Origin of the sequence: Dysgonomonas sp. 521 (assembly GCF_010501055.1) — a bacterium.
Classification (GTDB): Bacteria; Bacteroidota; Bacteroidia; order Bacteroidales; family Dysgonomonadaceae; genus Dysgonomonas.
This window is the reverse complement of record NZ_QVMO01000043.1, coordinates 1-57,671: the sequence shown is the minus strand read 5'-3', so window position 1 is coordinate 57,671 and position 57,671 is coordinate 1. Positions and strand designations below refer to the sequence as shown.

Genomic DNA, 57,671 nt, shown 5'->3' with positions numbered 1-57,671 from the left:
TCTTCAATCAAATAAGAGAACGGCATATCAGATGTATCGGAGTTATGATAATGACGTCCCATAATCAAGGAGAAAGCACCTATACGGGCAGGCCACAGGATGTATGAATTACTGGTCGTTTTCCCTCCCCGTTCTACAATTCCCTGATGGATAGGCCCCAGCTTATACATATGGTTGCTTTGATTGGAGCCGGATCCCGCGTTCATAAATGAAAACATCCCTGCTATGAGCAAGGTGGATTTATGGTGCGTTACCGTATATGGCCCCGCAAACAAAGCGCAGGCTTCGCCATTCTCTCCCTGACAATTGCTGAAGAATAAGGAGTCACTTGCCGAATATGTATGCCCCAACTGGCACGACTGCCCGACAAAGCAGCGTGTAAGCATTGTGCCATCCTCTACATGAGAGCCGGAACAGATAATGAAGTCCTTAGCCATAACACTATAACCGATATGAACGGGATCATAGTGATTACTGTTTATACTACCGTTTTCTAAATGGCGCGCACCTTCAATTGTCGCACAATCTCCTATCCGTACATTTATAATGGCGCCTGCATTTACTATCGTCACATCATCCCCGATAAAGCCTGTATCGGAGGTCTGTTCTTCCGCATAGCTTTTTACCATATCCTGAAGTTTTTTTACCAGCGTGGGACGATGACGGTAAAAAGAAAGTATATATGCAAAGTGCGCACTGAGCTTATCATATATCATGACTTCCCTGCCTCCGGTTTCGTTCAGTACCGAAACCTCAATGCCATTGCCGAAAGATGTCTTACCCTCTACATAAAGATGGTGTATATTCTGAATACGGACATTATTCCCAATATGGTAGTTAGCAATATAATTCTGTACATTCTCAATCAGGGCATTGTCTCCAATGCTACAATTATGAATGCAGGTATGCCGTAGCCCTGAATGTTTCTTCAAGCCGCCGGGTAATGTAAAATCCGTCTCAAAAACTCCCAGTCTGATATTTCCCGAAAAGTTTACGTATTTAATATAATCAGGCGTAAAATGATTATGTACACTAATATTATTCCAGTTATCAGCCGTACAACCTTGCTTTCTTAGCCTTTCTATTTCTTCGGGAGTCAGATTCCTATAGTTCATATATTGCATATTTTATTTCGTAACGAAGATAACACCATCTACACAATTTTTATATTAAACAGACGCTATATTATCACAAGTTAATGTTTATTTAACAATTAAATAATGGTATATTATTCGGTTTTATTTTATAAAAAATCCCCGATTATACATTAATAATCGGGGATTTATCATATTATATCAGTTATTAATCGGCATCTGGAACTTCTATATCTTCGATAGGAGTCGACAACCCATTGATACGTTGTTGTAGGTCATACTTACGTATCAGGTCTGCAATTTCCGGATCGAGTGGTGCACGATAAACCTTAGACGGGTCACGTTCGCAGGCACGCATCAGATGATCTATTGCTTCATTATCTTTATTTGAACGGATAGCTAAAATAGCCCTCAGATATTCATTGTTACCTGTTTCAGGCAGCCCATCCAGTACTTCTTTGGCTTTCGCGTTGTATCCCATACATATCAGGCATAGCGCGGTATTGTAATCAGGATAGTCTGACAATATCTCCAATGCTTTCCAATACTCCCTGTCTTGCAACAGTTTCAAACCTTTCTCATAATTTGGTCTTTCCTGAACGTCCATAGCCGTTTCTTCGGTCATACCCGGGCGGTGCATATTAAATTCGAAAGTTGTTTTATTTAGCAATGGATATACGGAGTCTCTTATTACCTTGAAGTCATCCGGGAAATCTTTTTTGATCTTGGCTTCTGTTTCATCCGGATCGATAGCCCCTTCCAGCAATGCCAGAATCTGGGTTTTATTCATAATATCATTCCGTTGCATAACCTGGTTTGCCAAAGTATTCCAGTCTTCTCCGGCATGCTCAACTTTTATCACATTTTCAGCATTTATTATTTCTCCCGACAACGATTTCACGATGTAATCTTTTATAGCTTTCACTCGTTTTTCCGATAGCTTATAATTGTTGTCGTATGAACCGTCTAATGCCGTTGTTGTTCTCATAACGATACTGTCAACAACAAATTTGCCATCTTCTGTAAACGCACGGTAAGTCGTCAACACTTTGTTTATCTCAGCCCTGTTATCCGAATAGCCCAGGTTGAAATTAAACTTATTTGGCTGGAATTTAATATATGTAGCTAAACGGTTATAGGCATCCCTGTATAGTTTTGTTCTCTTAAACACCAACGATGTATCCACCAACTGGGATAGGGATGAAATAAAATATGAAATAGTATCGGCAGTAGGCATCAAGTAACGGCTTCTATCAATAGCATCCACACGGCCGTCCATTGTAAGGCGAAGTTTCTTCAGACCTACAGTCACCGGATGATCCTGCTTGTAAAGATACACAAAGTCGCGTCCTGCATCGATAATAGTATCAAGGCGCATACCTTCTTCATAAGGGAAAGGTATCATTTCCTTGGCTACTTCATCCTTCCTTGCTTTTTTCATTTCATTCTCAGCAATAGCTTCAAACATATATCTGTTCTTTGCTATTTCGATGGAGTCGCTTTCTGTCAAAACATTGTTTATGATATCATCCAGGGAACGCCCTTCTTCGTATGCTTCACGAAATTTGGCAGGCATTTTCATGTAGCTTACCTCAAAGTCTTTGTCATCCAATACCAACGCTTTCGCGTTTTTATTGAATTTCTTCATATATTGGTCGAACAAGCCAACAGTATCTTTTCCGTTAGTCATGTCCCTGATTACCTGTTCACGAGCTTTACGTACATACTCATTATAGAAACGCTGACGATATCCTTTCAGTTTAGCCAGTTCTGCTGCATCAAACTTACTTTTTTCAGTTTTCCATTTTTCGTATTCCATTTGCTTACTCCATTCCCTGTAGTATTCTTCATAATACATGTTCTGGCGGTCACGTATATCTTTTTCAGTTCCCGACTTATCAAAGAACACCTTATCATAGTCACTGTCGCCTACAATAGATTTCATATAAGCATCATAATCCGCATAATCTTTCTTTTGTTTAGCTAAGAATGACTGTCCTTTTAAGATTACTTCCTTTAAAGGAATGATAGAGTCATTGTGATAAAGTTTAGGATATAGTGTCATCCTGTAATTTTCGGAAAGAAGTTCTTTGGGAACTCTGACGATGAAGTCAATTTTTACACGTCCGTTACGTTCCGGAGTAAATCGGGATTTTGCGGTAACCACAACCTCAGACAATTGTTGCACATCGCTAAGGCTAGTCGTTTTCTTACCTTCTTTGTTTACAGATTCTGTTATATTTTCAGCATTAGTGAATGTGACTTCCTCCGAAACAGTTCTGGAACCTCTTACTCCTCCTATGCCATCCTGAAAAGGCAACTCGATAGTCGCTCTTCTCAACTGTTGCATAAACAAAGGTTTTACCATTGCTTCTTTTGGCTTACCACCGGAAAAAGAAAAACCACGATCTGTAATATCTTCTCCACGCGAAGCACGAATATCGCGTACCGAATTGGAAGATTTACAAGAAAACATGATTGATATTAATATAGCCAACAAAGGCATGAACACAAACACTACCCGCGAAATAGGATCAGTTACGTTTTTTTTCATAAGTTTTTTTAGTATCTCATTAAACAGCAAGGATTTGTAAAGTTCTCGTAAAAAACAGTGCAAAGATAAGTAATATCGGTCAATATATAAACAAATAAAATTTAAATTTTCAAAATGATTATTCTTGTATTCTAAGAAACTGTTTAAATTTTATTCGTTCAAATTTTTAGAGATGTTTTAGAGATGATTTTTTCTTCCTCGAAACGATAATAGCGGGCTATTTGAGTTGAGTGAAAGGAAAAAACAGCCGAAAACAGTCTAAAAATGAACGAAGAAAAAGGTATAGTAAAATATTCGTATAAAATTTAAACAGTTTCTAATTGCTTTCCTCATCTTTATGTATACCTCTACCTACTATATAACTAAGAAAAACCGTTTATATTTTATTAAATATAGAAAAAATATATGTTAAACATACAGAAACAATAAGTGGGACTGTATCATAAGCCCGTCATCCCATGCAACGCACAGGAACCTCTAAATAGTCAACCATAGCTATCAGAGGATCGCAAATCTAGCCACAATGACAAGAATGCTCTTTCACTTATAATGCGAATCAAGGGTTAAATGTGCCGTTAGGCACATCATATCGGTAGAAACATGAATGAAATTCGTTTTTTTGTGCCGTCAGGTACAAAATGTGAATTGTTCTGTAGATATTGCGTACCTGACGGCACGCAATTAACCGGTTAAAGCTTCTTTCTACCAACATTCAGTCCCTAAAGGGACAAAAAATAGCACATTTAACCCTTGATTCGCATTTATAATACAATCCCATTTTTTAGAAACTGTTTACTTATCAGGTAAGGTATTCTTATCTTTTTTTATGCGTCCGGCTTTACGCAGCGCCTGATCAAGTATATATTGTATTTGCCCGTTGGTACTACGGAATTCATCTGCAGCCCATTTTTCGATTGCCTCCATCATTTCCGGATCAACTCGCAAGACGAAACTTTTAACTGTAGATTCTTTTTCTTTCTTAGCCACAACTCAAACTTTAATGATGAAGTGTCCCCGCATTTACGATCGGCTGAGCAGCTTCGTCAGCACATAATACAACAAGCAGATTACTTACCATTGCCGCTTTACGTTCTTCATCCAATTCTACAATTTCTTCTTTTTGTAATTTAGCCAAAGCCAGTTGTACCATACTGACAGCACCTTCCACTATTTTCTCACGGGCGGCTATAATAGCATCTGCCTGCTGACGACGCAACATTACACTGGCTATTTCCGCCGCATACGCCAGATAATTGATGCGTGCTTCAATGACCTCTATGCCCGCAATAGATATACGCCTATTCAACTCATCTTCTAACCGTTGACTCACCTCATCACTATCAGAGCGTAGCGTTATTACACCTTCATCACTACCATTGTTGTCATAAGCATACATACCTGCTACCTGACGGAGTGCGGCATCGCTCTGTATCTGTACAAAATCGGTTGGCCCTGACGCAATATCAAACATTACCTTGTATGTATCTTTTATTCTCCATACCAGTACAGCTCCGATCATAATAGGGTTACCCATTTTATCATTCACTTTTATAGGTTCTATATCCAGATTACGTGCACGCAGAGTCGCTTTTCTTTTACTCAAAAAAGGATTTACCCAAAAGAATCCATTTTCAGTGAGTGTTCCCTTATATTTTCCAAACAGCACCATCACACGTACATTGTTGGGTTCAACAATAATGAGCCCCTTGACCAACGCAATAAACATCAGAAAGGATATAAAAAAACTACATGTAATAAAAACTGGATTTTTCCCATATATACATATTCCTAATATGATAAGCACAAAAATCAACGTAATTGCAATAGCTGCAAATGCTGAAAGTTTAACGCCTTTAAAATTTTTCTCAAGTGTTTCCATAGTATATTTATTTTGATATTAAAATGATATCATAAATATATGAAGTATTTTATATAAATCAAAATAATAGACAAGAAAAAAATGAGGGTATATCCCGAAAACCCGTCATCTCGTGCTTAACATGGGATCCCCTAAAAAACATACTCATATTAATGCTACAAACGATGAAATCTTTTATTTCAGTTCAAATTCCAGCACCTCTCCGTATTCTGCCATATTATCAAAAGCTCCTTTCAGGTTTGTTTCCCCAAAATAGACTTTAAAGCAGCTGATAACGCCTCCATGCGCAAAAATGACAACCGATGAATAGTTATTCTCTTTCAGTTCGTCAAGGAAAGAAGCCACACGGTCGTACATCTGTTTGAAAGACTCGCCATTAGGGGCAGGTGTGTTTACCCAATCCCTTTCCCAGTCCCGCATATCTATCCTGTGCCATTCTTCCATTTCCCATTCGCCAAAATGCATCTCCTTCAGACGGTCATGCAACCGGATATCAGTAAAACCGCAATATTCGGCAAGACGTTTTGCCCGGCTCAGCGGGCTGGAAAAGACAGCATCGAACGGTATATCTTTTAACTTCTGCTTTACAATCTCCGCCTCACTCTCAAATGTATCTTTCAATGGCACGTCTGTTTGTCCATAGCAAACACCGCTTACACCTACTGCTGTATGCCGTACTATATATATCTTCATCATTCCAAATGTTTAAGTTCTACGGGCGAATAGATAAATGTATCCCCATCCTCATCCTGTTTTATAATAATACCAAATAATGCTGTTCCTATCCCACCATATTCGCCTTTCAGTATATTCGTATCCCCCGCAGGAATAGCAAAAATCAGCGGTTCGTCGCGATAGACTCCGTCCCAATGTGAATCTTTAGCAGCTTGCTCTGCTTCAATCAAAAGATTATCAACCTGCTTTAACAACCTTTCCGGGTCTGTAACGGTATTATTAAAGAAATATTGATTTTCTGCAGCCTTTTTCTTGATCCGTTCTTTAAATTCAGTTACTGTAAAGAATGCAAAAGTCCAGTCAAGCGGAATTAATCCTGATGTATATAAATGGTAATTCATTATTAATTGTATTCTATCTTTGACTTTACACTTTTCTCCCTACATTCATATTCCAATTTTATAACCGTATCGAAAAAGGGTTTCAGTTTCCTGTAATGCTCATTACTTTCTCCATTAATAAAAGATAGTCTTCGCTTGTTAGTTTCTACAAAAAACTCACTGTCGCTCCCGTCCACTTCTTGTATACTTGGCGTACTTTCTATTTTCTCAAATTCATTCAAATCCACCTCTTTCAACAAAGCAGACCACATTTCGGCAGAAGTAAGAGCTTCATATTTACCGGCTTCTCTTGTAGTCATCACTTCATAAAAATAATGTATCGAATCAGGCGTTATCACAAGATTATAACCCGTCCCTATCCACCCGCCAAAAAGCGAGTAACCTATTTTTTGTACTTCTTCAATATCTGTATCTGTCGAAATTACTTCCTGTGTTTTCTTTTTGCAAGAAACAATAGAGACAGCAATTCCGAAAAAGACAATTAATAAAATCTTATAATTCATAACAATTTTAGTATAACAGTTATACCCAGATAGAAAGATAATTCACACAAAAGAAATACCGCGCCGCAACAATCGCCTGTATACCCCTGTATTTTCTTTTTCATAAGTAATATCAATCCACAAAAAACAAATATAGGAAATATAATTGCGAGCCAAAAGTGAAACTTTAATAATAAAATGAAAGGTAACAACCCAAATACAATGGATATAACCACCGTTTGCAAAGACATTTTTCTATATACAGTCTTGGATTTACTGGTTTCCTCGTTGCGGGCATAAGGCAAGAATAAAGTAATCAGCGATGCGATAAACTTGCATAACGGGTCTGCCGCCAGAATAACAGTACAAGCCAGATGCAGGCCCAGATTGTCTAATAAAAGATAAAACAACAGAAAGTAAAAAATCAGGCTGATAACCCCGTAAGTACCTATATGTGAATCCTTCATGATGGCTAATGTACGTTCACGGGTAGTTCCTCCGCCAAATCCGTCAAAGAAGTCGGCAAGTCCGTCTTCGTGCAACGCCCCGGTAATAAGCAAACGGCTGAGAAGGGCTACAACAATGGCAACAGCGTATGGCAAAACCTGCGCCGCACACCATAGCGTTCCGGCCATCACAGCAGCAGTAAGCCAGCCTACTACAGCCCAATAGTTAATCACCTGCCTGAAATATTCGGCAGGGACATTAAAGGACTTTATCCGCCAGAAAGGCAGACGGGTAAAGAAAAGAAGCGCGGCTGCTATATTTTTCATATCGGTTACGGGCGGCTTCACCTAACCTCCCCAAAAGGGAGGAACCGGCCTCTCCCTCGGAGGGGTCGGGGAGGCCTGATATTTTAAAAGTATTTCGTTACTTTAATCTCTTTAAATGAATTCATCTCGTTTATCATGCGTACTGCCGAATCGATAATAGGATATGCGCACAGAGCGCCCGTCCCCTCTCCCAGCCTAAGGCCTAAGTTAAGTATAGGTTTTGCTTTCAGGTAATCTAATATGAGTTTATGCCCGGCTTCGTCTCCCTGATGACCGAAAACTGCATAGTGCAATACATTTTCATCCAGCTTGGAGGCTACCAGCATACAATTCGTCATAATAAATCCATCGACAAGGATAAGCATTTTCAGTTCGGCAGCTTTTAGCATGGCACCTACTGTCATCACCATTTCATAACCACCGAAATAGCGCATAATATCTTCAACCGAAGCATCGCCCTTGTAGTTATCCATCGACTGTTTCAGCACCTTATACTTATGCCCGATAATATTCCCTGTATGGTCGCATCCGGCACCGATACACTGGTCCAGAGGTATTCCCGTCAGGTATGTCATCCACAGGGATGAAGACGATGTGTTGGTAATTCCCATTTCGCCAAATCCGATAACATTGCATCCTTCGTCAAAGCAAGCCTGTGCGCATTCGGCTCCGTATTTTATAGCCAGTTCCATTTCTTCCCTCGTCATGGCAGCTTCATGCAGGTAGTTGCGCGTACTCTTGCGGATTTTCTTATGGATAATGGGGTCTTCGGGTTTGAAGTCGAAGTTGACGCCTGCATCTACTACTTTCAGGTCGAAACCGTGCTGACGTGCCAGAAAATTAATACCTGCGCCACCGTTCCAGAAGTTAACAATCATTTGGTATGTCACTTCCTGTGGAGACGGGCTTACTCCCTCTGCCGCAATACCATGATCGCCGGCAAATACGATATGGCACGGATTTGTCAGTTTCGGATTCAGGGATTGCTGTATCCAGCCTATTTGCATAGCCAGTTCTTCCAGTTTCGCCAGCGATCCTTTGGGTTTGGTCAGGTTATCTACTTTTTCCTGTAAATAGGAACGTACTTCGTCCTGTGGTTTTTCGATGTTAAATTGTTGCATTGTTATATATTAGTTTTATATATCAAAAAAGTGACATTACTACAAATCCGCTATTTCACTTATAATGAAACAACATATTACCAAAAAGTGACAAAAGTGACACTGTTTTTATTGTTTTTATTTGTTACTTTCCCTGTCATCGGACAGGCATATACTGCCTCTATCATAGAGATAAATTTAAAGTGAATCACTTAATTGGCAAATTGGCAAATCGGCATATTAAATTATCAGCACATTATTTACTTCACCTTCATTGCTATTCCCGACACCATCAAATATACCTCATCAGCCCGAGCGGCTATATATTGATTCAGCCAGCCCTGCAAATCGGCGAATTTACGTTGCAGGTCATTCTGCGACATTTCGCCCATACCTATTTCATTTGTCACAAAAATGAATTGGGCATCTTGAGAAATCAACTTATCAAATTCCGACTTTAAGGAAGATAAAGAAGCTTCTACATCAGACTGTAAATCAAAAAAGTAGTTAGTCGCCCATAACGTAACACAATCCACAAGCACTGCTTTTCCGGTAAAATCATGCTTGCTCAACTCTTTTTCCTCTTCTATATTTATCCAGTTTTTCTCCCGTTCTGCTTTATGCCTTTCTATCCTACGGCGGTGTTCGTCATCCCATACGCGCGATGTAGCCAGATATACAGGGTGAGGAGAAAGCGACAAAGCCAGTTTTTGTGCATAGCTGCTTTTTCCGGAACGCTGTCCGCCAGTGATAAGGGTTATTTTAGTCATAATAATTACAAACCGAGCCTCTCCTAACCTCCCCAAAGGGGAGGAAACAGCCCCTCCCGCGGAGAGGTTGGGGAGGCCATTATTTCTTTCTTTTATACAAAAAATCTTTCCAACGCTCTTCTATATCGCCCGCCTTATACATATCGTAACGTGCCATTGTGAAAAACAAGTCCGACAAACGGTTGATAAAGCGCATAACCACAGGCGGCACCTCGTCCTGCTTATTCAATGTCCACAGGCGGCGTTCGGCACGGCGTGCTATAGCGCGGCAAAGCTGCAAATGAGCGGAAACGACAGTACCTCCCGGCAAAACAAAAGTTTCGCTAGGCCCCATTTCATCCGTCATTTTATCCATGCATTCCTCGCAGAACTTATCCAGATTTTCGTCCAGTGTGTTCTGGTTAGTCCCCCTGATAGCGGACGGTGTAGCCACCTGCGACATAACCGCCATCATTTCGGTCTGTATTTTGAACAGGATTGGCTGCCATTCATGACCGGAAGGCAGATGAGCACGGACAACGCCTATCGATGAGTTCAGTTCGTCTATCGTTCCGTTAGCTTCAATGCGCGCATCATCCTTATCTACACGCTGCCCGCCAAAAATACCGGTCTTTCCTTTATCTCCCCCACGGGTATATATTTTCATTGTGATACGATTTTTAGGTAAAAGCCTAACAAAGGTACGATAAGTTAGGCTGAATACATTTCCATTTTCAAGCTTTTTCCATAATTATTAGAGTTTATATTCAATAAGATTATATATGGTTTATTCTCTGTGATTTAATTGCCTCCTGCTTTAGCTGGAGGATAATAGTCTAATCAGATAATGGCTTTAGCCAAAATGTTTTGACTAAAGTCGTTTTCTATCTGTATTATTATCCACGACTTGAAAGTCGGGGCAACTAAAACTCCTAAAAATATGCATCTTACTCTTTTATTGAATATAAGCTCTATTATTAACGCGAATCAAGGGTTGCTTTGGGTTGTAGTAACTATTATAAATCAATCTTCTGTTTTGTAGTCAGGGTTCTAAGTCCACGAAGTGGGCTAATATGGATAACTACGGGTAAAACCCGTGGAAAAAGCGGATAGGGAGAGGCCGTCTCCGTAGGAGGCGAATGGCATTTGTTTTTGCTATTTGCCTCCTACGGAGACATATTCTTCTGTCAGTTCCTGCCACGGGTTTTACCCGTGGTTATCCACCTTCAGTCCCTTCGGGACAATAAGTCACTGTGCTTTTTAACCCTTGATTCGCATTATTAACATCCGAAAGAATACTTACAGGCCTTTCATATACAATATTTTGGTTTATCTTTGTATAAATAATTAATTGTTAACTCTACACTTATGCGATTTATTTTTCTTCTCTTTACTTCACTTTGGTTACTCTTATTATCAACGACTAATTGCACAAGCGAAAAACCGGTATTCAGCCAACGCGAATTTATTTCCCTTGAGGGCGAATGGCAGTGCGACCTTGGAAAAATAAAACTTCCGGGTACAGTAGACGAAAGCCGCCTGGCACCACGGAATACCGATACCCTGAATACAGGACAACTGACACGCCTCAACCCGTATATGGGAAAAATGAAATATACCCGTGAAATTGAAATACCCGCTACCTCGGCACAGAAAGAGTGGCAACTGATTATGGAACGGACAAAACCATCGACTGTATGGATTGACGGAGACAGCATAGGAACAAACTCCCTGATACTCTCCTCTCAAATATATACCATCGGCAAACTTCGGGAAGGGAAACACACCATAACAATAGAGATAGATAACGGCCCGAACTCCGTACCGCAGGGAATACACGGTTCGCACGCGTGGACAGACGCCACACAGACCAACTGGAACGGCGTTATAGGCAGATTCGGACTGGAAGCCAATGACGGGATATTAATCAGTGATTTACAAGTTTATCCTGATGTATCTTCCAAAAACATACCTGTGGTTGCCCGAATAAAATCATCTGTAAGCGGAGCGGCAAAAATCACAGTAAAAGGCTATGTATGGAACACCAATGAAGAGGCAACCATACCCGAACAAACGATCAATATCCAGCTCGGAGAAGGACAGGATATATACAAATTCGATATAAATACAGGAGATAGAAAAATCTTGTGGAGCGAATTCGACCCTGCTCTGTATAAGGTTAATTTTGAGATAGAAAGCCAGAATATAAAAGATACATATACGATTGATTTCGGCATCAGGGATTTTTCTACAAAAGGTACACAGTTTACAATCAACTCACTGAAAACATTCCTGCGGGGCAAGCATGACGCCTGTGTATTCCCTCTGACGGGCTATCCGCCAATGGACAAAGAAGAATGGAAAAAACAAATGCGCATCTCAAAAGAATATGGGTTGAACCATTACCGGTTCCATTCGTGGACACCGCCGCAGGCAGCCTTCGATGCTGCAAACGAGGAGGGCATTTACATGCAGGCCGAATTACCCTACTGGGGAGGCATGGATACGGCCAATGTAGACCTCAATAAATTCCTGATAAATGAAGGCGAACACGTCCTGACAGCATACGGCAACAACCCTTCATTTGTAATGATGGCGCTGGGCAACGAACTGGGCGGCGATGTAGAAGTGATGCGCAATATGGTTACAGATTTCAGGAAAGCAGATAAGCGCAGGCTTTATGCTTTTGGCGCTAATAATATGCTGGGGACTGCAGGACAGCAGCAAGGCGAGGATTTCTTTGTCACATGCCGTGTAGGCGGACAGGTGGGTTCGGACGATTTTTCGCAGCATACACGCGCTACATTCTCATTCGCCGATGCTAAAGACGGAGGCTATATGAACGGTGTATATCCTTCCACATGCCTGAATTTTGCGAATGCCACCGCCGACTGTACAGTGCCAGTTATCAGCCACGAAAACGGGCAATTCCAGGTATATCCCGATTATAATGAGATAAAAAAATATACAGGCGTTCTCTATCCCTACAATATGGAAATATTCCAACGCCGATTACAGGAAAACGGATTACAGGATCAGGCTCAGGACTTCAATAAGGCTACGGCACGATTTGCCGCACTTTGTTATAAGGCTGATATAGAAATGTGCTTCCGCACTCCGGGATTCGGAGGTTTTCAGGTACTCGACTTACAGGATTATCCGGGACAGGGGAGTGCATACGTTGGTATCCTCGATGCCTTTATGGATAACAAAGGAGGCATGGAAGCAAAAGAGTTTAAAGGATTCTGTGACGAAATAGTACCCCTGTCTGTAATGTCTAAATACTGCTGGAGTAATAATGAAACATTTGCCGCAACGGTAAAAGTAAGCAACTATTCTAAAGCCGCGCTTTCGGGCAGAAACCTGTCATGGACTTTGCATAAAGCAAGTGATAAAACAAACATAGCCAAAGGTGAGCTATCTGTAAATGTTTCGCAGGGAGAGTTAACGGAAGCGGGTAAAATAGAAGTCCCGCTTCGGAATATCGGTCAGGCTACACAGCTAAAACTTACGTTACAACTCGGTTCCCATGTTAATCAATATGACATTTGGGTGTATCCCGACAAAGAAGTGACCGCAAACCCGGATGTAAATGAAACGACCTCGCTGACGGAGGCACTGGAATTGCTGAAACAAGGCAAAAAGGTGCTCTACATCCCTGAGCATAAAGAAATAGAAAAATTATCAGTCGGCGGACTCTTTACGCCTGACTACTGGAATTATGCCATGTTCAAGAATATTTCGGAATGGGTAAAACGCGATGTCTCTCCGGGAACGCTATCTATCCTGACCGACCCGTCCTGTCCGCTATTCAAAAACTTCCCGACAGAGGCGCATAGTAACTGGCAATGGTGGATTATATCTAAAAATTCGCGTCCGTTCATTCTGGACAAGACACCAAAAGATTATAAACCGCTGGTACAGGTAGTTGATAATATCGAACGAAATCATAAGTTGGGTTTATTGTATGAAGTGCAAGTTGGGGAAGGTAAACTGCTGGTAAGTATGTGCAACCTCAACGCAATAAACGACAAACCGGAAGGAAAGCAATTCCATCAGTCGATAGTCGATTATATGGCCTCTGCTGATTTTGCTCCGGTAACGAAATTTACAGAAGAAGAAATAAAAATACTATTCAGCACTTCGGTAGCTGAAAAGAAGATTGTGGGGGTTAAGAATATTACGACATACGAGTAATCGATGATTTTTGTCATTCTGAACGGAGTGAAGAATCTCGACCCTCCGGACACGGGATGTTTCACTTCGTTCAGCATGACATAAGTATTTGAAAATTAAAGACTATTTATACAAAGTCCTGGCAATCCCCAACTCCAAACCTCTGAGTTCTGCCAACCCCCTTAAACGCCCTATACAGGAATATCCCGGATTGGTTTTCTTATCCAAATCGTCAATCATCTGGTGCCCGTGGTCGGGACGGAAAGGGATGGAGACATTACGTTGTTGCTGAATCTCCAAAAATCCTTTCATTACACCATACATATCCACATCGCCCTCCAGATGATTCGCTTCGTAGAAATTACCTTCCGCATCGCGCTGGGTAGAACGCAGATGTACAAAATTGATCCTGTCTCCCAGACGCTTAATCATATTGGGCAGGTCATTATCGGCACGTACGCCGAATGAGCCTGTGCAGAAGCAAAGCCCGTTCGACTTATTGGGTACTGCTTCAACCAGCTTATTAAAATCCGCCTCGGTGCTCAGAATACGGGGCAAGCCAAGTATCGGATATGGAGGATCGTCAGGGTGAATAGCCAGCTTCACGCCCACCTCATCGGCAACGGGAGCTATTTCTTTTATAAATTCAATCAGGTTCTTCCTGAGAGTTTCTGCATCTATATGGTTGTAACGGTTCAACTGAGCCTGAAATTCTTCAAGGGTAAAACTTTCTTCCGCACCCGGCAGGCCGGCAATCATATTTCGTACCAACAAGTCTTTATCCTCCTGAGTCATTTCATCGAAGCGCCTTTTCGCTTTTGCTATATCCTCGGCAGAATACTCTTTATCTGCATCCGGACGCTTCAATATAAACAGTTCGAAAGCCATAAAAGCATCACGTTCGAAGCGTAACGCTTTCGAGCCATCGGGCATCGTATAGGCTAGGTCTGTACGTGTCCAGTCCAGTACAGGCATAAAGTTGTATGTCACAATCATAATGCCGTATTTGGCCAGATTGTGGATACTTTGCTTATAATTCTCAATATACTCTTTATAATTTCCTTCCTGAGTTTTTATATGCTCATGCACCGGAATACTTTCCACGACAGACCATTTAAGCCCTATTTCTTCTATTGTGTCCTTCCGTTTTTGTATTTCCTCTACAGTCCATACTTCACCATTCTTAATATGGTGTAAGGCCGTAACAATGCCTGTTGCCCCGGCCTGTTTTATATCTGATAATGAAACCGGGTCATTGGGCCCGTACCATCGCCATGTTTGTTCGCTAAGTATCATTTTGCCTCCTCAAGGGGGTGTCTCAAAAGTATTTTTTCATATCTTTTTGTCATGTTGAACGGAGTGAAACATCTCGTATCTGGAGGGTCGAGATTCTTCATTGCATTCAGAATGACAAAGAGAGTAACAATTTGATAGAGATGTTTTACTTTTGAGACACCCCCCTTTTATTTATATTATTAATATTTTCATTTTTCCCTAGTCCCCCATTGGGGGATTTAGGGGGCCTTATATAGTAAATGAATCAAAACCTCCATCCACCACCAGAATAGAACCGTTCACAAAAGCCGAAGCATCGCTTACCAGATAATGTACGGAGCCCAGCAGTTCATCAGCTTCGCCAAAACGGCGAAACGGAGTATGTGCAATTACAGACTTAGCCCGATCGGTATATGTACCATCCGGATTCAGCATCAGGGAGCGGTTCTGCTCGGTAATGAAGAACCCGGGCGCGATGGCGTTTACACGGAAATTGTCCCCGAATTTGATAGCCAACTCCCCTGCCATATATTTCGTAAAATTAGCTACTGCTGCCTTTGCCACGCCGTATCCCATTACACGCGTCAACGGGCGGAATGAAGATTCGGACGCGATATTGATTATATTCCCTTTGCCGTTATCTACCATCGCTTTGGCAAAAACGAGGGTAGGTAGTACCGTTCCAAAAAGATTCAGGTCTACAACATCCCTGAATGCCGCCACATCTATATCAAATATTGTTTTATCCGGTGGAATAGTCGCACCCGGCATATTTCCTCCGGCGGCATTTATCAATACATCTATTCTCCCGTATTTTTGCAGAATATCTTTTTTATTCTTTTCCAGGCAACCCTGATCCATAACATCACAAACCAAGGAAACAGCCTCATTCCCTGACGACTTTATCTTTCCGGCAAGGGCTTCTCCTTTTTCTTCAGAGCGTCCCAGTATAACAATTTGGGCGCCCTGTGAGGCCAGATATTCCGCCATTTGGGAGCCAAGAATGCCATAGCCGCCTGTGATAAGGATAACTTTACCTTCTATTTCAAATATGTTTTTCCCCATATTCATAACTTATAATTAGTATAGTAGTCTACATTTTCCTTTATCAGAATATCGATAGGCATATAGTTTACCTTCTGAGGCAATTGCTTAAACAAGAAGTAATTAGCCATTGCCTTTAACGCGTCATAGCCCTGTAAATCGGGACGTTGGGATAGAATGAATGATATCTGCCCGTCTTTCAGTCCCCTCACATTGCGGTCTATCGCGTCATGGCCTATCAGTTTTATCTTATCCTGCAGACTTTTATCCAGTTTTCCGAGTAGGGTTACCAACTCATATATACGCGAATTGAGGACAATGCCGCCGACTACTCCCGTACTCTCCCTGATTATACTTTCCAGTTCGCCCAGACTTTTCACATAGTCATCCGGATTAATTTCTATATGATGTATCTTCCCTGTAAAATTATGATTATCCAGATATAGCATAAATCCGCGTTCCCGGGTTTTCATCTGTACGGAAATTTCCCTGTACCTGAAACGGATATGGGCTATTATAATCTGCGCATCGAGGCTGATCTCACTCAACAACAGTTTTGCGGCGATAGTACCCGACCCGAATGAATCCCCTCCAAAGTAGGACAGATCCTTTTGACCGGAAATGCCCGAATCTATATAGATATAAGGTAGCCCTTTAGCATCGAGTTCCTTCGACAATTTGATGACATAATCGCCAAATAGGGTGGCAATCAGCACACCGTCAAACTCCTTTTCTTTAAAAGCATTGGTCGCGTTTACAAATGAAAACCGATCGTACTGGTTAAAGAGGAAGTATTCTATACTGATATTGAATTTCTTCAACTCGTCGGCAGCCCTATTGATACCCTCGCATACCAACTCCCAATAATCGCCGGCCGAATAGGTGGGAGCCAGGATGGCAAACTTATAACTCTTCTTCGAAGCCAGAAAACGGGCAACCATGTTGGGCTCATAGTTAATCTCTTTCAGAACCTTTTCTACTTTGGCTCTTTTTTCCTCCGACACTCTTCCCCTGTTATGTAAAACCCGGTCTACCGTACCTGTGGAAACTCCTGCCAAACGGGCAATGTCTATAATCCGTATATTCATATTCAAATAAACTATGTGTACGCACACATTTAGAAACTGTTTAAATTTTATACGAATATTTTATTATATCTTTTTCTTCGTTCATTTTTAGTCTGTTTTTGGCTCTTTTTTCCTTTCTCTCAACTCAAATAGCCCGCTATTATCGTTTCAAGAAAGAAAAAAACATCTCTAAAACATCTCTAAAAATTTGAACGAATAAAATTTAAACAGTTTCTTAATTATTTACAAATTTAATCTTTTAGATGTAGTAAACAAATGCGTGTGCGCACACACAAAGTTAAGGAAAAGATATAACCATCTGATTATAAACATATAGATTCCAGTTGAAAAAAATAATTATGTTGAAAAACATATTTTCCGGAAGAACCTGACATTACGCCTGAAAATAGTTTATTAACGCTATTACAGCGATCACGAGTATCAGCATCAGTATCTCGGTTAATATATTGATTCTGACAGCCACTTTGAGATCGGTGGTAGTCAGTTCTTTCTCATTGTATCCAATATAAGGTTTCTCTACAATCTGGCCGAAATAGGTATTAGGCCCGCCAAAGCGACAATCCAATATACCTGCCAAAGCGGCTTCAGGATAACCGGAGTTTGGGCTTGCATGCTGACTGCCGTACTTTTCAACAAAAGAAAACAAGGACAGCTTCCCACTGGCTATTATCATCAGCAACGCGGTTAAACGGGCAGGAATATAATTGGCAATGTCATCGATACGGGCAGCCCAGCAACCAAACTGTTTATACCGCTCGTTCTTATACCCAATCATAGAATCGAGCGTATTGACCATCTTATAGGCAAACATACCGGGAGCACCCAAAAGCATAAACCAGAACAGGGGTGCGATCACTCCATCGCTAAGGTTTTCGGACAAGGTTTCTAATGCGGCTGTACGGATTTGTTGGGGAGACAAGCTTGAAGTATCACGCCCGACAATACGGGCAACCTGTCTCCTCCCCTCTTCCACCGATGAATCGAGGGCAAGAAATACGTTCCTCACTTCATCTATCAGTGTTTTACCTGCCAGGCAAAAGAATATTATGAAGAATGAGAACAACACAGACAGACAGGGGTGAATCGCGTTTAATTCTTTAATTATAAACCAGATAAGGAGATAACTGCCTGCAATCAGGATAATGGAGAATACAGCCCCTTTAAAAACCCGTTTCCCATAGCGGTTAAGCCATTTTTCGCCCCATGCTATCACTTTACCCATGCCTACTACAGGATGCGGAAGCCAACGCGGGTCGCCGGTTAGCCTGTCGGCTATCCACCCCATTATCAAAGGGAGAAAAGTATATAGCAATTTTATATCCATTCTCTGATCGCTTTTACCAGTAAATCATTTTCTGAGGGAGACTGGGTGGCCACACGGAGATAATGCTCATCTAAACCGTAAAAGTTAGAGGCATCGCGAATTAGTATACCAAAATCATCGATAAGATATTGCTTCAAGTCCCGGGCTTTTCCCCCGGCTAATTTACATAAAAAAAAGTGTGTATCGGTGTAATAAGTTTCTATTTTTTCAATTTGAGATAATGCTGCTTTAAAACGCTTTGTCTCTGCCAGATACCCATCTACATCTATTGCTTCCGGCATGTTTTCCAGTAAGTATTTTCCCGCTTCTACAGCTAACCCGTTCACCGACCACGGCATACAGTAGCGTGAAATCATAGCCAAAGTATCGGCATGTGCCGTAACGTATCCCAGACGAAGCCCCGGTATAGCATAATGCTTGGTCATAGAATGCAGCAAGATCAGATTCTTATACTGTACTGCCTCGGCTATGTCGAACAGAGGTTTTATCGTAAAATGCTCATACGACTGGTCTATTACAATATATTGCTCCGGATGAGAAACGATATACCGTGTCAAAAAGCATTTATCTGTAACTGTTCCCGTAGGATTATTCGGGTTGCATAGCCAGACTAAATCCGTTTGAGGAGAAACTTCATCCAGATTCTTTACCCAACGAATATGATGCTCATGGACAGAACAGGCGTCTCCATATTCACTGAATGTAGGATAAACAACGGCGGAATTTTTAGCCCGGAAGGCCTGCGCAATAAGATAAATAGCCTCTGTGGCGCCATTAGTCACACAGATATTATCTGAGAGAACGAAATGCTTGTCAGCCAGTAATTTTGATATAGAACCGGCATCCGGCTCAGGATAAGAGTGTATCGCGTTTATGCGGGAACACAGATATTCGTGTAAGCCCGACGCGTCCTGCCGCGCGTATATATTTGAACTGAAATTGCTTACAATCTCCCTTTTATAACTATATATATCGTCTCCGTGCCCGTTAATCATGTTCCTTAATTATAAGTTATAAGTTATGAGTTAAAAAATTTGCATTCATAATTTATAATTCATAACTCATAATTCTATATACCAGTTCCATATCCACATGCCTGCGCACATGGTCGGCCAACTTATTATACTGATCTTCTTTAAACGCTTTAAAATCGAAAGGAACCCCTGATAATTTTTCCGCGTAAGGAGCCAATAGAGAATCAATTACCTCCCCATTATCCAAAATACCATGTATATATGTGCCGAAGCATTTTTCATTCAGATAATAACCATCCTGCCTGCCATCTTCCAGTTGGTTCAAAGGAGAGGATTCAGCATCTTCCACAGGCGTTGTAGTGCCCATGTGAATCTCATAGCCTTCACACACAGGCTGAGACCCCAGAAAGGAAAACTTAACCTGACGGGTCACTTTGTCGCCTTCCATCTGTGTTGTCACAGGCAGCAGGCCTAAGCCGGGCAGGCGTTCTATATCGCTTTCCACATGGTTAGGGTCGCAGACTTCCTGCCCCATAATCTGGTAACCTCCACAAATGCCGACAACAGTAGCCCCGTTCTTATGCGCTTTCACAATGCTTTGGGCAACCCCGTTGCGGCGTAGTTCGTACAAATCGGAGAGGGTACTTTTACTACCGGGAATAAGCACGATATCCGCCTTCTCTATCTCATCCGTATTGTTAGTGTAATAAAGGTGTACACGCGGGTCGCGTTCCAACACATTAAAGTCCGTGAAGTTGGATAAATGCCTCAATAAGACAACAGCGATATTTACTTTTCCGTGTGCCGCCCGAAGATTTTTGGTCTGTAGCATCACAGAATCTTCTTCCTCGATATAAATATCCTTGTAATAAGGCACAACTCCAATCACAGGGATACCGCAAAGGTCTTCCAGCATCTTTATCCCCGGCTCGAACAAACGGATATCTCCCCTGAACTTATTGATAAGGATGCCTTTCACGTATTTACGTTCTTCCCCGGTAAGCAGCATCACAGAACCGTAAACAGAGGCAAAGACGCCCCCGCGGTCGATATCCGCCACCAGGATTACATTTGCCTTGGCGTGCATAGCCATCGGCATATTTACCAGATCGACCGCGCGCAGATTGATCTCGGAAATACTGCCCGCCCCTTCCATCACAATGGGATTGTAGCGCAAGGCCAGACGGTCGAACGCGTCATTTACTTCTTTGCGAAGTTCCTCCCGTCCTTCTACCCTGAAATACTCGTAAGCATGCCGGTTTCCTAGAGGTTTCCCATGCAATACGACCTGACAGACCTTATCCGTAGTTGGTTTCAGCAATAATGGATTCATATCCGTGTGGCAGGGTACTCCGGCGGCCTCGGCCTGCACGGCCTGCGCCCGCCCGATTTCAAGCCCTTCGGGTGTAGCATACGAATTCAGCGCCATATTCTGTGCTTTGAACGGCGCGGGACGATAGCCGTCCTGCAGAAAGATACGGCAAAAAGCGGCTGTGATAACACTCTTGCCAACATCACTACCCGTCCCTGCAAACATGACGGGATGAAGTAGATTGGTGTCTTTTGGGGAATGAGACATGAAAATGAATTATAAGTAAGAGTCTTTTTTAATTTTATAGCAAATCTTTTTTATAGCTATTTTTAGATGGATTTTATCATTTTTGCTAGCCGAACCAACGGTCAGCGGAGCTAATTAGCGGGCTAAACGCTAAAAAGAGCATAAAAAAATTGCTAAGAACTATAGAGTTTATATTCAATAAGATTATATATGGTTTATTCTCTGTGATTTAATTGCCTCCTGCTTTAGCTGGAGGATAATAGTCTAATCAGATAATGGCTATAGCCAAAATGTTTTGACTAAAGTCGTTTTCTATCTGTATTATTATACACGACTTGAAAGTCGTGGCAACTAAAACTCCTAAAAATATGCATCTTACTCTTTTATTGAATATAAACTCTTATTGACCTGAACCTGTAATAAAAATTTTCGCTAAAATTTAAACAGGCTCTAAATATATGCAATTAATTAATGAACCGTAAAGGTAGAATTTTTATCTATGAAAACAGAAATGCATAAAACAAGAATATGATCATCTTTTTAAAATTGTATCTTTGAAAGAATAATTTATCTTATAGTATAGCGAGTATTACCTGGAGTAAAAGGTAACATTAAAAAACATTCAAAAAGTTGTCACTTTTGTCACTTTTTAGAAACTGTTTAGTAAAAAAACGATTTTCGGATATGATAAGAATAAATATATCGGAAGAGATCAGGAGCCTTTGGCCCGACTTTCATGGTGCAGCCATTTTTGCACAAGTAGAAAACACTCCTCATAACGAAGAGTTGTGGAAAGAGATAGATACCTTATCTACAGCATATAAGGCGGCACATCAGATAGAAGATATCAAGAAAAACCCGGCTATAGCCGCAACAAGGGAAGCATATAAGAAATTCGGAAAAGACCCGAACCGTTACCGCCCGTCGTCGGAAGCGCTCTGCCGCCGCATATTGCGTGATTTGCCACTGTACCAGATTGATACGCTGGTTGATTTGATAAACCTCGTGTCGATAAAAACAGGCTATTCCATTGGCGGGTTCGATGCCGATAAAATACAGGGAGATACCCTGACCCTTGGAATAGGTAAAGCCAACGAACCATACGAAGGAATAGGAAAAGGCGTACTCAATATAGAAGGATTGCCTGTCTATCGCGATTCGGCAGGAGGCATAGGCACCCCTACCAGCGACCACGAACGAACAAAGATCAGCCTGAGTACGACCAATTTCCTGGCACTGATAAACGGTTATAGCGGAGCGGTAGGACTGGCGGAGGCCGCGCAATATATGCAGGCGTTGCTAAAGAAGTATACTAATTCGGATGACGGGGAGATAATTTTTTATTAGAGTCAATCAGTAGTTGATAAGTTAAATGTTCAATTTCATTAGTCGTTTGTCGTGACTCGGCATAACATAAAATAAATTTTAGTTCTGCTCTCGCTACTTAAAACGTTCAATTACATTAGTCGTTTTGCGTGACTCGGCATAACATAAAATAAATTTTAGTTCTGCCCTCGCTACTTAAAACGTTCTTTTATTTTTTACATAACGGCTATCCTAGGCTAAATACTTTAGCCGTAGCTCCCTACTGCCGCGCCCTCCCGGGCTTGCCCTTCCTTTTGGCATTGCCCAAAAGGAAGCAAAAGGCTAGTGCTTTGTCCCTCGGCGACCCACCAACGGCTTGCCGGCTAAACGGGACGAAACTCGCCTGCGGCTCGGACAACATCCCGTTTCACGCCGTCTGCACCGGGTGGGTGCCCCGCCTGCGGAACAGATGCACGGAGTCGCGACGCAACGTCAAGAAAGAGGATAGCCCTCAATGTCATTAAGTTAAGTTTTTTCCTCTTTGTCATGCTGAGGGACGAAGCATCCCGTGTAGGCAAATTGCTTTTAAGAAAAGAGATCCTTCTCTATCGTTCAGGATGACAGACTATAAGATTTACTTAACTTGATGACATTGGTATAAATTCAGCTTGTCAGGCGTCAGCAAGCGCCGTTAGCAAGCGTACGGGGTACTCACCCGGTGCAGGCGGCGTAGAATGAAGTGCGGGCGCTTTTATGCATCGTCTGCCAATTATTGCAATGATGAGATTATCATCACTTCATTCAGCCGGCAAGCCGATGGTGGGTCGTACGGCGAAGCGGGGCGCAATGCTTTTTTGCTTACTTTTGGAGCTTCGGCCAAAAGTAAGGCAAGCAATCTGCGATTGCGCGCAGAATAAAAAATAATTGAACACATAATTTAAACAAAACAAAATACTGATTCACATTATTAATAGATAAAGGCATGAAAATATTAACAGGCACACAGATAAAAGAAGCCGACAGATTTACGATAGAACATGAGCCTATCCTGTCTGTCGACCTGATGGAGAGGGCGTCAAACGCCATCGCTGAATGGATATGCAATCATATAGATAAGACCTCGCCTCTTCTGTTTCTCGTAGGAAAGGGTAATAACGGTGGCGACGGGCTGGCTGTGGCCCGTATGCTGTTTCATGCCGGTTACGATTGTGCTATATACATGCCTTTCGGGAAGGAGCAGATGACGGATGAATGCCGGACAAATCTGGAAAGGTTGCCTTCCTACATCAAGACTATTGACATAGGAAGTATCAACAGCGAATGTATTATTATCGACGCTCTGCTGGGCACAGGGGTAAAAGGAGAGCTGAAAGAACCGCTACTGTCTGTTATCGAAACGGTAAACGCATTAGCCAATGAGGTTATTTCCATCGACTTGCCATCGGGTATGATAAGCGAATGGGGGAACGCGGGGCAAAAGATAATAAAAGCCGATGTTACCCTTACGCTGGAATATCCTAAACTGGCGATGTTGCTACCCGAAGCCGGTGAATATTGCGGCGAGATTGAGATTTTACCGATTGGCCTTAGTAAAGAATATATCGAAAACGCCCCTACCCTGTACCATTATGTTACGAAGGGATACATCAGCAGTATCCTTCTCGGGCGTAAGAAATTCGGGCACAAGGGCACTTACGGGCATGCCCTGCTCATCTGCGGGTCGAAAGGGATGGCAGGTGCGGCTACACTGGCAACAGGTGCGGCCTTGCGTTCGGGCTGCGGGCTGGTGACTACACATATCCCCCACAGTGAAAGATTGGCTATACAGGCAAACTACCCTTCTGCCATGCTGAGTTTTGATGACGAAGATTACTTTTCGTCATTACCGAAAGACATATCCAGATATTCGGCAATAGGAATAGGATGCGGACTAGGGCAACGGCATCAGACAACCGAAGCCTTCAAAGACCTATTGAATGCGACATATAAGCCTATTGTAATAGACGCGGACGCTCTCAATATATTGGCCGACAATTATAAAATGAGGCAGCATATCCCCGAAAACTCCATACTGACACCCCACCCGGGAGAATTGCAGAGGCTGGTTGGAGAATGGCATAATGAAGAAGAAAAGATAACCCTTGCACGCAAACTGGCAGCAAAGCTGAAATCTATTATCATTGTAAAAGGCGCACATACAATGGTTTGTCTGCCTGATGGCAATTGCCACTTTAATCCGACCGGAAACAGCGGCATGGCAAAAGGAGGCAGCGGCGATGTACTGGCCGGATATATCACAGGGTTGCTGGCACGCGGCTATAACAGCACACATGCGGCTATACTTGGGGTATATATACACGGGATGGCCGGAGACAAAGCCGCGGCGAAGTATGGTTTAGAAGCGATGAATAGCAGGGATATAATCGATTTTCTACATATATGAAAGCCATGCCTCTTATAAAAAAAGAAGCCCGCAGAATCACATTCCAGACTTCCTGTACCTCAACACAAACTTTACAAACTACACAGCCATACAACCTCATATCCAGCATGATAGCAGTTGCAGGAACAAGATTCATGGCACATGTGGCGACAGCCGTTCCCGATAAAGCAAGAGTAAGTATATCCATCCTGTTACATCAGGTAGATAAGGGCTCTTCGGTAATCACCTGATTATCCGGCTGATTAGCAGATGGTGATAGTTTTTTTCTTACATACATGCGTTGCTTATCAAAATACTCGGTACGCCAATGTGCATTGCAACGTGTAATCAATGTCGTATATCTTTTCAGCGACTGTATCCAGACCTTTTGCCTTTCGCACATCTCCGTATCGCACGAGCTAAATATCTCAGCAGAAGAAGTCCAGTAATGAATACATGCTTTATCGTCATATTCTATATATACATAATTGGGCTCTAAATCTACAGCCGATATGTATGTATTTATGGTAACGCCACCTTTATTCACGCCATTCTTTGCTACGTTTTCGATAAGGTCTACACATTGCAATAGCTCGCGTTGAAACTGAGTTTGCTCCGATTCGGTTATCAATCCCCTGTTAACAAAATAATTGATTTCTTTTATCATAGACAGGAAAAGATTATTATCCATCAGTATCGTGATATCACAGCCTAAAATGGCATTATCGTCAACATGCTTTTTTTGGATCTCCTTTATTTGCTCCGGTACAACGAAATCCTTGAAATAGAAATTAGACGGAACATTTTGAGTATGATAGTACCATTTATAATAATAAAACTTAGCCAAGTTTTCAAATGGGAGTGTATATGCAAATGGTAACCGATTCAGTATCAAATCTACCCGTGCTGTACTGGCTCCATTTACTTTAGCAAATAATCCCAGGTTCATATTCAGTATTTCAGAATAAATACTTACCGGATCTGTAGATTTATGCATGTGAAAATCAAAAGGTACGGTTTCCTTATTCCCGACTCCAATTATACGGTCTAGTGAAATACCCAGATGATGAGCAATAATATATATTTCATCGAAAGTAAAAGGCACCTCACTCCTTAATCTACGATATACAGATTCCTTATTCAAATCAAGAATATCCATCAAGATCCCCACTAGTCTTTTTGTTTCAGGAATACATTCCAGAAAAGCGTCCACTAATATTTTATTCCTTTTATTTTTCATAAACCTGCAAATTTCCTGCCTACGGTCTACTTACCGTTAATAATAAATAGAGACAATAAAGTTAACACTTTAATAAAGATAAAGCATCATGAATTCATTTTATACTTATAGCAAAGTGTTTGTTTTGGCTTTTTTTTCGATCTTATTGTATATTTCCGAACCTCATTAACAAATATAACCAATCAAAATCCATTAACAATTGAATATAAAAAATTCACATTTGATATATTAAGCCATTTATTTTTAAAGAATAGATTAAATCTATGTCATATATAAATATTCGATATCTACATACTAACGCATTATATAACAAGTGTTTACAAAATCAAATTATATAATTTTTACTTAGTTTAATTTAAATTACATAGTTGCGGATGCAATAGTTTCAACAAAAGTTAATATCTTTGTGTCAATAAAACAAATAATAACCCTGCACAAGTAAACAGTTGCTCCTCATAAAAAAAAAGAATTATGGAAATTAAAAAACAGGTATTAGAACAAAATTTGATTGGATTACAGAGTAACATGTTAAACTTTGCACTAAGTTTAACAACTAACAAAGAAGAAGCAAAAGACCTCACGCAGGAGGCAACGCTTAAAGCTTTAAGCAATTTTGACAAGTATCACAACAATGTAAATTTTAAAGGTTGGGTATTCACAATAATGCACAACATATTTGTGAACAACTACCGCCGGGCGGTACGCAGTCAAACAATTATAGATCAGACAGATAATCTATATTTGTTAAACGCGCCACAAGATTCCGGACTGGACACACCCGAAGGAGCATACTCTTATGCTGAAATATCCGGTGTGTTAAACAGCTTTGCTGATGAATACAAGGTACCTTTCATGATGCATGTTTCAGGATACAAATACGAAGAAATAGCTGAAAAGATGGGACTGCCACTGGGAACAGTTAAAAGCCGCATATTCTTCGCCCGCAAACGGTTGCAGGAGATATTGAAAGACTACAGATAAACAGCACTTGCTCAAGGGCTTGTTTAAATATCAGCAAAATATTACACTACAATTTCTGTTCGTTCATTTTTAGTCTCTTTGGGGCTAATTTTTCTATTCACTCTGTTCAATTGTTAAATCGGCGAAGCCAAATAGCCTGCTATTATTGCTTCGCGGAAAGAAAAATTATTTCAAAAACAGACTAATAATTAGAACGAAAGATTTCCTAACAGTTGCCAAGTCTGAACTAAAAAATAAAGATAGGAATATTCCAAACACGGGATATTCCTATTTTTATTCCCTGTAATCATAGTAAAAAATGAACGTATAAAATTTAAACAGTTTCTTCTAAGTACATGACAAAATTTTATATCCTGCTGTAGGGGCATCCCTTTGTGGGTGCCCGTAAACGATGACAAGCGGGCAGGGACAAGCCACTGCCCCTACATCGTCTCCAAATCGTGTTTGAATAATTTTTGTCATGTACTTAGCAGTTTCTTATAAATATTTTCTATAGTTCATTTAATACAAAAAGTGAATAAAACATATCATTTTCTCAAAACTTCCTGCTAATTTTAGCAATTGTAGTTTGTAACAGTGCTTACCTTTTAAATTTTATACCCATGAAGATACACGAATATCAGGCTAAAGACTTGTTCTCATCTTATGGTATCCCCGTTAAAAAATATTTCCTTTGCTATGAGCATAACGAAGCCGCAGCTGCATACGACAAGCTGGCGACCGACTATGTAGTTGTAAAAGCGCAGGTACTTACCGGAGGGCGCGGTAAGGCAGGAGGCGTAAAGCTGGCTAAAAGCAGAGACGAGACATCGCAGCATGCTAAAAACATTTTAGGGCTGACGATCAAGGATTACCCTGTAACCAAAATAATAGTTACAGAGGCAGTAGATATCAGTTCCGAATATTACATGAGTTTCATAATAGACAGGAATACCAAATCTGTAATACTGATGATGTGTGCCGAAGGAGGAGTCGACATCGAAGAGGTAGCGGCAAAAACGCCTGAAAAGATTCATAAGTTCCCTATCGATCCTCTGGTTGGGCTACCAGATTACCTGGCCCGCAAATTTTCCTTCGTACTGTTTAAGGATGTGCATCTGGTAAATCAAATGGCTTCTATACTGCAAAAACTATATAAACTGTTTATTGATAAAGACGCGTCGCTGGCCGAAATCAACCCGCTTGTACTGACCGAACAGGGAGGCCTGATAGCCGTAGATGCTAAAATGACATTTGATGATAACGCCTTGTACCGTCAACACGAAGTCTTATCCCTGTTTGAACCTACCGAAGATGAAAAAGTAGAAGCCGCGGCAAAGGATAAAGGATTCAGCTTCGTTCGCCTCGACGGGGAAATAGGTTGCATGGTAAATGGCGCCGGACTGGCTATGGCCACAATGGATATGATAAAACTATATGGAGGCTCTCCTGCCAATTTCCTCGATATCGGAGGAAGCTCTAACCCAAATAAGGTTATCGATGCCATGACCTTACTGCTCAAAGACAAAAAAGTGAAAGTAGTGTTGATCAATATATTCGGCGGTATAACCCGTTGCGATGATGTTGCTTCGGGTTTACTTACCGCATTCAAACAATTGGAAACGGACATTCCGGTCATCGTCCGCCTGACGGGAACCAATGAGAAAGAAGGCCGTGAAATGCTTCAGGGAACCAGATTCAAGGTAGCCGAAACAATGGGGGAAGCTACCCGCATGGCTGTTGAAGCCTCAAAATAACCGGATAAAACGAATCAAAGCTAAAAGAGAAAAACATGAGCATACTTATAAATGAATCAACCCGATTGATAGTACAGGGAATAACCGGAAGAGACGGCAGTTTCCATACAAAAAAAATGCTAGAATACGGTACCAAGGTCGTAGGAGGTACCACTCCCGGAAAAGGAGGAACAGAAATGCTTGGTGTACCTGTATTTAATACAGTGTACGAAGCTGTAGAAAACACGCAGGCCAACACATCCATCATATTCGTACCCGCCCGCTTTGCCGCAGACGCCATTATGGAGGCTGCCGATGCAGGTATTAAGCTGATCGTATGCATATCCGAAGGCGTGCCTACGCTCGATGTTGTCGAAGCATACCGTTTTGCGGATATGAAGGGCGCGATGCTTATCGGGCCTAACTGCCCCGGACTTATGTCTCCCGGAAAAAGCCTTGTAGGAATCTTGCCGGGACAAATATTCAAAAAAGGGAATATCGGGGTTATCAGCCGTAGCGGCACATTAACATACGAAGTAGTATACCATCTGACAGCCAACGGTATGGGACAATCGTCCGCCGTGGGTATGGGAGGCGACCCCGTAGTCGGCCTCTACTTCCGCGAATTGCTGGAAATGCTGCAAAACGACCCTGACACCGATGCCATTGTTATGATTGGCGAAATTGGAGGTAACGCGGAAGAACAAGCCGCGGAATATATAAAGAAATATGTTACCAAACCGGTTGTAGGCTTCATTGCCGGACAGTCGGCTCCTCCGGGCAAGCAAATGGGCCATGCCGGAGCCATTATCTCAAGTGGGTCGGGTACCGCTGCCGAAAAGATTGAGGCACTCGAAGCCGCCGGGGTAAATGTAGCAAAAGAACCTTCCGAAATCCCGGAAATGCTGAAAGCAAAATTGGGTAAATAGTATTATCAATTAGATGGTAAAAGCCTCTTTCGCTACTCATGGAAAGGGGCTTTTATGATTAATACGAATCAGTATATAAACTTGTTTAAACCAACTCTTGATCTGCATTATTTCAGTTTAAACCGTACCTTGAATAATATCTCGGCAGGGCGCAGCCCATATGAAGAATAATAGCGGCTTACATCATTGTACGAGGCCGACACAAATTGTTTAGAGTTAAATATATTGGTATAGTCACACATAAGTTCCATCTTTCTCCACTTATACTTTACACTTATGTCGCCAAAAGTCATGGAACGGCTTCCCGAACGAATCGCGTTATTATAAAAATGTTCATATTTCAGATTTATGGTAAGGCCTTTCAGGGGGAATAAGTTCAGGCGGACATTCTGTACAATTGTCCGTATCGGCTCAAGGCATTTATCTTCATTCTCGATCCTACTCATACTCTGCGCATAGTTGAATTCATACTGGATACTCGCGGCTGAACCTATCTTGGTAAGTATACGGGGAGAGACAGAAAAACTCCGGTTATTATAATCGATCAGTTCTCCCTGATTAATCTGGGATGAACTGCTTATTGTATAATTCCCGCCTAAGAAAATTGTCGAATGAAGCGACTCTATATCTTTACTGGCATGCACAGATGCATTTATACCCTGCGTAGTATTCGGCATAGCGATAGTGGACTGTACCTTGAGTATACCCTGATAGCTATAGTCGTAGAGCAGGTTTGCCTTGTTGTTAAAATAACTGATATCGGCCATTGCAAATAAAGTAGTAAGCGGATTCCTATAGTTGAGCGAAAGGCTTGCTTTATGCGATTTCTGTTTAAAGAGGCTGCCGTCATTGCGTAAAAGATTACGGTACGACGACATGATGTATCCTGTGTAAACCTGATTTATATCCCCCAGTGAATTACTATGTTTATAATTAAGAAATGAAGTCCAGTAGCCGGACAATTTATAGTGGACAAACAGGCCTGGGTTGAAATAAAGATAGGCTTTATATGTTTTTTCCGACTGTATTTTGTTCTCTGTTTCCAATACAGTATAACTTAAAGGCAATGACAATGAGATGTTTAATTTACGACCTTTTGCATACGTATAGTTAGGTGTAAACGTCCATTCAAATTTATTCTGTTGTATATCGTTCCGCAACGAATCCGCAATATTGTAAGTCTGCTCAGTTCCTAATCCGGATTTTAAGTTCCGGATGTCGGCACGGAAGCCAAGCGCGTAAGACTGCTTAAAAGAGCCTTTACCAAGCCCTAGCGAGACTTTGTTATATGAAGCGAAATTCCCTTGTTCGATATCCTGTACCATTGCGGATGGCACTGATACAGGGTCGTACAATTGGTCGTACAACACAGGTTGTACGAGTAGTGTTTGAGAAGAAGTGTTGTATCCGTTGAATGAATAAAAATTCCATGTATATTTCTCCCCCGTTTTTACCATATTGAATGTATTGCTAATACCGTAAGCCGGCTTTTTCAGGTATTGAGAAACACTGTCCTCCGAAATAGCGTCTCCGCGTTCCCTATCCCATATTCCATCCAGTTTCAGCAGGTTATTAAAATAAAATTTATCTTTATTCGCATTCAACTGTATATCGGCTTTTATCCGTTCCTCCCTCAGCCTTGAGTTTAACAGTTCATCTATCCTCAACAGGCTGTCGCCCGGCAAATAATATTCGGTATACGCATAACTGCTCTTTTGCTGTAAGTCGTTCAGATAGCTCACATTAGCGGTCAGTTGGTAATCATTCTTCAGAGTCCACAGGTTATTAAAGGAAAAAATATTAGCCCGGTTATCCAGATACCGCTTTTCCCTGATAGACGGCGATGCCGGACTTTGCACATTCAGCAGGTCTTTATCAGCCATTTGCGACGCATCGCCCGAATAAAAAGAATTTAGCTCGGCGGTTACATCATCGCCCGAATTATTCCCTTTGTAGGTCGTTATATTCTGCATCTTTTTAGCGATATACATGCCAGTGAGTTCATTGTTCCATAATAATGGAGCGGCACCAACGCCAACCTGGGCATTGGCGATAATAGTCCCTTTAGCCGAATCTTTCAGTTTAAGGTTTATAGCGGCATCTTCCGAAAACTCTTTACCCTTCAGGGCTTTTACGGGCTGATGATTCTCCATTACCTGTACCGTGGCAACATCCTTTGCTTCGATATTATTTGTAGCGATACCATAACGTCCCTGCAATAGGTCGGCATTTTCTATGTAGAACTTGTTTATCGGCCTGTTTTGATAAAAGATAGCGCCGTTATCCTGCACCTTTATGCCCGGCATTTTTTTCAGTACATCGCCTATCGTCCTGTCATTGGCATCTGAAAAAACATCCACCAGATAATTGAGCGTATCTCCTGTCTGCCTTATCCTTGGCGGATTTATTTTCACTTCATTCAGTACGATAGACTCTTTTTCGACTGTGAAGTCCACTTCCTGATTATGAGCTTTTATCGTTCTTGACTGCTTTCTCACATTAAAGCCGGAAATGGTAATGACAATACTATCACTCCTGCCTTTATATTCAAGCCTGTATTTTCCGTCATCATCAGTCATTACAAATCCAAGAGTCAGGGATTTCGACTGCTCCTGAACAGTAATATTCAAATCCTGTACAGGTTTTCGCTCCTCATCGAGGACAGTGCCTCTGATTATAACCTGAGCCTGTATAAACCCTGGTAAAAATAAGAAAACAATAAGAAGGTATCTTTTCATAATGCGGTTGAAATAGGGAAGAAGTGATCATTTTTATTCTTTTTCTAATGAAACTGATTCACTGTTATTTTTTTTCTGTATAATGGTAACATTCCCTCCGTTTACGTTTACAACCATACCTCCGGACTGTTTCTTCTTCAGCTTTTCCATATCCTTCCTGTTTGCTTTGATATAATCACTTTTAGCCATCGAAATATCGACGGAAGGGTTCAGTTGCTCCAAACCTATAATTTCAAAAGAGAAGATATTCTCTGCATCCTGAGCTTTTAAGATAAGGCCGGGCAAGCCATATAACTTCCAAGGGCCGTCATTTACCGGAATGTCGGACGTAAACCATGCGTCATACGTTCTGCCTCTGAAGTTTGTAGTCGCCTTTTGGCATCGATAGCCCAATACTGTTAATGTATCGGGAGTAATATCCCACTGAGGCGTAATTTTATCTACACATTTATAACGCTCCACACTATTATCGGCTCTTTCGATAATCGTTATTTCCCCCGCCTGACGGTTTTTATAAAGTTGCGCTGTTTCTCCTTTAGAGCCTGATTCGATTGTTGTACCCGAAGTGCCATCAAAAGCCGAAGCGTCAGCATCCTTCAGGACAGTCATACTCTGTATCGTATTCGGATCGAGCCTGTTTGCCATGAAATCTCCAAAAACAGAATCCCTCCTTGCACGGGAAGCGTCATAATACAGCGAGGCTTTCGCCCCTATGTCAAGAGTAAGTGTGTCTGTTTGTAGTAATGAATCCTTATCTATTATTATCGGTTGAGAGAACTTATAATAACATCGGATTGTAGCCTCGTCCAGCTTATCCTTAGATATCTTGCCTGACTCTATTTTTATTACCTTTTGAGAAAACACCGATAACATACTAAGGATGAACAGGAAACTCAATACTAATCTTTTCATAATTACATTCATTAAAAGTTATACGGCAAATTTAGTCTAAATATTTAGACATAAAAACATATCGTCTATTTTTTTAGACAATAAAGGTTAAAAAAAAGAGGAAAGGTCCTTAATACATGACAAAAAAAATACCCGATATGGAAAATATTGATAATTAATGCGAATCAAGGGTTGCTTAGGGTTGCAGTATACTATTATAAATCAATCTTCAGTTTTGCAGTCAGGGTTCTAAGTCCACGAAGTGGGCTAATATGGATAACTACGGGTAAAACCCGTGGAAAAAGCGGATAGGGAGAGGCCGTCTCCGTAGGAGGCAAATAGCAAAACGTTCCGATAGACTTCCACTTCTTTGCCTTACTTTTGGCCAAAGCTCCAAAAGTAAGCAAAAAAGCATTGCGCCCCGCTTCGCCGTACGACCCACCATCGGTTTGCCGGCTGAATGAAGTGATGAAGGATTCATCGTTCTACTGGTTAGGAGATTTTGATTAAAAGCGCCCGCACTTCATTCTACGCCGCCTGCGCCGGGTGGGTACCCCGTAGGCTTGCTAACGGCGCTGGCTGACGCATGACGAGAATAATCGCTTTCGGAGTTCTTGGCGTTGCGTTGCGACTCCGTGCATACGTTCCGCAGGCGGGGTACCCAATCCGTCAGCGGAGGCGTGGAACAAAAAGCTGTTTGAGCTTGATTGAAGATTCGTATTTCAGAAAATTTGGAGCGAGTTCTTTTTGTTCAGCCGTAGCTGCGGTTTTGGGTCGCCGAGGGACGAAGCACTAGACTTTTGTTTACTTTTGGGCAATGCAAAAGTAAAAACAAGCCCGGGAGGGCGCGTTAGAATTAGACGTAAGTTGATGTGTTCACGAAAGATAGATTTTATGCGACCAGGATAACCTCGATTTATATTATTAAAAGGAACATTCCGTTAGGAATGAATTGTCCGGTAGAAAGAAGCTGCATGTAAGGGGATGCATTCCCATAGGAATGCGACCAATGTCTTCAAGCTAAGGCTGAAAGCCTTTATTATTTCAGCCCAATGGCAAGCGAAGCGTCGCCTTGGGTAAAGAGCATCTAACAGAAACTGCGCGCTGAAACAACGGCAGAGTGAAGCGGAGCCAAAGCGCAGGTTAAACTTAAAGAACAAGACCAAAGCGTTGACCTGCGCTTGCAGCGCGCACGCTCTGTATTTGGATATTCTGACCCAAGGCGTTGCCTTGGGCTGAAATAAGACGGGCTTTCAGCCCTGATCTTTGGTTTCATAATCCTTAAGTTGATGACATTGAATAGATAACCTTCGGTTATGAATTGAATTGAAAATCAGCGGAGCTAAAATCAGCGGAGCCAAAATCAGGTTTTTCAAGCCTGGTTCAATGTTTTTTGTCATGTACTAAAGGAAAGATCACTTTCCTCTTCTTTTTTAGACTATCAAAATACTATGATATTACCCCCTTATTATATTCCTCCTTCAAATTAATCCGGCTAAAAACAATAACGAAAGCCAGCATGCTGCAAAAGAAGAAGGCAATGCCTACTGTTACAATAGTACCATCACTGATAAAACTGGATATTACAGTACAAATAAACGCCGTAGCCAACTGTATCGACCCGAAAAGCGCGGAAGCCGTCCCGCTGTTATTTGTTTCGGCAAATGGCGTGATTGCCAGTTCGGTGGTAGCAGGGAATAATACACCTATAGGGAAAACATAGAAGAACAGAATAAACAAAATGACCCGGATATTCAGATTCAGATACATAGCCACAAGCAAAATGAGGCCGGCTATGGACATAAATAACAGAGCCTGTTTCACCAGCTTATTTGTTGGAATATACTTCTGCAAAACACTGGCCAGGTATGAACCGATCATCAGCCCAAAGGCATTGACGGCAAATATAATGCTAAAAGCATTGCTTGAAAAACCGCCTTTCTCCATTATCAGGAAAGGCCCGTTTGCCACATAAATCATCAAAGCTCCGTTTACTATCCCGGCAATAAGCGAGTATATCACGAATTTACGGTTTTTCAATATCTCCCAATAGCTTTTCATAACGTTCGGTCTACTTCCTTTTTGCTTAAAATCATACGTCTCGGGTAAAAAGAATAATGTGAATAAAAACAAAGCAATACCCAAACCTGCCATGACCCAGAAAAGCCCTTCCCAATTAAAGATTTTCAGGACTCCGGTACCTGCCGAAGGCCCTATGATAGGCGCAATACCCATAATAAGCGCCAGGATCGCATATATTTTCAGCGTTTTCGACTTATCGAAATAATCGGTAACAATGGCACGGGATATGACAACTCCTGCACAACCCCCTATTGCCTGCATAAAACGCGCAACCCATAGCTGCTCTATCGACCTCACATATATGCAGGCGATGGACGCGATAATAAAAATAATGAGAGATACCAATATGGGCTTTTTGCGGCCGAACTTATCGGCCAGAGGCCCCCAGAGTAATTGCCCGATGGCAAAGCCGGCCAGAAATGTAGACAAAGATATCTGTACCGCAGAAACATTTGTATTAAATGCCTCAGATATGAGAATAAAGCCCGGTAAATACAAGTCGATACTTAATGGTTCAAGCGCTGTAAGCAGCGACAAAATGAATATTACACCCCATTGTGCTAAACTAAAATTTTTCATCCTTACTTTTTTTTGAGCTGCAAAAGTAGGCAAGATGTTTTGATACATTATTATACAAATGGGCCTGTTGCTTGGACAAATCGGCTAAATAAACAGGGGAAGGATATCACATCCTCCCCTGCCCTATCTATTATACTATGTGCTAAATATCTATCAATCAACTATGATAAACCCTAAAATTGTGTACTGTTTGAAAAGTATAGAACCATCGACCATTTTTATTGGTACTATAAAGATACCCTGATAAAATTAAATAGAAGTTACATTTTTCTTCATTATAATTGGATAAATTGTCAGAAACTGTTTTAAATTTTTAATCTGAATTAAAACAGTTACTCAGCTATCCCTGAATTCTTTTGGGGTTTGGGAAGTCTGCTCTTTAAAAAAGCGGGTAAAGTAGGCAGGTTCGCTAAAACCTAAATCGTAAGCGATCTCTTTCAGGCTCTTTCTCTGCAATTTTATTTCTTTTTTTATTTCCAGTATCAGCCTTTCCTGCAAATGTTGCTTTATCGTTTTACCGGTTCCTTTTTTGCTTATTTCGTTCACTTTCCGGTTCGATACGCCTAACTTGCGGGCATAAAATTCGGTTTCACGCTGGATAATAAAATTTTCGTCTATCAACCTCATCAGGCCGGCTATAAGCGGATCGGTAATATTGTCATTATCATTTGCATTAGCAAGCGAAACGGAGCTTTTCAATATATAATCTACATGAAACAGGAAAGCTTCCATATAGCTTTGCATCAATGTGAGCCTCCTGCCGGAGTTATATTCTATCCACAGCAATTCCACAATGCTTTCCAGTATTCTTTTTATTTTATCATCGTCTAACGTAACAACAACATTCGAAAAGTATCCGTTGAGGTAATCCGAACCAAGATGGAGATTAATATCGAAGAGGACATCATTATGGATAGCAAACAGATAGCCTTCCTTTTCGCGGATATCAAGCTTGTCAATCTGCCCGGGAAAAACAAGTATAATCTGATCCTCCTTCATTATGTACTCTTTGAAATCAAGGAAATAAACATTATTCCCACCTACTTTAGTAAACCATAACAACTGATAAAAGTCATATCGCTGATAATTACTGAATATACTATCGTCTGTCAGATCTTTAAGATGGAACAACTCGATAAAAGGATCTTTTTCCGATTCGTTTAATAATATTTTTGTAGTTGTTTTCAAGTTTTTTCAGGTTGATATTCTCGCATGGCAAAAATAGTAAAGATATCTTCTATATTAATTGAACAATTGAATAAAGAGCATAGTTTTATTAAATAGTGTGATAAAAGTATAATTAATAAAGATTATTCATGTAAATTTGGAAGATGATCAAGCAAATCTTATTGGTAGGGGCAGGTGGCGCTGTCGGGAGCATATTACGCTTCCTTACATCGTTTTTTGTAGTCAGGGCTGATTTCACCGCATTTCCTCTGGCCACCTTTACCATCAATCTCTTAGGATGTTTCTGTATTGGCTTATTTTCTAATTTAATACCATCAAACAATTTACGGTTTCTTTTAATTACAGGATTTTGCGGAGGGTTTACAACATTTTCTACTTTTGCTAGTGAAACCCTGACACTCGTAAACAGCAACCAGGCTCCCCTTGCTTTTATTTACACATTGGCCAGTTGTGTTCTGGGGATATGCGCTGTTTGGCTCGGAATGTATATCACAAGATAAAATATTACAGAAAATTAACTATTAACACGATGGATTTTCGGTTCAATTTTCATCTATACTTATTAAGAAATACAAAACATAATAATATGAAAAAGCAATTATTATTTATCTGTTTATTTTTTATTATAAGCATTGCTATGACAGCACAAACATCCAATAACAAATATGAAAAGGAATGGAAAGAGGTGGAACAGTTCGACACTGACAACTTACCCCAGTCGGCATTACAGTCGATAGACGGCATTCTGAAAAAAGCGATAGCTGACAAAAACAGCACGCAGATAGTCAAAGCTCTTATCAATAAAAATAAATACAAAAGAGACATTGACTACAACGACAATGAAGGCATATTATATGACTTGCAGGATATAACCGAGCAGACAAGCGACATTAGCCAGAAAGCCCTGTTATACTCCATGCTGGCTGAGGCGTACGCCGATTATTACAGCAGAAACAGCTGGAGAATAAACCGGCGCACAAACCTTTCGGATACAATACCTCAGGATATAAAGGAATGGACAGAATCTGTTTTTGTGAATAAGATAGTCAATTACTTACAACAGTCTGTAGCCGATGTTGCCACATTGAAAAAGCATACGACAGCCGAATACGACGACATCATAAACATGGGGGTGGATAAACTAAGGTATCCGACATTATATGATTTCCTTATGAAAAGGGCTATCGACATAGCCGAAAATATTGAAAATCAACGAAACAGAAACTTCGATGCCGAGCACATCGGGCTTAGCACCCAGCAACTGACATTACCTGCTAAAGAATACGTAAAGCTGGATATAAAACAAGACCCGGCTCACCGCATGCTTGCATTTTCCTACTATCAGGAATACTTTAAGGATTTGCTGGCACGGAATATGACAGCCACAGTAATACTGACCGAGATAAATAAAGTCGGATTCCTGCAAAACAGGTCGCAATCCTTTACCGGGGACGAAGTGCTCAAAACCTACCAAAACCTCGAAAAAGAATATGAAACGGATGAGAACAGCACCGAAATAATAGCTAAAATAGTAGACTCCTACAATTCATACAATTACCGTCATGACGGAAATAATTTAGTATCGGCCGGTGACAATGAGGCCAAATACAACTGGCTGAAAAAAGGCTTGGACAAATATCCCAACTCGTATGGCGCCAGAATATTAGAAAAGAAATTACAGGCACTCGAATCGCCTAAGCTACTCATTAGCGGCAAAAAGCTACAGCACCCCGACGGTGAAACCGCTCTCGAAATACGATACAAGAATACGCCGAAAGATAGCATATACCCGTTCAAACTACTCAGGCAAGTCAAAGATAAATTCATATTGATAAAGGAATACCCTCTGGCCCTGGCATCAAAAACCACATACAACGCGGATATATTACCGCTGAATATAGGGAAATTACAACCCGGAAATTATACATTTACCACTAAGGCAATAGACGACATCAATAAAGAGAAAGAAAAAAACGAAGATGATAAGTATAGCTACAACTATAAAGACAACAGATTCGATTTTATAGTCTCCGCCCTGATGGCTTTCTCACGCAACAGCGCGAAAAATGAATACGAGATATTCGTTGTAGAGAAGATAAGCGGAAAACCGGTAAAGGACGTGACTGTTAAAATATACTCGACAGAAAAAGACGAAAAAACAAATGAAAGCCCGTTGCTGGCTACAGTAAAAACAAACGAACTGGGTATCGCGACTTTCAAAGACGCCCGCGACATAAAGTATAATTATAATATAGCGACCTATAAGGTGGAGCTTGGAGAAGATTCATATCTGCCTGCCGAGAGTTTGAACAATGATTCGTACAGATGGAATACATCGGTGGATAACAATATTGAGAGGACGACTATCAGCCTGTTTGCCGACAGAAGCATCTACCGTCCCGGGCAAACAGTATATTTTAAAGCCGTATTAATAGACAAGGAATCAAAAGCTTTGCCAAATCAGGCATGTACGATAAAACTATACAACGCCAACAACGAGGAAGTTGCCAAGAAAGAAATAATAACAAATGAATTCGGTTCCGTCTCCGGAGAATTTATATTGCCACAATCCGGATTGCTTGGACAATACCGTGTAGAGATAAACAATGACAGGAGCAGTTCTTATTATTTCAATGTAGAAGAATATAAACGCCCTACATTCGAAGTAACATTCGAAAAGCTAAAGGAAACTTATGCTTTCGGCGAAGAGATCAAATTGAAAGGCTATGCGAAGAACTATTCGGGAGTAAGCCTTCAGGGCGCGGAAGTAAAATATACGATCACACGCGAACGATTCAGCTTCTGGCGATGGGGAGGCGGCTATAAGGCTCCATTTGTGAACGATACGCTGAAAACAAATGATGACGGCTCTTTCGAAATCGTATTCACGCCTCAGCTGGGGGATGACAAAAGTTATACCCCGTTCAACCAGCAAAATTATACATTCGAAATAACAGCCACAGTAACAGACCTGAATGGAGAAACGCAATCGAACAAACATTCAATCAATGTAGGGAATATATCGATGGCGATAAGGATCGATATACCCGAACTGTTAGAGAAATCAGGCAATGATAAAATAAAAATTACAGCTAAGAATTTACAGGGAGAGGATATTGAAACTTCAGGAACCTATATGCTTTATAGTCTTGACGAAAATAATTCTGCAAAAAATAAAGTATCGGAAGGCTCATTCAAGAGTGGAGAACAAGCGTCACTGAAATCGTCTCTCAAGAACCTGTCTTCGGGCAAGTACCAGTTGCAAATAAAAGCGCTGGATAGTAAAAACAATGAAATAGCCGAGAAGAAAGATTTTACATTATACAGTTACAACGATAAAAAACCTCCGGTAAAAACAAACCAATGGCTGATAAAGAAGAATACCTCCTTCGGAAACGGCAAACCGGCAGAAGTAATATTCGGAGTATCGGACAAAGATATTTATGTACTTTACCAGCTGAATGATAACAAAAAAGTATTCGAACGCCGCTTCATCAAAATGAGCGAGGCCAATCAATTGTTTTCAGTTCCTTACAAGGCTGAATACGGGGACAACATATACATGACCTTCACATTCGTGAAAGACGGCAAAATGTACAACCAGAGTGTATCACTTAATAAAGGGGAAGAAACACCTGATACCAAACTGAACCTGAAGCTGGAAGTATTCCGCGACAAGTTGCGTCCCGGACAGGCAGAGACATGGACAATCAGCGTAAAAGACACGACCAACACCCCTGCCGCTGCCGAACTGCTTGCCTCTATGTATGATGTGTCGCTGGATCAGCTGTATGCATATATGCCGTGGACGTTCAGGCGCCCATACACTGCTAAAGAAAGCGTATACCCTATTTCGTACAACTATCCATCCAGATATCAATGGGACGATAATCAGCAGATATGGTTCAATTCTTACCCTTGGAGCTATAAATCGTCACATATATACAATACGCCTCCACCTCCAATGCTGCCAGACTCATCGCTTCCTCCGTTAAACGACAGGCGTTTCGACCAGTTGAACTGGTTTGGCTATATATATCAGGGTTACGAACAATATGTCTATTCGGAAGAAGAACTGGACGAATACTATAAAGACAGCCCTCAAATCCGCATCAGTATATCTACTGTTGAAGGCTCCGCGGACGCCGTAGGCATAGACATAGTCGAACTGCGCGAACACAAAGTAGTAGTTGAGGAATCGGTAGTAGCACCTTCGGTAATGAGGGATACTAATAATAGAATGCTATCCAAAAACGCAGCAATGCCATACTATCTTGGCGAATCTGCTAATACCGGAGGAGGCGCCGAGGATACAGACGATCAAGCATCCGCTCCTCAAATCCGCCAGAATTTCAGTGAAACAGCCTTTTTCTATCCTCAACTCAGGACAAATGAAAAAGGAGAAACCCTGATTTCGTTTACCGTACCCGAAAGCAATACCACATGGCGGTTCAGAGCCCTTGCCCATGACCAGAACTCGAAGGTAGGCACGTTGGAACAATTTGTAGTAACACAAAAGGAACTGATGGTGACGCCGAATATGCCACGCTTTGTACGTCAGGGAGATAAGACGAATATTTCCACAAAAATTTCGAACCTCTCGGAAAGCGCTATTTCCGGCGATGTAAGGATTGAGTTTTTCGATCCGGCTACAGATAAGGTTATCAACCTGAATATAGCCAATCAGAAACAAACCTTCTCTGTGGACAAAGATGCATCTGTTTCCGCCGACTGGACATTTGATATACCCGAAAATATTGAACTGATCGGATGCCGCATCGTTGCGCAAAACCAGACGTTCAGCGATGGGGAACAGCACGTCCTGGCTGTTTTGCCAAACCGTATGCTTGTAACAGAAAGCATGCCTGTAGATGCGACTACAGCCGGTACAAATACATTTACATTCGACAAGCTGTACAATAACAGTTCTGCTACCATCGGTAATTACAAGCTGACGCTGGAGTACGCATCCAATCCGGCATGGTACGCCGTGCAGGCATTGCCTAGCTTTAGCAACCCTACAAACGAGAACGCTGTAAACTGGTTTGCAAGCTATTATGTAAATACACTTGGCTCGTCTATCACACGCCAGTACCCGAAGGTGGCGCAGATGATAGAAGCATGGAAAAAACAAGGCGGGGATAAACAGACATTCGCCTCGAAACTGCAAAAAGATGAAGAATTGAAGAATGTACTGCTGGAAGAAACTCCGTGGGTACTCGACGCTAAAAATGAAGCGGAACAGATACAACGCCTGTCGCTGTTATTCGACCTGAATAATACAAACCAGCTGACCAACGCGGCTACAAGAAAGTTGCAGGAACTGCAAAATAAGAGTGACGGCGGATGGTCGTGGTACAAAGGCATGTATTCGAGCCGTGCTGTCAGCCAGTATGTGCTGTATGGCTATGCCAAACTACAGCAGGTAGGCCAGGTACAATATCCGCAGGACATTAAGATGATGCAGATGGATGCCCTGAAATATATCGACAGCCAGATTCTAAAAGATTTCGAAAGCCTGAAAAAGAACAATAAAAACTGGGAAAAGACCACATATATATCAACCAACCAGCTTGAATATGCTTATGTGCGTTCGTTCTACAGGGATATCCCAATCAGTCAGGAAACGCGCGCGGCAGAACGCTTCTTTACGAATGTGGCAAGCAAGAACTGGAAGAAACTTGATTTGTACGAACAGTCCATACTCTCGGCTATATTAAAGCGCAATGGCGAAAACGAATTGGCGAACAAGATCATTAAGTCGATCCGCGAACACGCTGTGAAAGACCCTAAAACAGGCATGTACTGGCCAAACATCCGAAGCCGCGTGTTTATGTCGATGTCGGCGATCAGCGTGCACACATTCCTGATGGAAGCGCTACAGGAAAACGGCTCGTCGCAGGAAGAAATGGATATGCTGAAACGTTGGCTGATAAACCAGAAACGTACTCAGGTATGGGAATCTACACACGCTTCGATAGATGCTATCAGCACATTGTTAAGTACAGGCTCCGACTGGTTTGCCAGTGAAGAAACCCCATCCATCACGGTAGGAGGCCAGAAGGTAGAAGCCGAAAGCAAAGAGGCAGGGACAGGATATTTCAAGAAAGTATGGGATAAATCTGAGATAACCAACGACATGGGTAAGGTGGAGATAACCGCATCCAATACCCGTCCGTCTTACGGCGCCATGTATTGGCAATATTATGAAAATCTGGACAAAGTAACAGCACAAAAGGGAGACCTGAATGTAGAAAAACAGTTGTACAAAGAGAATGATACGCCTACAGGTAAGAGCCTGACCCGGATTACAGAAGATAATCCGCTGACAGTAGGGGACAAAGTAATTGTCCGCCTGACTATAAGGACAAACAAGGATATGGAATTTGTACAATTGAAGGATATGAGGGCGCCATGCTTCGAACCGCTTCAGACAATCTCAGGCGTAAAATGGAATGAATCGTTGATGTATTACCAGACGCCAAAGGATGCTTCTACGAATTTCTATTTCGACTTTATGCCAAAGGGCACTTATGTATTTGAATATCCTGTATATGTAAACCGTACAGGCGAATATGCCAACGGAATTACAACAATACAATGTATGTACGCACCTGAATTTGTCTCGCATACATCGGGAATAAAAGTGACAGTACGCTAACGTAGAGAGTTGCATTTAATTCTTACAAATTTATCTATATAAAGAAGAAGTAGGGGCAGGCAAACCCTGCCCCTACCTGATAAAAGGTAACAATAAGAACGAATAAAAAAAGTGTCACCTTTGTCACTTTTGTCACTTTTTCCAACCCTACCCTTGCGGGTACTTCCCTTTATCAAAAGGGAAGAGTACCTGACGGACGAGGAGGAGAGAATAGAGAAGAAAAGGTGACGGATAATCGGATAAAAGTGTAAACCTTGCTAAGCACATGACAAAATTTTATATCCTGCTGTAGGGGCATCCCCTTGTGGGTGCCCGTAAACGATGACAAGCGGGCAGGGACAAGCCACTGCCCCTACATCGTCTCCAAATCGTGTTTGAATAATTTTTGTCATGTACTAAAAAACTTTGTCACTTTTTTTCATTAAAAAGATTAAGTATGAAAATAATTATAGGTTACAGAATGTCGGGTTATGATAATAATAGTTATATGACCGGAAGCTGCGATAAATTGTTCCCTGAGTTGAAAAGCGTTCCGAAATGTGATGCTTGTGGCTACAGAACTGATTACAGGTATACCAATAAAGATTTTAAACTTAGCCGGAAGACTCTCGACGTGTCATCAACTTATGATGGAGTTACTATTGTGTCCCTGAAATTTAAAGAATTTTGTATACGTTACGGCTATAGTAATCTGGAATTTATAGCACTTCCTAAATCTCCTGATTTCTTCCAGTTTCATATCAATGGGAATATTCTGCCTTTTGCAGCCTCGACCAAAGAAGATTTATGTAAATGGTGCAATCAGTATGAAAGTATTGTTGGACCAAGTATGATTACTGATAATATAAAAGAACCGCTTCCTGATGGTTTTTATCAGAGCGATTTATGGTTTGCTAGCAGGAATGAAAAATCGCCTGTTATGGTTATTTCGCCTGTAACAAAAGATAGAATGACGAGGGAAGGTTTTAAAAACATGTGTCTGAATAAGATAGAGGTAGAGATTTAGTGAGAGAAAGTGACCTGAAAAACAAAGGAAAAAGCGTCACTTCTACACACATTTCACTCCTGTGACCGTTGGTTGTCACTTTTTCACAATAAGACATTGAGAATAAACACAATAATAGAATACAAATGAAACCATACATTCCTATTATACTGGCTATCCTTCTTTTTACAGGCTTCGCTTCTTTCATCCGTTACAAATCAAGCGATAGCCGTAAGGAAGTGGCTGCAGAAAAGGAAATAGCAAAACTAGAAAAAGAGCAAAAAGAAAAAAAGACTCTTTTAGTCCGGTTAAGAGCCAAAGCGGAAGAAGCTAAAGCATACAGTAAGGAAAAAGGTCTTAGCACAAAGTATTGTATCCTTATCGATTTTAGTATCCACTCCGGAAAGAACCGCTTTTTCGTATGGGATTTTGGAAAAGACACCATAAAGTACGAAAGCTTATGCTGTCATGGGTATGGGCAAAAAAGCACACAGTCGAAGCCCGTATTCAGCAATGTAGAAGGAAGCTACTGCTCTTCACTGGGAAAATATAAGACAGGCGCACGCTCTTATAGCAGCTGGGGAATAAACGTACACTATAAGCTGCATGGCCTGGAAAAGACGAATAATAATGCCTTCAAACGTATCGTGGTGCTGCATTCACATACCCCGGTTTCCACGGATGAAATCTATCCGAACCACCTGCCTCTGGGCTGGAGTCAGGGTTGCCCGGTTATCAACAATGAGGTAATGCGACAATGTGATGCTTTATTGAAAGAGAGTAAGAAACCGCTTTTATTATGGATATATAATTGATATGAAGAAAACAGTCTGTATCCTGCTCGTTATTATAACGTTTATTGCTTGTAAAAAGCAGGAATCGGTAAAACTTGCCGCGGAACATCTATACATTTTGAATGTAGATAATACCATGCCTGAGTATGATGATAACGGCGAAGATTCTACATATATACTGGTACGGGGATTGGCTGAAATTGGCAAAGACTTTCAAATAAATGTCATCAACAGGGACGGATACAGGGGGCAGTTTCTTTCTTTGAATATGGAAATTCCGGATAGTATAAAATCAGAAATAAACGATATGCTACTCCATTATCAGACAGATACACTTTATCAAGAAGAATACGAACCTATCGTTTATGATGGACCGATATATGTATTTGTTATCGAAAAAGAAAAGGGGAAATACACAAGAGTTGGCCCTACCCCATGGACTTCATCAGACCTGACTAGTATAAGTAAAATGATATTTGAAGATAATAAAATGTCGGAGACAGGCATTTTTGAAAAAAATCAGGATTCGATAAAGAACAGGTTAAACCATTTTGAAAGCTTTCTATCCGGGATGTATGCAGCACCTCCGCCACCTTTGAAAGAAACGATAAAGTTTGAACCACCGAGAATAAGTGAGTGAATTCTGTAATAAAGGGAACTATGGTAATAAAGCGGATCTCATCAGCCAGCAACAGATAGAAACATTGGATATCAACACATTAAATCAAAAATAAATAAATAAGGGAAGCCTTACAGTCTCAAAATTTCTTAAATTTTTAATGAGTACTCATATTTATTACTAACTTTGCAAAGGTTAAACAACAATGAACTAAAACTACATTATTAACGTTTAGTAAAATAAAGAAGATTAGGTATATGAAAAAGATTGGTTTTATACTATTAGCATTGGTACTATCTACCAGTTTTATGATGGCTCAAAATGGGGTAAAAGCTCCTAAAGCTGTCTTCTCTAAAGATGTACATGATTTTGGAAAAGTAGAAGAAAGTGCCGGCACTGTTTCGTGCGAATTCGTTTTCAAGAATGAAGGTACTGCTCCGCTTATCATCCAACGTGTGCAGACTACATGCGGATGTACAACACCCGATTATACAAAAGAACCTGTACTTCCGGGAAAGACAGGATCTATTAAAGTAACTTACTCAACAACAGGACGTCCCGGAATATTTACTAAAGAGATTACAGTCTTTACGAATGTTACCGATTCTGTTTATAAAGTACGTATAAAAGGAGAGGTTATCCGCAACAAATAAAGGAACCCTGAAACGATAATAAAAGAGGATATATCAATTGACGATGTATCCTTTTTTTATACCTTTAATCTATGAAATACATTATAACAGCTCTTGCAATCCTATTTATCACGGGTATAACTTATGCTCAGGATATAGACACTGCTCACTGGCCGTTTCCTGTACAACGGCTAATCAAGGCATATCCAGATAATATAAGCTCCTTCGATGGAACAAACATTATAATGAAAGACGGACGTACCGTACAATATAATGAAGGTGGGCACAAAACGCATCAGCAGCTGATAAACAGCAATGATATAGGCGATATCTTTACCTATCCCTACATCAAAGGTAAAGTAAAAGACATAGAAAAAGGCTATGACCCGGGACGAATCAGAAGCGAAGAACTACTCCGGAAAATGTACGGATCTACCTCTGCAGAAGTACAGAATGATCTCGTTACAATATCATGGTGTCCTAAACTTGTAGGTCAGAAGCTGAAAGTCACTAAAATAAATGGCGTTGCAAAACAGCTCCAGAAGGTATCGGACGAACTAGATGAGCATCCCGAACTGAGAGATTACCTCTATAGTTCCGAAACATTTAACTGGAGAAAGGTAAGAGGTTCTGGCAGGCTGAGCGCGCATAGTTTTGGAATAGCTATCGACCTGAATACGAAATACTCAAACTACTGGCAATGGGATTGCCGCTGTACATCAGAAGATACGGATTTAGGCTATAAAAACCGGATTCCCCAACTTATAGTCGACATATTTGAGAAGCACGGTTTTATCTGGGGTGGAAAATGGTATCACTATGATACAATGCATTTTGAGTATAGGCCCGAGTTACTTATAAAGTAGATAGACTTCTATCATTTAAGATTCTAAGATAAACCCTTATCTATAAAACAACGCCCTAACGAAAAAGCTAAGGCGCTATTTCATAGAACTTTATAATATTATTCCGTTACCTCTACTCTCAGATTCAGCTCTTCCAACTGGGCAGCGTCAAGCACAGCAGGAGCGTCAATCATTACATCGCGTCCCGAGTTGTTTTTAGGAAAAGCGATACAGTCACGAATGCTGTCCAAACCTGCAAACAACGATACCATGCGGTCCAATCCAAATGCCAGTCCGGCATGAGGCGGAGCCCCATATTTAAAGGCATTCATCAGGAAGCCGAATTGAGCCTGTGCTTTTTCTTCCGTAAAACCAAGCACATGGAACATCTTGTTCTGCAGCTCGCTATTATAGATACGTACCGAACCGCCACCAACTTCTACACCATTGATTACCATATCGTAGGCATTGGCGCGCACGGCTCCGGGATCACTGTCCAGTAAAGCGATATCTTCTTCTTTAGGACTGGTAAATGGATGGTGCTTCGCAAAGTAGCGTCCCAGTTCTTCATCCTTTTCCAATAGAGGGAAATCAACAACCCATAGGCAGTTAAACTTATTCTTGTCACGCAGGCCAAGTTGCTCTGCTACTTCGAGGCGGAGTTCTCCCAGTTGTTTCTGAGCCTTCTCGGTCTCGCCGCAAATGATAAGAATAAGGTCGCCCGGCTCAGCCTGGCAACGTTCAGCCCACTTTTTCAGGTCGTCAGGTGTATAGAATTTATCTACGGATGATTTTAGTGAGCCATCGGCTTCGTAACGCGCATACACAAGTCCCTTCGCACCTATCTGCGGACGTTTCACATAATTGGTCAAAGCATCCAGTTGCTTACGGGTATATGACGCCGCGCCTTTAGCACAAATAGCGCCTACATACTCTGATGAATCGAATACAACAAAATCCTTTCCTGCAGTAAGGTCTTTTATCTCTACGAACTCCATCCCAAAGCGGGTATCCGGTTTATCCGACCCGTAATACTTCATTGCATGGGCGTAAGTCATACGTGGAAAATCAGGAATATCAACGCCTTTTATAGCCTTAAACAGATGTTTTGTCATTCCTTCGAACATATTCAGCACATCTTCCTGATTCACATAAGACATTTCACAGTCTATTTGCGTAAATTCCGGCTGACGGTCAGCCCTCAAGTCCTCATCACGAAAACACTTAACTATCTGAAAATAACGATCAAATCCGGAAACCATCAATAACTGCTTGAACAACTGCGGCGACTGTGGCAATGCATAAAACTCGCCCGGATTCATACGTGACGGCACCACAAAGTCGCGTGCACCCTCAGGGGTAGAACCTATCAGTATAGGCGTCTCTACTTCTATAAATTGACGCTCGTCCAAATAGCGGCGTGTTTCAAACGCTATCTTATGGCGAAGTTCCAGATTCTTGCGAACGGCATCGCGACGCAAATCAAGGTAGCGATACTTCATTCGCAGGTCGTCGCCTCCATCCGTATTATCTTCTATTGTGAACGGTGGTACTTCCGAAGTATTCAGGATTACAAGCTTATTTACAATAATCTCTATATCTCCTGTCGAACGGTTCGGGTTCTTATTCGAACGCTCTTCTACCCTACCTGTTACCTGTAGCACATACTCCCGCCCTATTTTATTCGATTGCTCATAGAGGGCAGCGTCAATATCCTTACTAAATGACAACTGAGTGATACCATAACGGTCGCGCAGGTCGATAAAGGTGACACCACCACCAAGTTTACGTACTGCTTGCACCCATCCTGCGAGGGTTACTTCTTTATTAACATCTGCAAGAGTCAGTTCTCCGCAAGTATGATTTCTGTACATATTATACTTTATCCTTATTAGTAACTGTTTAAATTTGATTGGCATCTTATTCTATATTAATTCAAATATATTTTTTTCTTTTTATTCGCAGGTTTAGCGGGCTAAACCAAGAGTAAAAAATAGAAAATAGAGAAGAAAAAAGAAAAACAAGAACCAAAGAACAATCAAAAACAGTTATATGAAATATTTTCAGTCAAATTTAAACAGTTTCTTCACAGTACATGACAAAATTTTATATCCTGCTGTAGGGGCATCCCCTTGTGGGTGCCCGTAAACGATGACAAGCGGGCAGGGACAAGCCACTGCCCCTACATCGTCTCCAAAGCGTGTTTGAATAATTTTTGTCATGTACTGTGCAGTTTCTTAGTATACTTTCTTTATTACATCCACAGTCAGGCTATCCACCTTACCTTCTACCGCAGCAACGAATGCTTTAAAGTGAGCGCTTTCATTATGTTCTGCAATCGCATCCTGCGATTTCCAAACCTCCAGAATGGTATATTTTAACGGATCTTTCGTATCCTGATGCAGATCGTAAGAAACATTTCCGGCTTCTTTACGCGTCTCATCCACTACAGTGTGGAATACTTTTTCCAACTCACTCTGAAATGCAGCTTTTACCACAATAACGGCAACAATCTTTAATTCTGTCATAGCCTTACAATTTTATATTATTAAGCTTACAAAAGTATGTAATTTTATCTGTGTTTGATAAAAAGTCATGATGTAAATTCAATATACGTGTACTTATAAATAGAATAAACATCAACTTCATCAAAATAAAAAAGTGACAAAAGTGACATCTTTTTCATCCGTTTTTATCGTCACTTTTCTAGTCTCGCAAAGACGTTAAGATTATAATATCACATCAAAGAACCTCCTATATAAGATAAATTTAAAAGAATAAAATAAAGAGAATAAACCTTTTTCAGTAAACTAATTTAAGGATACTTACTTCCGATTTTTCAATCATATCTTTCGATGCTTCTTTAAACGTCTTGTAATGCTCTGTCGTATTATGATAATCTATGGCCGCTTGTGATTTCCATTCCTCAAGCATAACGAACTTTGTGGAATCATTAATATCCTGATGCAGATTATAGAAAATACATCCGTCCTCTTCCTGACTGCCTTGCACTACTGCCTGAAAAACAGGTAATATATCCCTGACAGCTTCAGGCTTAACAGTCATAATAGCAACTATCTTTAGTTCATCGCCTGTTCTTCCTTCTTCCATACCCGATTTTATGACTATGGTATCATCATCCTGGGATGTTTGAGACTTCGGGGTACAACCTGTGATCAATAATAATCCGAATAGCATGGAGAATACAACTTTTTTCATACGTTTTATGTTTATAATTTAACAATAGTCTGGCTATAGTATCTCTATTTTAGCTTCTTCCTTATATCCTCTTCCAATTTTCCTTTTTCTATCAGTTTTTCTATTTTCTCCACGCTTCCGTCTTTTTTCAGGTATCCTCTGTTTTTACGGTAAAACGCAGCCACCGCTTCCAATCCAGCCTTTGCGCATCGAATATTATCTTTCGAATAATCATTATTTAAAGAGTATTCAGTCCAGCCGGCCATAAAGGGTATTAACAATTCCGGGTTTATTTTTATAAAATCAGCTATCTTGCTGTCTACCACTACACTCACATTTGGCGTACCGGTCAGCCATGCGATCAGGAATGTATTGGCCTCCTGCCTTTTGCCCGCTTCTTTACCCAGCGACGACTGCAGCAGCCAGCCTATCGTTTCTTTTATCTGCGGCTCGTAAGCAGCATACGCATCCTTATCGCTGAACTCATAATTCTTTGGCACACTATACTCCTGAGCCCATACACCTGTAATTATAATAAAAAATATAACCGATAATATTCCTTTTTTCATAGCAACACCTATTTAAGATTAGACTACACAAATATAGAGAATGGCATTGATTAAGAGTATGGAGAAAAACAAAAATCTGTACTTTTTCTTAAAAATATCCGATTTTATATATACCTTCGTCTTAAATTTTAGAGTTTATATCGAATAAAACATTATATATCAATATATAACTATATAAAAAACAAACCTATACCGTTCTATTCGATAAGATATCTATTTAATACAAACAAGGCTTACTACATATTATAATGTTTAATTTAAACTATTTATTTCAATGAAAAAGTATTTAGCAGAAATGATCGGGACTATGGTCCTTGTGCTTATGGGATGCGGTGCCGCAGTATTTGCCGGGGCCGGTCAACCTTTTGCATCGGTAGGTACACTAGGCGTAGCTTTCGCTTTCGGTTTATCAGTTGTTGCTATGGCTTATACGATAGGCAAAATATCTGGTTGCCATATCAATCCTGCAATCACTCTGGGCGTATTCTTATCAAAAAGAATGTCGGGGAAAGATGCCGGAATGTACATTGTTTTTCAGGTAATCGGAGCCATCATCGGTTCAGCCATCCTTTATGTATTAGCTAAAGATTCCGAATCGACAACTACTTTGACCGGAGCTAACGGATTTGTCGAAGGTTCGCTGGTAACAGCTTTTATCGCTGAAACGGTATTTACATTTATCTTCTTAATGGTGGTTCTTGGCACTACTTCCAAAAACGGAGCCGGAAACTTCGCCGGATTAGCAATCGGTTTATCATTGGTTCTGATACATATTGTATGTATCCCTATCACAGGAACATCTGTTAACCCTGCCCGTAGTATCGGACCTGCTTTGTTCGATGCAATCGAAGGTGGTAAAGCGCTGTCGCAATTGTGGTTATTTATCGTTGCACCATTCCTTGGCGCTGCTATTGCTGCCGTGGTATGGAAGGTTATAGACACAGACGAAGCATAATAAAACCGCAACCAAACAACATAAAGGCTCTCCGTACTGGGGAGCCTTCTTTATTTAGTTAAATAATCTTTCTCTTCTTGTAAGTTTCATTAATTTATCTTTTATTTGTATCACTAACGCAATTTATAAATAAACCTCTAAAAACATCGCCTATAGAATAAACATTACTCTGAATTTTTAAATATAAGAGATAATGGAAACATTGATAGCCATGACTGATGAGCAATTAGTCTGTGATTATTCTAATGGCAATAACATTGCTTTTGATATATTATTAGAGCGACACAAGCAAAGCGTATTCAATTACATTTACTTCACCGTACGTAATAGAGAGCTTGCCGAAGACATTTTCCAGGAAACATTTATAAAAGCCATTGTTACTATCAAACAGGGACGTTATACCGAAACAGGTAAATTCCGTGCATGGATTTCACGTATAGCGCACAATCTGATTATAGACCATTTCCGTCAGGAGAAGAATGAAAATACAGTATCGAACGATGAAGCTCCCGTAGATTTATTAAACAACCCTACCCTCTGCGACGGGACTATAGAAGATGAGCTGGTAAGGATGCAGATAACATCCGATATACGCAAGCTTATCTCTTTCTTGCCCGACAACCAACGGGAGGTTCTGGAAATGCGTTATTATCAGGACTTAAGTTTCAAAGAAATAGCAGACATGACAGGTGTAAGCATTAATACCGCTTTAGGCCGCATGCGTTATGCTATTCTGAACATACGCCGTATGGCGGAAGAAAACAACATCGTGCTTACGATGTGAAACCGTGTAGTTTTTCAAAAGTTAAGAAAAGGAAAGGATGCCAATATATTTTATTGCATCCTTTTCCTTTTCATTATCAAGTCTTTACTCAGTTAATATCTTCTCTATCAAAGCTAGTTCATCAGCAGAAAAATCCGCATTATCCCTTGCTTTCAGATTATCCTTCAATTGCCCCAAGGAACTTGTTCCGATAATCACGGATGTCACCGCTTCATTATGCAGCAGCCATGCCAAAGCCATTTCGGCTAAAGTTTGCCCTCTCTGTGCAGCTAAGTCATTGAGAGCCGATACTCTCTTTATCACGTCGGCGGTAACCTCGCTTTCCTGCAAAAAGCCGTGGCTCTTATGTGCCCGTGATGTTTCAGGGATCCCATGCAGGTACTTATCGGTAAGCAGACCTTGCGCTAATGGCGAAAAAGCGATGAATCCCACACCATACTCTTTATTTATAGCCATGTGCTCTGCTTCGGGGTCGCGCACAAGCATACTGTACTTATCCTGATAGATAAGGCAAGGGACATGATGCGATTTCAGTATTTCATAAGCCTGTACCAATTTCTGAGGCGGATATTTGGATATACCCACATACAGAGCTTTCCCCTGGCGGACTATATCTATCAGAGCCTGCATCGTCTCTTCTACCGGCGTCTGCGGATCATACCTGTGCGAGTAGAATATATCAAAGTATTCCAATCCGGTGCGTTTCAGGCTTTGGTCTATGCTCGCCATAATATATTTGCGCGACCCTCCGTCTCCATAAGGGCCGTCCCACATCAGGTGCCCGGCCTTGGAGGATATGATAAGCTCATCGCGATGCCCTTTAAGTTCCTTCGCTAATATCTTGCCAAAATTGGTTTCAGCGCTTCCCGGAGGCGGGCCATAGTTGTTCGCCAAATCGAAATGGGTTATACCGCTATCGAAGGCATGCAGTATCATAGATGTCGCCATTTCGAAACTATCCACGTCTCCGAAGTTATGCCACAATCCCAAGGATATTTCAGGGAGTTGCAACCCGCTGTTTCCGCAAAAATTATATTTCATACAATTCTAATTAAGATATTCGGATAAAGTTAATTTATTTTCCTTTTATACATTTCGTTCTAGTGATATAAAAAAAGCTCAGCAAAAACTCTGAGCTTCTTATATTTATCACGCTCCTTTATCAGAACAGCATGTTCTTAATATCAGGATTGGTCAGGAACTTAGAAAATTCGATATCATTCGCAATATCAGATGTAGAGGCTCCATTCTGAATTGCCGATTTGAGATTACCGGCAACGCCCGATGCACTGTTAGTCCTCGCCGCAACAATGGCAGCCAGATAATAGGTAGTGGCATCTTTATTAGGCACAGCATCGAGAACCTGTTGAGCCTTGCTGTAATTCTTAGTCAGTATCTGAGCCAAAGCGGCATTGTTCGAGACTGTATTGCCAAAAGATTGTACAGCCTTATTGTAGTCTCCTTTCTGAATATACATCAAGCCCATAGTTTCGCCTAAAGTACTGGCTCCCGAAGAATTACCCAGCAATTGCTCTGCTTTCGCGGTATTACCATCAGCAAGAGATACCAGAGCCAGGTTCATATTTGCTTCGGGCGCGCGGGAGGATATCCCCGATGCCTTATTGAAGGCCTGAATAGCCCTGCTGTTTTGCCCGTTCTGATAATAATAAGCTCCCAGATTGTTCCATCCACGATAATCGTTCGGATACTTCTGAGTAATATATGAGTATATTTTCTCCTTCGATACACCGTCAAGGTTGGCCGCATACAACAGTTCTTCCACCGTGAGGTCTCCGTACTCGCTGCCCAGCGCTATATTTTTCAGTTCCTCATCGGTCTTACCTATCACTTCTACATTGGCCATCAAACGTGAGCGGCGCAGCTTAGGCAAGATCGTTTCTGCCAAATCGGAATAGACAACAGAGATATTCTTTATCTCCCTTTCCCTTGTTTCAGGATCAGGATACATAGACAACACTCTTAACACGATATCCTTGTCCTGTAAGCTGGATGCCTGCACCAGTTTCTGGAATCCATCCCAGTCCTGAGCCGTATAACGCGCGTTTATTTCGGTATATACATCATCTTTCTTAAATTCTTTGTTCAGATAGTCTGTCGTATTTTTTTCACGTTGTTCGGCCAGCTTTTCATTCAGTTTGAATCCACCGTCAGGAGACGCATAAGCGGATACTTCCACATCCACACGCTTACGTTCGTTATTGTCTGCTTCTTTTACCAGTTCTTTCCATGCTACCATATTAGTTGAGTTCAACTCACTCGAACGAAGTTCGGCACGTTGAATAAGAAACATGATATCAGCATCATACGTTTCTTTGATAACACGCTGGAAGGCATCCGGTGCAACAGCCGGAGCAGATGTCTCTGCACTGGCCAGCGCCTGAGTAGCAAGTACGCCATCGGCAATCTTCACATCACTGATACCGGGTACCTGTTTACGATCCCTGTAAAAGTCGAAGCGAAGGAATAATTCGGATTTTTTCATAGCCGGCACATAGTCGAATTCCGACTTCATTGTAATAGCGCTACCGCTTTCGTATGGTACTACAATACCATTACCCGCTACATTTTCGCCCTGATATGTGTAAGGTGTGCCTAATGCTTCTCCACCCTTATATTTCAATACAGGAGTAACTACAACAGTAGTTCCCTTTTCAAACCATTTAGCAGGGAAACGTCCGTTTATTGTCACAGGGACTTTATTTCCGACCAACTCCAGCGGGGACGGATTGGTTGTAAACAACGAATTTGCTAAAGGAGGAATTGTCTTCTTTCCACATGATGACGCCACTATCGCAATAAAAGCCACCAATGAAAGAAACTGAATTAATTTCTGCCTTTTCATAACTTTTTAAGTATTGGTTTATATAATTATTTTTGGTTTCCCTACTCTATTATACAAAGCTACTTGTTTTTCCCGTTGAAAATGAAATGCATATTCCTTATTTTAATTATTCCTAATACTTTTAATTTTTTTTAATCTTTCTGTTTTTTGTTTCAAAACAAAGCTATAGCTATTCCTCAATCCTTTTGATAATACGCGTTCTGCCACTTCGTTTACACGCTGAAATAATAGCCTTCAACCGGGCAATTTCCACATATTCGATTCTGAAGAAAATTTACTGAGAATCGACCGTTAATACTCAATCAAGCATATCCTAACACGGGAGGCTTTTGACACACACCCTTTGTTTTTTATATCTTTGCCCTGTAAAACAAAACAGGCATGAAAGGTATAAACATATTCGATATAAAAGGCTTCCTCGACCAAAAGGTAGAACAATACAATACTCCCGGATTCATAACGAATGACCCTGTAAGCATTCCTCATAGCTTTACTCGAAAGCAGGATATGGAGATAATGGGGTTCTTCGCTGCCATATTTGCATGGGGACAACGGAAAACCATCATAAGCAAATGCAGGGAATTGTCCGGCAGAATGGACGATGACCCTTACGCATTTGTTACCGGACACACCGATGCCGACCTGAAAAAGCTCCTTGGCTTTAAACACAGGACATTCAACGATACCGACCTGCTATACTGCGTCGATTTCATGAAACGCCACTATTCCCGCCACGACACACTGGAAGAAGCCTTTTTCCCCGAAAAAGAAATGGATATTGAATCTGCACTGAATCATTTCCAGTCCTACTTCTTCTCATATCCCGATGCGCCTCACCGCACACGCAAGCATATCCCCTCCCCTACGCAGAAATCGGCCTGCAAACGCCTGAATATGTATCTGCGCTGGATGGTACGCGATGACGACAAAGGTGTAGACTTCGGCATCTGGAAGAAGATAAAGCCGGCACAGCTAATATGCCCCCTCGACCTCCATGTGGAACGTACCGCCCGTAAAATAGGATTACTGGAACGCGACAAGCCGGACTGGAAAGCAGCCATCGAACTTACCGAAAACCTCAGGCTACTGGATGCCAACGACCCTGCAAAATACGACTTTGCCCTCTTTGGTATTTCGATAGAGGAAAAGTGTATTATCCCATAAGGATGTAATAAAAAAGTGACAAAAGTGACAGCTATTTTACCATTTTCCAGTGTTACTTTTCTTCTTTGCAGTCTTCCGCTGAAGACCCTATAATAAGATAAATTCAGAGGCTTTTGATAAAAGGGTTAGTTATGTAAATAAAGGTCATTGATTTACTCAATAATTACACTGAGCCGCACTGAGTAGACACTGAGGTTCACTGAGAAACTGTTTAAATTTTATACGAATATTTTATTATACCTTTTTCTTCGTTCATTTTTAGTCTGTTTTCGGCTGTTTTTTCCTTTCTCTCAACTCAAATAGCCCGCTATTATCGTTTCAAGAAAGAAAAAAACATCTCTAAAACATCTCTAAAAATTTGAACGAATAAAATTTAAACAGTTTCT

Annotated in this window: 50 protein-coding genes (1 of these 50 running past the window's edge); 18 read left to right on the top strand and 32 right to left on the bottom strand. The window is 41.2% G+C overall.

Features of this window, described 5'->3' with window-relative positions:
- The 11 genes from D0T84_RS12980 to D0T84_RS12930 all read right to left on the bottom strand — a co-directional run.
- On the bottom strand, nt 1-1,115 hold the 5' portion of the coding sequence (locus tag D0T84_RS12980) for a DUF4954 family protein (RefSeq protein WP_163308302.1). It extends 874 nt beyond the left edge of the window; the window shows 1,115 of its 1,989 coding nt (coding positions 1-1,115); the start codon lies at nt 1,113-1,115; the stop codon falls past the left edge of the window.
- 187 nt (nt 1,116-1,302) lie between these two features.
- Nucleotides 1,303-3,648, bottom strand: coding sequence for a hypothetical protein (locus D0T84_RS12975; RefSeq protein ID WP_163308301.1), 2,346 nt, complete (start codon nt 3,646-3,648; stop codon nt 1,303-1,305).
- A 792-nt stretch (nt 3,649-4,440) separates the two neighbouring features.
- A complete protein-coding gene (locus tag D0T84_RS12970) occupies nt 4,441-4,635 on the bottom strand; it encodes an Arc family DNA-binding protein (RefSeq protein WP_163308300.1) in 195 nt (64 codons plus the stop codon).
- 10 nt (nt 4,636-4,645) lie between these two features.
- Complete coding sequence (locus D0T84_RS12965; protein ID WP_163308299.1) at nt 4,646-5,527, bottom strand: SPFH domain-containing protein; 882 nt, start codon at nt 5,525-5,527, stop codon at nt 4,646-4,648.
- Between the two features lie 174 nt (nt 5,528-5,701).
- Entirely contained in the window at nt 5,702-6,220 is a 519-nt protein-coding gene (gene cobC / locus D0T84_RS12960; RefSeq protein WP_163308308.1) for an alpha-ribazole phosphatase, read from the bottom strand.
- Nucleotides 6,220-6,603 carry a hypothetical protein gene (locus D0T84_RS12955; RefSeq protein ID WP_163308298.1) on the bottom strand — a complete coding sequence of 128 codons (384 nt, stop codon included), beginning with the start codon at nt 6,601-6,603 and terminating at the stop codon, nt 6,220-6,222. Before D0T84_RS12955 ends, cobC begins: the two co-directional genes overlap by 1 nt.
- 2 nt (nt 6,604-6,605) lie before the next feature.
- The gene (locus tag D0T84_RS12950) at nt 6,606-7,106 is read right to left on the bottom strand and encodes a hypothetical protein (protein ID WP_163308297.1); all 501 of its coding nucleotides are present in this window, start codon (nt 7,104-7,106) and stop codon (nt 6,606-6,608) included.
- Nucleotides 7,103-7,858 (bottom strand): adenosylcobinamide-GDP ribazoletransferase, encoded by a 756-nt coding sequence (gene cobS / locus D0T84_RS12945; protein WP_163308296.1) that lies wholly within the window; start codon nt 7,856-7,858, stop codon nt 7,103-7,105. The genes D0T84_RS12950 and cobS overlap by 4 nt, the downstream gene beginning before the upstream one ends.
- Before the next feature lie 83 nt (nt 7,859-7,941).
- Complete coding sequence (cobT, locus tag D0T84_RS12940) at nt 7,942-8,979, bottom strand: nicotinate-nucleotide--dimethylbenzimidazole phosphoribosyltransferase (RefSeq protein WP_163308295.1); 1,038 nt, start codon at nt 8,977-8,979, stop codon at nt 7,942-7,944.
- Between the two features lie 239 nt (nt 8,980-9,218).
- Nucleotides 9,219-9,728 (bottom strand): bifunctional adenosylcobinamide kinase/adenosylcobinamide-phosphate guanylyltransferase, encoded by a 510-nt coding sequence (cobU, locus tag D0T84_RS12935; RefSeq protein ID WP_185155740.1) that lies wholly within the window; start codon nt 9,726-9,728, stop codon nt 9,219-9,221.
- A gap of 79 nt (nt 9,729-9,807) precedes the next feature.
- On the bottom strand, nt 9,808-10,374 hold the full coding sequence (locus D0T84_RS12930; protein WP_163308294.1) for a cob(I)yrinic acid a,c-diamide adenosyltransferase: 567 nt from the start codon (nt 10,372-10,374) through the stop codon (nt 9,808-9,810).
- A gap of 701 nt (nt 10,375-11,075) precedes the next feature.
- Between D0T84_RS12930 and D0T84_RS12925 the strand changes: the two genes are divergently transcribed.
- Complete coding sequence (locus D0T84_RS12925; protein ID WP_163308293.1) at nt 11,076-13,904, top strand: glycoside hydrolase; 2,829 nt, start codon at nt 11,076-11,078, stop codon at nt 13,902-13,904.
- Between the two features lie 102 nt (nt 13,905-14,006).
- Here D0T84_RS12925 and uxuA read toward each other — a convergent pair whose 3' ends face one another.
- From uxuA to D0T84_RS12895, 6 genes are all read right to left on the bottom strand, one after another.
- A complete protein-coding gene (gene uxuA / locus D0T84_RS12920) occupies nt 14,007-15,179 on the bottom strand; it encodes a mannonate dehydratase (protein WP_163308292.1) in 1,173 nt (390 codons plus the stop codon).
- A 228-nt stretch (nt 15,180-15,407) separates the two neighbouring features.
- A complete protein-coding gene (locus D0T84_RS12915) occupies nt 15,408-16,223 on the bottom strand; it encodes an SDR family oxidoreductase (RefSeq protein ID WP_163308291.1) in 816 nt (271 codons plus the stop codon).
- Nucleotides 16,224-16,225: 2 nt separating this feature from the next.
- On the bottom strand, nt 16,226-17,290 hold the full coding sequence (locus tag D0T84_RS12910; protein ID WP_185155738.1) for a substrate-binding domain-containing protein: 1,065 nt from the start codon (nt 17,288-17,290) through the stop codon (nt 16,226-16,228).
- 373 nt (nt 17,291-17,663) lie between these two features.
- Nucleotides 17,664-18,614, bottom strand: coding sequence for an adenosylcobinamide-phosphate synthase CbiB (gene cbiB / locus D0T84_RS12905; protein WP_163308289.1), 951 nt, complete (start codon nt 18,612-18,614; stop codon nt 17,664-17,666).
- Complete coding sequence (locus tag D0T84_RS12900) at nt 18,605-19,609, bottom strand: threonine-phosphate decarboxylase (protein ID WP_163308288.1); 1,005 nt, start codon at nt 19,607-19,609, stop codon at nt 18,605-18,607. Before D0T84_RS12900 ends, cbiB begins: the two co-directional genes overlap by 10 nt.
- A gap of 52 nt (nt 19,610-19,661) precedes the next feature.
- Nucleotides 19,662-21,167, bottom strand: coding sequence for a cobyric acid synthase (locus D0T84_RS12895; protein ID WP_163308287.1), 1,506 nt, complete (start codon nt 21,165-21,167; stop codon nt 19,662-19,664).
- 663 nt (nt 21,168-21,830) lie between these two features.
- On the opposite strand from D0T84_RS12895, the gene D0T84_RS12890 reads away from it, so the two are divergent.
- Nucleotides 21,831-22,493, top strand: a complete 663-nt coding sequence (locus D0T84_RS12890) for a B3/4 domain-containing protein (RefSeq protein WP_163308286.1) — start codon at nt 21,831-21,833, stop codon at nt 22,491-22,493.
- 727 nt (nt 22,494-23,220) lie between these two features.
- On the opposite strand, the gene D0T84_RS12885 is transcribed toward D0T84_RS12890, so the two are convergent.
- Nucleotides 23,221-23,385, bottom strand: coding sequence for a hypothetical protein (locus D0T84_RS12885; protein WP_163308285.1), 165 nt, complete (start codon nt 23,383-23,385; stop codon nt 23,221-23,223).
- 48 nt (nt 23,386-23,433) lie between these two features.
- Between D0T84_RS12885 and D0T84_RS12880 the strand changes: the two genes are divergently transcribed.
- A complete protein-coding gene (locus D0T84_RS12880) occupies nt 23,434-24,894 on the top strand; it encodes an NAD(P)H-hydrate dehydratase (RefSeq protein WP_163308284.1) in 1,461 nt (486 codons plus the stop codon).
- A 5-nt stretch (nt 24,895-24,899) separates the two neighbouring features.
- Nucleotides 24,900-25,124 (top strand): hypothetical protein, encoded by a 225-nt coding sequence (locus tag D0T84_RS12875; RefSeq protein ID WP_163308283.1) that lies wholly within the window; start codon nt 24,900-24,902, stop codon nt 25,122-25,124.
- Here the strand turns inward: D0T84_RS12875 and D0T84_RS12870 are convergent.
- Nucleotides 25,091-26,113 carry a hypothetical protein gene (locus D0T84_RS12870; RefSeq protein WP_163308282.1) on the bottom strand — a complete coding sequence of 341 codons (1,023 nt, stop codon included), beginning with the start codon at nt 26,111-26,113 and terminating at the stop codon, nt 25,091-25,093. The genes D0T84_RS12875 and D0T84_RS12870 overlap by 34 nt on opposite strands.
- A gap of 471 nt (nt 26,114-26,584) precedes the next feature.
- Between D0T84_RS12870 and D0T84_RS12865 the strand changes: the two genes are divergently transcribed.
- Complete coding sequence (locus D0T84_RS12865; protein ID WP_163308281.1) at nt 26,585-27,094, top strand: RNA polymerase sigma factor; 510 nt, start codon at nt 26,585-26,587, stop codon at nt 27,092-27,094.
- A gap of 327 nt (nt 27,095-27,421) precedes the next feature.
- Here D0T84_RS12865 and D0T84_RS22995 read toward each other — a convergent pair whose 3' ends face one another.
- Nucleotides 27,422-27,556 (bottom strand): hypothetical protein, encoded by a 135-nt coding sequence (locus tag D0T84_RS22995; RefSeq protein ID WP_255495352.1) that lies wholly within the window; start codon nt 27,554-27,556, stop codon nt 27,422-27,424.
- Nucleotides 27,557-27,696: 140 nt separating this feature from the next.
- Between D0T84_RS22995 and sucC the strand changes: the two genes are divergently transcribed.
- Together sucC and sucD are read left to right on the top strand one after the other, a co-directional pair.
- Nucleotides 27,697-28,830 carry an ADP-forming succinate--CoA ligase subunit beta gene (gene sucC / locus D0T84_RS12860; protein WP_163308280.1) on the top strand — a complete coding sequence of 378 codons (1,134 nt, stop codon included), beginning with the start codon at nt 27,697-27,699 and terminating at the stop codon, nt 28,828-28,830.
- Nucleotides 28,831-28,865: 35 nt separating this feature from the next.
- Nucleotides 28,866-29,738: a succinate--CoA ligase subunit alpha gene (gene sucD / locus D0T84_RS12855; RefSeq protein WP_163308279.1), complete on the top strand. Its 873-nt coding sequence runs from the start codon at nt 28,866-28,868 to the stop codon at nt 29,736-29,738.
- A 107-nt stretch (nt 29,739-29,845) separates the two neighbouring features.
- Here sucD and D0T84_RS12850 read toward each other — a convergent pair whose 3' ends face one another.
- Nucleotides 29,846-32,476 (bottom strand): carboxypeptidase-like regulatory domain-containing protein, encoded by a 2,631-nt coding sequence (locus tag D0T84_RS12850; protein WP_163308278.1) that lies wholly within the window; start codon nt 32,474-32,476, stop codon nt 29,846-29,848.
- A gap of 33 nt (nt 32,477-32,509) precedes the next feature.
- Nucleotides 32,510-33,388, bottom strand: a complete 879-nt coding sequence (locus tag D0T84_RS12845; RefSeq protein ID WP_163308277.1) for a GLPGLI family protein — start codon at nt 33,386-33,388, stop codon at nt 32,510-32,512.
- Between the two features lie 360 nt (nt 33,389-33,748).
- Here D0T84_RS12845 and D0T84_RS22990 point away from each other — a divergent pair, with 360 nt between their 5' ends.
- Nucleotides 33,749-33,877, top strand: a complete 129-nt coding sequence (locus tag D0T84_RS22990; RefSeq protein ID WP_255495351.1) for a hypothetical protein — start codon at nt 33,749-33,751, stop codon at nt 33,875-33,877.
- 939 nt (nt 33,878-34,816) lie between these two features.
- Here D0T84_RS22990 and D0T84_RS12840 read toward each other — a convergent pair.
- Together D0T84_RS12840 and D0T84_RS12835 are read right to left on the bottom strand one after the other, a co-directional pair.
- On the bottom strand, nt 34,817-36,028 hold the full coding sequence (locus D0T84_RS12840; protein WP_163308276.1) for a multidrug effflux MFS transporter: 1,212 nt from the start codon (nt 36,026-36,028) through the stop codon (nt 34,817-34,819).
- Between the two features lie 336 nt (nt 36,029-36,364).
- A complete protein-coding gene (locus tag D0T84_RS12835) occupies nt 36,365-37,216 on the bottom strand; it encodes an AraC family transcriptional regulator (protein WP_163308275.1) in 852 nt (283 codons plus the stop codon).
- Nucleotides 37,217-37,359: 143 nt separating this feature from the next.
- Here D0T84_RS12835 and crcB point away from each other — a divergent pair, with 143 nt between their 5' ends.
- Together crcB and D0T84_RS12825 are read left to right on the top strand one after the other, a co-directional pair.
- On the top strand, nt 37,360-37,716 hold the full coding sequence (gene crcB / locus D0T84_RS12830; protein WP_163308274.1) for a fluoride efflux transporter CrcB: 357 nt from the start codon (nt 37,360-37,362) through the stop codon (nt 37,714-37,716).
- Nucleotides 37,717-37,802: 86 nt separating this feature from the next.
- Complete coding sequence (locus tag D0T84_RS12825) at nt 37,803-43,877, top strand: alpha-2-macroglobulin (RefSeq protein WP_163308273.1); 6,075 nt, start codon at nt 37,803-37,805, stop codon at nt 43,875-43,877.
- Nucleotides 43,878-44,134: 257 nt separating this feature from the next.
- On the opposite strand, the gene D0T84_RS22985 is transcribed toward D0T84_RS12825, so the two are convergent.
- On the bottom strand, nt 44,135-44,269 hold the full coding sequence (locus D0T84_RS22985) for a hypothetical protein (RefSeq protein WP_255495350.1): 135 nt from the start codon (nt 44,267-44,269) through the stop codon (nt 44,135-44,137).
- Between the two features lie 44 nt (nt 44,270-44,313).
- On the opposite strand from D0T84_RS22985, the gene D0T84_RS12820 reads away from it, so the two are divergent.
- From D0T84_RS12820 to D0T84_RS12800, 5 genes are all read left to right on the top strand, one after another.
- Nucleotides 44,314-44,883 carry a hypothetical protein gene (locus tag D0T84_RS12820; protein ID WP_163308272.1) on the top strand — a complete coding sequence of 190 codons (570 nt, stop codon included), beginning with the start codon at nt 44,314-44,316 and terminating at the stop codon, nt 44,881-44,883.
- 125 nt (nt 44,884-45,008) lie between these two features.
- Nucleotides 45,009-45,677, top strand: coding sequence for a murein L,D-transpeptidase catalytic domain-containing protein (locus tag D0T84_RS12815; RefSeq protein ID WP_163308271.1), 669 nt, complete (start codon nt 45,009-45,011; stop codon nt 45,675-45,677).
- A gap of 1 nt (nt 45,678) precedes the next feature.
- Entirely contained in the window at nt 45,679-46,296 is a 618-nt protein-coding gene (locus D0T84_RS12810) for a hypothetical protein (RefSeq protein WP_163308270.1), read from the top strand.
- A gap of 236 nt (nt 46,297-46,532) precedes the next feature.
- Nucleotides 46,533-46,928: a DUF1573 domain-containing protein gene (locus D0T84_RS12805; protein WP_163308269.1), complete on the top strand. Its 396-nt coding sequence runs from the start codon at nt 46,533-46,535 to the stop codon at nt 46,926-46,928.
- Nucleotides 46,929-46,999: 71 nt separating this feature from the next.
- Entirely contained in the window at nt 47,000-47,773 is a 774-nt protein-coding gene (locus tag D0T84_RS12800; RefSeq protein WP_163308268.1) for a M15 family metallopeptidase, read from the top strand.
- Nucleotides 47,774-47,871: 98 nt separating this feature from the next.
- On the opposite strand, the gene aspS is transcribed toward D0T84_RS12800, so the two are convergent.
- From aspS to D0T84_RS12775, 5 genes are all read right to left on the bottom strand, one after another.
- Entirely contained in the window at nt 47,872-49,626 is a 1,755-nt protein-coding gene (gene aspS / locus D0T84_RS12795; RefSeq protein ID WP_163308306.1) for an aspartate--tRNA ligase, read from the bottom strand.
- 189 nt (nt 49,627-49,815) lie between these two features.
- Nucleotides 49,816-49,974, bottom strand: a complete 159-nt coding sequence (locus tag D0T84_RS12790; RefSeq protein ID WP_163308267.1) for a hypothetical protein — start codon at nt 49,972-49,974, stop codon at nt 49,816-49,818.
- Between the two features lie 15 nt (nt 49,975-49,989).
- Nucleotides 49,990-50,280 carry a putative quinol monooxygenase gene (locus D0T84_RS12785; RefSeq protein ID WP_163308266.1) on the bottom strand — a complete coding sequence of 97 codons (291 nt, stop codon included), beginning with the start codon at nt 50,278-50,280 and terminating at the stop codon, nt 49,990-49,992.
- Nucleotides 50,281-50,554: 274 nt separating this feature from the next.
- On the bottom strand, nt 50,555-50,971 hold the full coding sequence (locus tag D0T84_RS12780; RefSeq protein WP_163308265.1) for a putative quinol monooxygenase: 417 nt from the start codon (nt 50,969-50,971) through the stop codon (nt 50,555-50,557).
- Nucleotides 50,972-51,015: 44 nt separating this feature from the next.
- Nucleotides 51,016-51,519: a hypothetical protein gene (locus tag D0T84_RS12775; RefSeq protein ID WP_163308264.1), complete on the bottom strand. Its 504-nt coding sequence runs from the start codon at nt 51,517-51,519 to the stop codon at nt 51,016-51,018.
- A 274-nt stretch (nt 51,520-51,793) separates the two neighbouring features.
- Between D0T84_RS12775 and D0T84_RS12770 the strand changes: the two genes are divergently transcribed.
- Entirely contained in the window at nt 51,794-52,474 is a 681-nt protein-coding gene (locus tag D0T84_RS12770; protein WP_163308263.1) for an MIP family channel protein, read from the top strand.
- Between the two features lie 193 nt (nt 52,475-52,667).
- Nucleotides 52,668-53,258, top strand: a complete 591-nt coding sequence (locus D0T84_RS12765) for a sigma-70 family RNA polymerase sigma factor (RefSeq protein WP_163308262.1) — start codon at nt 52,668-52,670, stop codon at nt 53,256-53,258.
- An 84-nt stretch (nt 53,259-53,342) separates the two neighbouring features.
- On the opposite strand, the gene D0T84_RS12760 is transcribed toward D0T84_RS12765, so the two are convergent.
- Both D0T84_RS12760 and D0T84_RS12755 read right to left on the bottom strand, forming a co-directional pair.
- Nucleotides 53,343-54,299: an aldo/keto reductase gene (locus tag D0T84_RS12760; RefSeq protein WP_163308261.1), complete on the bottom strand. Its 957-nt coding sequence runs from the start codon at nt 54,297-54,299 to the stop codon at nt 53,343-53,345.
- Between the two features lie 121 nt (nt 54,300-54,420).
- Nucleotides 54,421-56,121, bottom strand: a complete 1,701-nt coding sequence (locus D0T84_RS12755; RefSeq protein WP_163308260.1) for a lipopolysaccharide assembly protein LapB — start codon at nt 56,119-56,121, stop codon at nt 54,421-54,423.
- 381 nt (nt 56,122-56,502) lie between these two features.
- On the opposite strand from D0T84_RS12755, the gene D0T84_RS12750 reads away from it, so the two are divergent.
- A complete protein-coding gene (locus D0T84_RS12750) occupies nt 56,503-57,285 on the top strand; it encodes a TIGR02757 family protein (protein WP_163308259.1) in 783 nt (260 codons plus the stop codon).
- Nucleotides 57,286-57,671: the final 386 nt, after the last annotated feature.

Coding starts and splice junctions, on each gene's coding strand:
- D0T84_RS12925 (WP_163308293.1), top strand. CDS start 11,076: ATGCGATTTATTTTTCTTCTCTTTACTTCACTTTGGTTACTCTTATTA.
- D0T84_RS12885 (WP_163308285.1), bottom strand. CDS start 23,385: ATGTGTTCAATTATTTTTTATTCTGCGCGCAATCGCAGATTGCTTGCC.
- D0T84_RS12770 (WP_163308263.1), top strand. CDS start 51,794: ATGAAAAAGTATTTAGCAGAAATGATCGGGACTATGGTCCTTGTGCTT.
- cobU (WP_185155740.1), bottom strand. CDS start 9,728: ATGACTAAAATAACCCTTATCACTGGCGGACAGCGTTCCGGAAAAAGC.
- D0T84_RS12955 (WP_163308298.1), bottom strand. CDS start 6,603: ATGAATTACCATTTATATACATCAGGATTAATTCCGCTTGACTGGACT.
- cobS (WP_163308296.1), bottom strand. CDS start 7,858: ATGAAAAATATAGCAGCCGCGCTTCTTTTCTTTACCCGTCTGCCTTTC.
- D0T84_RS12775 (WP_163308264.1), bottom strand. CDS start 51,519: ATGAAAAAAGGAATATTATCGGTTATATTTTTTATTATAATTACAGGT.
- D0T84_RS12780 (WP_163308265.1), bottom strand. CDS start 50,971: ATGAAAAAAGTTGTATTCTCCATGCTATTCGGATTATTATTGATCACA.
- aspS (WP_163308306.1), bottom strand. CDS start 49,626: ATGTACAGAAATCATACTTGCGGAGAACTGACTCTTGCAGATGTTAAT.
- D0T84_RS12930 (WP_163308294.1), bottom strand. CDS start 10,374: ATGAAAATATATACCCGTGGGGGAGATAAAGGAAAGACCGGTATTTTT.
- D0T84_RS12765 (WP_163308262.1), top strand. CDS start 52,668: ATGGAAACATTGATAGCCATGACTGATGAGCAATTAGTCTGTGATTAT.
- D0T84_RS12845 (WP_163308277.1), bottom strand. CDS start 33,388: ATGAAAAGATTAGTATTGAGTTTCCTGTTCATCCTTAGTATGTTATCG.
- D0T84_RS12950 (WP_163308297.1), bottom strand. CDS start 7,106: ATGAATTATAAGATTTTATTAATTGTCTTTTTCGGAATTGCTGTCTCT.
- D0T84_RS12820 (WP_163308272.1), top strand. CDS start 44,314: ATGAAAATAATTATAGGTTACAGAATGTCGGGTTATGATAATAATAGT.
- D0T84_RS12965 (WP_163308299.1), bottom strand. CDS start 5,527: ATGGAAACACTTGAGAAAAATTTTAAAGGCGTTAAACTTTCAGCATTT.
- D0T84_RS12910 (WP_185155738.1), bottom strand. CDS start 17,290: ATGAATATACGGATTATAGACATTGCCCGTTTGGCAGGAGTTTCCACA.
- uxuA (WP_163308292.1), bottom strand. CDS start 15,179: ATGATACTTAGCGAACAAACATGGCGATGGTACGGGCCCAATGACCCG.
- D0T84_RS12810 (WP_163308270.1), top strand. CDS start 45,679: ATGAAGAAAACAGTCTGTATCCTGCTCGTTATTATAACGTTTATTGCT.
- D0T84_RS12825 (WP_163308273.1), top strand. CDS start 37,803: ATGAAAAAGCAATTATTATTTATCTGTTTATTTTTTATTATAAGCATT.
- D0T84_RS22995 (WP_255495352.1), bottom strand. CDS start 27,556: ATGACAAAAATTATTCAAACACGATTTGGAGACGATGTAGGGGCAGTG.
- D0T84_RS12750 (WP_163308259.1), top strand. CDS start 56,503: ATGAAAGGTATAAACATATTCGATATAAAAGGCTTCCTCGACCAAAAG.
- cobT (WP_163308295.1), bottom strand. CDS start 8,979: ATGCAACAATTTAACATCGAAAAACCACAGGACGAAGTACGTTCCTAT.
- D0T84_RS12785 (WP_163308266.1), bottom strand. CDS start 50,280: ATGACAGAATTAAAGATTGTTGCCGTTATTGTGGTAAAAGCTGCATTT.
- D0T84_RS12755 (WP_163308260.1), bottom strand. CDS start 56,121: ATGAAAAGGCAGAAATTAATTCAGTTTCTTTCATTGGTGGCTTTTATT.
- D0T84_RS12870 (WP_163308282.1), bottom strand. CDS start 26,113: ATGAAAAATAAAAGGAATAAAATATTAGTGGACGCTTTTCTGGAATGT.
- D0T84_RS12760 (WP_163308261.1), bottom strand. CDS start 54,299: ATGAAATATAATTTTTGCGGAAACAGCGGGTTGCAACTCCCTGAAATA.
- D0T84_RS12840 (WP_163308276.1), bottom strand. CDS start 36,028: ATGAAAAATTTTAGTTTAGCACAATGGGGTGTAATATTCATTTTGTCG.
- D0T84_RS12815 (WP_163308271.1), top strand. CDS start 45,009: ATGAAACCATACATTCCTATTATACTGGCTATCCTTCTTTTTACAGGC.
- D0T84_RS12805 (WP_163308269.1), top strand. CDS start 46,533: ATGAAAAAGATTGGTTTTATACTATTAGCATTGGTACTATCTACCAGT.
- D0T84_RS12890 (WP_163308286.1), top strand. CDS start 21,831: ATGATAAGAATAAATATATCGGAAGAGATCAGGAGCCTTTGGCCCGAC.
- D0T84_RS12865 (WP_163308281.1), top strand. CDS start 26,585: ATGGAAATTAAAAAACAGGTATTAGAACAAAATTTGATTGGATTACAG.
- D0T84_RS12880 (WP_163308284.1), top strand. CDS start 23,434: ATGAAAATATTAACAGGCACACAGATAAAAGAAGCCGACAGATTTACG.
- D0T84_RS12975 (WP_163308301.1), bottom strand. CDS start 3,648: ATGAAAAAAAACGTAACTGATCCTATTTCGCGGGTAGTGTTTGTGTTC.
- D0T84_RS22985 (WP_255495350.1), bottom strand. CDS start 44,269: ATGACAAAAATTATTCAAACACGATTTGGAGACGATGTAGGGGCAGTG.
- D0T84_RS12800 (WP_163308268.1), top strand. CDS start 47,000: ATGAAATACATTATAACAGCTCTTGCAATCCTATTTATCACGGGTATA.
- cbiB (WP_163308289.1), bottom strand. CDS start 18,614: ATGGATATAAAATTGCTATATACTTTTCTCCCTTTGATAATGGGGTGG.
- sucD (WP_163308279.1), top strand. CDS start 28,866: ATGAGCATACTTATAAATGAATCAACCCGATTGATAGTACAGGGAATA.
- D0T84_RS12850 (WP_163308278.1), bottom strand. CDS start 32,476: ATGAAAAGATACCTTCTTATTGTTTTCTTATTTTTACCAGGGTTTATA.
- D0T84_RS12900 (WP_163308288.1), bottom strand. CDS start 19,609: ATGATTAACGGGCACGGAGACGATATATATAGTTATAAAAGGGAGATT.
- D0T84_RS12915 (WP_163308291.1), bottom strand. CDS start 16,223: ATGGGGAAAAACATATTTGAAATAGAAGGTAAAGTTATCCTTATCACA.
- D0T84_RS12895 (WP_163308287.1), bottom strand. CDS start 21,167: ATGTCTCATTCCCCAAAAGACACCAATCTACTTCATCCCGTCATGTTT.
- D0T84_RS12875 (WP_163308283.1), top strand. CDS start 24,900: ATGCCTCTTATAAAAAAAGAAGCCCGCAGAATCACATTCCAGACTTCC.
- D0T84_RS12790 (WP_163308267.1), bottom strand. CDS start 49,974: ATGACAAAAATTATTCAAACACGCTTTGGAGACGATGTAGGGGCAGTG.
- cobC (WP_163308308.1), bottom strand. CDS start 6,220: ATGAAGATATATATAGTACGGCATACAGCAGTAGGTGTAAGCGGTGTT.
- sucC (WP_163308280.1), top strand. CDS start 27,697: ATGAAGATACACGAATATCAGGCTAAAGACTTGTTCTCATCTTATGGT.
- crcB (WP_163308274.1), top strand. CDS start 37,360: ATGATCAAGCAAATCTTATTGGTAGGGGCAGGTGGCGCTGTCGGGAGC.